General features: G+C 67.9%; 37 protein-coding genes (1 of these 37 running past the window's edge). 18 read left to right on the forward strand and 19 right to left on the reverse strand.

Annotated elements, in window-relative coordinates:
• The 5 genes from ACTJI4_RS15670 to glnA all read right to left on the reverse strand — a co-directional run.
• A partial coding sequence (locus ACTJI4_RS15670; RefSeq protein WP_440869875.1) for a two-partner secretion domain-containing protein occupies positions 1-11977 on the reverse strand: 11977 nt, incomplete at its 3' end.
• A gap of 70 nt (positions 11978-12047) precedes the next feature.
• Complete coding sequence (locus ACTJI4_RS15675) at positions 12048-13709, reverse strand: ShlB/FhaC/HecB family hemolysin secretion/activation protein (RefSeq protein ID WP_440869971.1); 1662 nt, start codon at positions 13707-13709, stop codon at positions 12048-12050.
• 333 nt (positions 13710-14042) lie between these two features.
• Complete coding sequence (locus tag ACTJI4_RS15680; protein WP_440869876.1) at positions 14043-15479, reverse strand: ammonium transporter; 1437 nt, start codon at positions 15477-15479, stop codon at positions 14043-14045.
• An 18-nt stretch (positions 15480-15497) separates the two neighbouring features.
• Positions 15498-15836, reverse strand: coding sequence for a P-II family nitrogen regulator (locus tag ACTJI4_RS15685; protein ID WP_068854487.1), 339 nt, complete (start codon positions 15834-15836; stop codon positions 15498-15500).
• Positions 15837-16115: 279 nt separating this feature from the next.
• Entirely contained in the window at positions 16116-17525 is a 1410-nt protein-coding gene (gene glnA / locus ACTJI4_RS15690; RefSeq protein ID WP_392923356.1) for a type I glutamate--ammonia ligase, read from the reverse strand.
• Between the two features lie 259 nt (positions 17526-17784).
• On the opposite strand from glnA, the gene ACTJI4_RS15695 reads away from it, so the two are divergent.
• Both ACTJI4_RS15695 and ACTJI4_RS15700 read left to right on the forward strand, forming a co-directional pair.
• On the forward strand, positions 17785-18579 hold the full coding sequence (locus ACTJI4_RS15695; RefSeq protein ID WP_392923353.1) for an undecaprenyl-diphosphate phosphatase: 795 nt from the start codon (positions 17785-17787) through the stop codon (positions 18577-18579).
• A gap of 65 nt (positions 18580-18644) precedes the next feature.
• On the forward strand, positions 18645-19490 hold the full coding sequence (locus ACTJI4_RS15700; RefSeq protein ID WP_440869877.1) for an META domain-containing protein: 846 nt from the start codon (positions 18645-18647) through the stop codon (positions 19488-19490).
• 79 nt (positions 19491-19569) lie between these two features.
• Here ACTJI4_RS15700 and ACTJI4_RS15705 read toward each other — a convergent pair whose 3' ends face one another.
• The 9 genes from ACTJI4_RS15705 to ACTJI4_RS15745 form a co-directional block, all read right to left on the reverse strand.
• Complete coding sequence (locus ACTJI4_RS15705; RefSeq protein ID WP_440869878.1) at positions 19570-20181, reverse strand: YbhB/YbcL family Raf kinase inhibitor-like protein; 612 nt, start codon at positions 20179-20181, stop codon at positions 19570-19572.
• Positions 20182-20191: 10 nt separating this feature from the next.
• Complete coding sequence (locus tag ACTJI4_RS15710; protein ID WP_440869879.1) at positions 20192-22261, reverse strand: tetratricopeptide repeat protein; 2070 nt, start codon at positions 22259-22261, stop codon at positions 20192-20194.
• A gap of 64 nt (positions 22262-22325) precedes the next feature.
• Positions 22326-23318, reverse strand: coding sequence for a YheT family hydrolase (locus tag ACTJI4_RS15715; protein WP_392923343.1), 993 nt, complete (start codon positions 23316-23318; stop codon positions 22326-22328).
• Between the two features lie 4 nt (positions 23319-23322).
• Positions 23323-24114 carry a lysophospholipid acyltransferase family protein gene (locus ACTJI4_RS15720; RefSeq protein WP_392923340.1) on the reverse strand — a complete coding sequence of 264 codons (792 nt, stop codon included), beginning with the start codon at positions 24112-24114 and terminating at the stop codon, positions 23323-23325.
• A 98-nt stretch (positions 24115-24212) separates the two neighbouring features.
• On the reverse strand, positions 24213-24650 hold the full coding sequence (locus tag ACTJI4_RS15725; protein WP_392923337.1) for a hotdog fold thioesterase: 438 nt from the start codon (positions 24648-24650) through the stop codon (positions 24213-24215).
• 26 nt (positions 24651-24676) lie between these two features.
• Positions 24677-26707 (reverse strand): phospholipase D family protein, encoded by a 2031-nt coding sequence (locus ACTJI4_RS15730; RefSeq protein ID WP_392923334.1) that lies wholly within the window; start codon positions 26705-26707, stop codon positions 24677-24679.
• Positions 26704-27201 carry a YceI family protein gene (locus ACTJI4_RS15735; RefSeq protein WP_392923600.1) on the reverse strand — a complete coding sequence of 166 codons (498 nt, stop codon included), beginning with the start codon at positions 27199-27201 and terminating at the stop codon, positions 26704-26706. The genes ACTJI4_RS15730 and ACTJI4_RS15735 overlap by 4 nt, the downstream gene beginning before the upstream one ends.
• Positions 27202-27318: 117 nt before the next feature.
• A complete protein-coding gene (locus tag ACTJI4_RS15740; protein ID WP_440869880.1) occupies positions 27319-27795 on the reverse strand; it encodes a SixA phosphatase family protein in 477 nt (158 codons plus the stop codon).
• Between the two features lie 16 nt (positions 27796-27811).
• Entirely contained in the window at positions 27812-28441 is a 630-nt protein-coding gene (locus tag ACTJI4_RS15745; protein ID WP_392923328.1) for a nucleotide-binding protein, read from the reverse strand.
• A gap of 132 nt (positions 28442-28573) precedes the next feature.
• On the opposite strand from ACTJI4_RS15745, the gene ACTJI4_RS15750 reads away from it, so the two are divergent.
• Positions 28574-30058 carry an AAA family ATPase gene (locus ACTJI4_RS15750; protein WP_440869881.1) on the forward strand — a complete coding sequence of 495 codons (1485 nt, stop codon included), beginning with the start codon at positions 28574-28576 and terminating at the stop codon, positions 30056-30058.
• A gap of 66 nt (positions 30059-30124) precedes the next feature.
• Here ACTJI4_RS15750 and ACTJI4_RS15755 read toward each other — a convergent pair whose 3' ends face one another.
• Positions 30125-30763 (reverse strand): tetratricopeptide repeat protein, encoded by a 639-nt coding sequence (locus ACTJI4_RS15755; protein ID WP_440869882.1) that lies wholly within the window; start codon positions 30761-30763, stop codon positions 30125-30127.
• A gap of 160 nt (positions 30764-30923) precedes the next feature.
• Between ACTJI4_RS15755 and ACTJI4_RS15760 the strand changes: the two genes are divergently transcribed.
• The 3 genes from ACTJI4_RS15760 (at position 30924) to ACTJI4_RS15770 (ending at position 37581) form a co-directional block, all read left to right on the forward strand.
• Complete coding sequence (locus ACTJI4_RS15760; protein WP_440869883.1) at positions 30924-34622, forward strand: indolepyruvate ferredoxin oxidoreductase family protein; 3699 nt, start codon at positions 30924-30926, stop codon at positions 34620-34622.
• 395 nt (positions 34623-35017) lie between these two features.
• Positions 35018-35935, forward strand: a complete 918-nt coding sequence (locus tag ACTJI4_RS15765; RefSeq protein ID WP_440869884.1) for a hypothetical protein — start codon at positions 35018-35020, stop codon at positions 35933-35935.
• A gap of 74 nt (positions 35936-36009) precedes the next feature.
• Positions 36010-37581, forward strand: coding sequence for a phospholipase effector Tle1 domain-containing protein (locus tag ACTJI4_RS15770; protein ID WP_440869885.1), 1572 nt, complete (start codon positions 36010-36012; stop codon positions 37579-37581).
• Between the two features lie 49 nt (positions 37582-37630).
• Here the strand turns inward: ACTJI4_RS15770 and ACTJI4_RS15775 are convergent, their stop codons facing one another.
• Entirely contained in the window at positions 37631-38248 is a 618-nt protein-coding gene (locus ACTJI4_RS15775; protein WP_440869886.1) for a DUF938 domain-containing protein, read from the reverse strand.
• A 114-nt stretch (positions 38249-38362) separates the two neighbouring features.
• Here ACTJI4_RS15775 and ACTJI4_RS15780 point away from each other — a divergent pair, with 114 nt between their 5' ends.
• The 9 genes from ACTJI4_RS15780 (at position 38363) to ACTJI4_RS15820 (ending at position 50885) form a co-directional block, all read left to right on the forward strand.
• On the forward strand, positions 38363-39991 hold the full coding sequence (locus ACTJI4_RS15780; RefSeq protein ID WP_440869887.1) for a TldD/PmbA family protein: 1629 nt from the start codon (positions 38363-38365) through the stop codon (positions 39989-39991).
• A 124-nt stretch (positions 39992-40115) separates the two neighbouring features.
• Positions 40116-41750, forward strand: a complete 1635-nt coding sequence (locus ACTJI4_RS15785) for a TldD/PmbA family protein (protein WP_440869888.1) — start codon at positions 40116-40118, stop codon at positions 41748-41750.
• A gap of 21 nt (positions 41751-41771) precedes the next feature.
• Positions 41772-43106 (forward strand): TldD/PmbA family protein, encoded by a 1335-nt coding sequence (locus ACTJI4_RS15790; RefSeq protein WP_440869889.1) that lies wholly within the window; start codon positions 41772-41774, stop codon positions 43104-43106.
• A gap of 16 nt (positions 43107-43122) precedes the next feature.
• Positions 43123-43824: a DUF4159 domain-containing protein gene (locus tag ACTJI4_RS15795; RefSeq protein WP_392923292.1), complete on the forward strand. Its 702-nt coding sequence runs from the start codon at positions 43123-43125 to the stop codon at positions 43822-43824.
• Positions 43825-43885: 61 nt separating this feature from the next.
• The gene (locus ACTJI4_RS15800; RefSeq protein WP_392923289.1) at positions 43886-44872 is read left to right on the forward strand and encodes an AAA family ATPase; all 987 of its coding nucleotides are present in this window, start codon (positions 43886-43888) and stop codon (positions 44870-44872) included.
• A gap of 7 nt (positions 44873-44879) precedes the next feature.
• Positions 44880-45770, forward strand: a complete 891-nt coding sequence (locus ACTJI4_RS15805) for a DUF58 domain-containing protein (RefSeq protein WP_440869890.1) — start codon at positions 44880-44882, stop codon at positions 45768-45770.
• On the forward strand, positions 45767-46888 hold the full coding sequence (locus ACTJI4_RS15810) for a BatA domain-containing protein (RefSeq protein ID WP_440869891.1): 1122 nt from the start codon (positions 45767-45769) through the stop codon (positions 46886-46888). Before ACTJI4_RS15805 ends, ACTJI4_RS15810 begins: the two co-directional genes overlap by 4 nt.
• Complete coding sequence (locus tag ACTJI4_RS15815; RefSeq protein ID WP_440869892.1) at positions 46885-49047, forward strand: hypothetical protein; 2163 nt, start codon at positions 46885-46887, stop codon at positions 49045-49047. Before ACTJI4_RS15810 ends, ACTJI4_RS15815 begins: the two co-directional genes overlap by 4 nt.
• On the forward strand, positions 49044-50885 hold the full coding sequence (locus ACTJI4_RS15820; RefSeq protein ID WP_440869893.1) for a hypothetical protein: 1842 nt from the start codon (positions 49044-49046) through the stop codon (positions 50883-50885). Before ACTJI4_RS15815 ends, ACTJI4_RS15820 begins: the two co-directional genes overlap by 4 nt.
• A 6-nt stretch (positions 50886-50891) precedes the next feature.
• On the opposite strand, the gene ACTJI4_RS15825 is transcribed toward ACTJI4_RS15820, so the two are convergent.
• Positions 50892-51560 carry a hypothetical protein gene (locus tag ACTJI4_RS15825; protein WP_440869894.1) on the reverse strand — a complete coding sequence of 223 codons (669 nt, stop codon included), beginning with the start codon at positions 51558-51560 and terminating at the stop codon, positions 50892-50894.
• Positions 51561-51836: 276 nt separating this feature from the next.
• Between ACTJI4_RS15825 and ACTJI4_RS15830 the strand changes: the two genes are divergently transcribed.
• From ACTJI4_RS15830 to ACTJI4_RS15840, 3 genes are all read left to right on the forward strand, one after another.
• Positions 51837-54317: a DEAD/DEAH box helicase gene (locus ACTJI4_RS15830; protein WP_440869895.1), complete on the forward strand. Its 2481-nt coding sequence runs from the start codon at positions 51837-51839 to the stop codon at positions 54315-54317.
• On the forward strand, positions 54314-55357 hold the full coding sequence (locus tag ACTJI4_RS15835) for a ribonuclease H-like domain-containing protein (protein WP_392923273.1): 1044 nt from the start codon (positions 54314-54316) through the stop codon (positions 55355-55357). The genes ACTJI4_RS15830 and ACTJI4_RS15835 overlap by 4 nt, the downstream gene beginning before the upstream one ends.
• Positions 55358-55428: 71 nt before the next feature.
• The gene (locus ACTJI4_RS15840) at positions 55429-55755 is read left to right on the forward strand and encodes an I78 family peptidase inhibitor (RefSeq protein ID WP_392923270.1); all 327 of its coding nucleotides are present in this window, start codon (positions 55429-55431) and stop codon (positions 55753-55755) included.
• 40 nt (positions 55756-55795) lie between these two features.
• On the opposite strand, the gene ACTJI4_RS15845 is transcribed toward ACTJI4_RS15840, so the two are convergent.
• On the reverse strand, positions 55796-57628 hold the full coding sequence (locus ACTJI4_RS15845; protein WP_440869896.1) for a M56 family metallopeptidase: 1833 nt from the start codon (positions 57626-57628) through the stop codon (positions 55796-55798).
• Between the two features lie 3 nt (positions 57629-57631).
• Positions 57632-57671, reverse strand: partial view of a BlaI/MecI/CopY family transcriptional regulator gene (locus ACTJI4_RS15850; RefSeq protein WP_282248449.1) — the final stretch only. 347 nt of this gene lie beyond the right edge of the window; only the last 40 of its 387 coding nucleotides appear in the window; the start codon falls outside the window, past its right edge; its stop codon occupies positions 57632-57634.

Genomic DNA, 57671 nt, shown 5'->3' on the forward strand with positions numbered 1-57671 from the left:
TCTGGGTGTACTTGCCGCCCGCGCCCAGGTTCACGTTGCCGCCCAGGCTGCCCACGGTGCTGGCCACCTGCGAGACCATGCCGCTGTCGTCGTCATGCTGCTGGCGGTGCCAGCCAGCGAACTTCTCGGTGTCGGAGATCTGCACCGTGCCGATGGCCTTGCTGTCGGCGGTGTTGGCGTTGCTCACCGTGTCCTGGCCGCTCTGCAGGGTCAGGTTGCCGGCCGCACGGATGGTGACGTCCTTCTCGGCGGCGATGTTGGCCGCGGTCAGGGTGATGTCACCTTCGGTGGTGGCCATGCGCACCCCACCGCCAGCGGAGAGCTGGGTGCCGGTGATGGTGTCGCTCTGGCCGCTGCCTTCGCTGCGCGCGTTGTTGGTGCCGAACGGCAGGCCGCTGGTGTTGTTGGCGAAGCCCCAGCCCTTGCCACTACTCTGGCTGGTGCTGGATTCGGTGTTGTGGGCCACGTCGAACACGATGTTCTTCGTGGCCAGCAACAGCGCGTCGCCTTCGGCCGACATCTGCGCGCCCTGGCTGGTGATCGAGCCGCCATTGGCGATCAGGGTAAGGTCGCCGCCCGCACTCAACTGGGCCACGCGGGCGTCGCTGGTGGAATGGGTCTGGTTGCCGCTGGAACGCTGGCTGCCGCCGGTGATCACGGTGGAGGTGGTGGCCGCGCGCACGCCGGAGGCGGTGCCTTCGGCATTGCGGGTGATGTCGCCCATGATGGAGCCACTGTCGGCCATGCCATCGGTGGTGGAATCGCGGGCGCTGCGGTAGGCCTTGGTGGGGTCGTAGGTGATGCCCATCGAGAAGCCGCTGGACTTGCTGGATTCGCTGCTCTGCGTGTCCTGGGTGTCCTGGCGGGCGATGAGGTTGATGTCCTTGCCGACCAAGGTCAGGTCCTGCCCGGCGGCCACATCGGAAGCGGCGATGGTGAGCTGGTTTCCCGCGCTGACCTGCACGTTGCCGTTCATCGAACCCACGGCCGAGCCCACCTGGGTGGTGGACTGGCTGGCGCTTTCGGTATTGCTGCGGGCGCTGCTGTACCCCACCGATGCCACGCCGTTGGCCAGGCCGCCGGTGATGCCGGACTTCTTCTGGCTGAAGCTGTGCGCTTCGCTGAAGGTATCCTGCGCCGATTCGATGGTGACGTTGTTGGCGGCGGCAATGCGCAGGTCGTTGTCGGCCAGCACGGTGGAACCGCTGATGCCCACGTTGTTGCCGGCCACGATATCCACGGTCTTGCCGCCCACGCTGGTGCCGATGGCGTAGCTGGCCGAGCTCTGGTCGTGGGTGGTGGTGGTGGTGCTGGAGAGCGTCTTCTTCTTGCGGGTGGTCTCGTCCACCACCAGCGCGTGGGTTTCCTGCGCGGTGGTCAGGGCCACGTCGCGGCCGGCGGACAGGATCACGCCGCCGTCGCTGCTGTCCACCGTGGTGGCCTGCAGGGTGAGATCGCGCCCGGCCTGCAGGGCGACGCCTTCGCCGCCGCTGAGCTGGTTGCCCAGTACGTAGGCATCGGTGGCGCTGACTTCACGCGAGTGGTTTTTGCTCTTGGCGCTGCTGTCGAAGCTCTGCGAATCGACCACGGCAACACTGTTGATGTCGCGCCCTGCCTGCGCCACCAGCGCGTTGGCGGCCGAGACCTTGGCTGCGGTCAGGTTCAGGTCGTTGCCGGCCTGCAGCACCACATCGCCGGCACCGGTGATGGTGGTGCCGATGTGGGTGAGCTGGCTCTGGCTGGTGAAGTTGCGCGCGTCATGGGTGAGCGCGACGGCGTTCTTTTCGGTCACGGCGGTCAGGTTGATGTCGCCGCCGGCGACAATGGCGGTGAGGCCATCCGTACCAGCGTTGGCCAGCTGCGCGGCGCGCAGCTCGACATTGCCGCCGGCGTTTACGCTGAGCACGCCGGCGCCGTCCTTGTTGGTCACGTACAGGCCGGCCACGCGGTCCAGCGTGGTGGTCTGCTGTACCAGCAGGTCGCCGTTATCGCGCCATTCGCGGGTGGTGGAGGCCACGGTGATGTTGCCGCCGGCCTTCAGGGCGATGGCATCGGTGGCGGTCACGGTGCTGCCGATGATGTCGATGTCGCCGATGGCACTCAGGCCCACCTGCTGGCCGCTGATCTGGCCACCGCCAATGTTGCGGATGTTGCCGGCGTCGATGCTGACCAGCTGGCGGCCGGCGATGGCGCCGTTGCTGACCAGGTCGCCGCGCAGCTTGATGTCCACATCGGCACCGGCCAGCAGCGCGCCGTTGCTGCCCAGGTCGCCCGGCATCACCCGCAGGTACACCTGCGGCACCAGCGCGCGCGCCACCGAGCCGTCCGCCAGGGTCACGTCCTGTTCGACCAGCCACACGATGTCGCTGGTGAGCCGAGCCATCTGTTCGGCGGTGAGGGCGACGCCGGGGCGCAGTCCCCACGCGCCAGCCACCGTGGCGCCGGCTTCGAGCAGCGCGCGGTACTGGTCTTCATCGCTGGCATAGCCATCGAGGAAGCGGCGACCGGTGAGCTCGCCGATCTGTTCGCGCACCAGCTTCTGTTCGTAGAAGCCGTCACCCAGCCGCTTCTGGGTCTGCGAGGGCTCGTAGCCGGCGCGCTGCAGCAGGTAGTCCGAACTGAGCCAGCTACGGTAGTTGGCAAACTTGGGATCGGTTTCAACCAGGTAGCTGCCGCGGTTGGCGTCGACGTTGAACAGGCTGGCGCTGGGGGCGCTGGCATCCGGTGCGGTGGTCACCACCAGGTGCGGGTCGTTGCCGGCGGCGGCTACGGCCTGCTTGCGGTCCAGCGCGGCGTTGGCGCCGCTGCCGGCATGGCTGCCGCCCTGCGCGGCCGTCGGGCCGGTGGCGGCGGCCTGCGAAGCCTGTGCTGCGTTGATGTCCTGCACATTGCCGTTGCCCGGGCCCGCCGAGCCGACCTGGCCCGGCCCCTGCGCGCTGGCGGTGTCGGCCAGCTGCCCACCGGCATGGCCCGGACCCTGTACGGCCGTGCCGCTCTCGCCCTGGGTTGAGGAGGCGGCGTTGGGGCCCTGTGCGGACACCGCGCCAGCGTCCTGGCCTGCGGCGTGGCCGGGGCCCTGCACGGTGCCGGCGCCCGGGCCGACCGAACCCGCACCGGGCCCGCCGGTGTTGAGGTTGGCCATGCTGCTGCCATCGCGCACGCTGGGGCCGTTGCTGCCCACGTTCTCGTTTCGCAGGTTGCCTACGTCGATGGTGAGCTTGCCGCCCGCAGTGATGCCGGCCCCGAGTACACCGAGCGTTTCCTGTATCGGCGCAGCGCTCCAGTCGCTGCGCGATCCGCCATACGTGTAGGAGCTGTTGGAGAAGGTGCTGGTGCGCTCCAGTGTCCGGGACCTGTTGATCACCGAAGACGTCTGCAGGTTCAGCCCGCGGATGGTGTAGTCGCGACCGGCGGCGATGCTGGCGTACTCGTTGAGCAACGCGTCGGTGGCGATGGTGATGTTGCCACCGGCGGTGATCACCGCGTCGGCCCCGGCGGAAACCAGCACATCTTCCACCGTGGTGCGGGTGGCCTCACGGTACTCCTCGTTGCCGCTGAGGTTTTCCGGGTGACGCTGCATGTTGATCAGCATCGCCTCCGGGTTGTCGTAGTCCGGGTAGGTGATCAGCTGCACGCAGGTGGTGGTGCAGGTGCCGTAGGCAGTGCTGTACGTCAGGGTGTCCGATTCGTAACGCAGCGCGGGGCTGCCCGGCTGGCTCTTGGAGAGATCGCGGAACGGATCTTCCGCTGCGCCGCCAAGCTGGTCAGGGTTGTTGCGGTTGTCCGCGCGGAGCACGTAGTAGATCACCATCGTGCCTTCCTGCGGGTTCAGGCGCGCGCGTTCGGCGCGCGCGCCGTACAGCCCACCGCGCGCGTAGTAGTACGCGCTGGTGGAGGGGGTCATCCTGACCAGCGCCCGGCGGATCTGCTGGCCGTCTGGCGTGATGTAGGCCGAATCCTCGAGGATATCGGCAGGGTTGAGGTAGTACACCTCGTAGGGCTGGAAGTTGGAGGTGTTGCGCAGGCTGCCGGTGTTGTTTCCGTTCTTGAACCAGCCCGGCTGGTTCAGCGTCACCTTGTCATGCACGATGGTCTTCTGCTCCACCACCACGTTTTCGCGGATGTTGTTCACCGCCAGCGCGTTGATGGCCAGGTTGTTGGCGATGTCGATGGTGGAACTGACATTGTCGATACGCTGGGCGGTGCCTGCAGCATCCAGACCGTTCAGCCCGCCGCCGATGAACGCGTCCCCATCGCTGAACACCAGGCTCTGCCCGCTGTTGGTCAGTACGCCCACGCCCAGGTCCAGACGCTGGCGCGCGGCGATGGTGGCCGAGCGCTGCACGCCGCCGACGTTCTCGGCCACGTTGTTGAGCGTACCGGCGTTGATGGCGATGCGGTCGCCATAGATGCGGCCGGTACCGATGTTGGTGAGCGTACCGGCGTCGATATGGGTCGTGCGCCCATCCAGCACACCGCGGTTGACCAGCTCACCACCGGTGATCAGGCGGGTCAGGCCCACGCTGCTTATCTCGCCGGTGGCCGCGTTGTAGATGTTCCCGGCGGTGATGTTCACCCCGGCACCCTGCAGCTTGCCCTGGTTGTCCAGGTTGCCCTGGATGGCCAGGGTGAGCGTGCCGTTGGCCGCCAGCTCGCCGGTGTTGGTGTGGCTCTGCCGGAGCTCCAGGGTCATGTCGCCCTGCGACAGCACCTTGCCGATGCCGGTGATCTCGCGGGTACGCACGATCTGGTGGGTGCCGGCCACCAGCGTGCCGCCCGTATTGGCGATGCTGTCGGCGCTGATGTCCGACACTTCCGACGCGGACACCTGCCCCCCGGTATTGTCGAGCTGGCCGCTGAGCTGCAGCGTCAGGTTGTCGGCGAGCACCTGGCCCTGCTGGTTGTCCAGGCTGCCGCTGGTCAGCCGCAGCTGTTCGCCCTGCAGGCCCAGTGCCGGGCCGTTCGGCGCGCTGAGGGTGTTGCGGTTGTCGACGCTGGCGGCCTGCACGGTCAGGGCGCCGCCGGCGGCGACCAGCCCGCTGCGGTTGTCGAGTGCGCCGGGCAGGGCGAGGTCCGCGTTGCGGCCCACGCTGATCGCGCCGCCCACGTTGTTCAGGGTCTGGGCGCGCAGGGTGAGGTCGCCTGCACCCTTCAGCGAGCCGCCGCCGGAATTGTCCACGCTGCTGGCGTTGAGGGTGATGGCGCCTTGGCCGAACACCGCTCCGGCGCGGTTGTCGAAGGCGCCACTGGTGATGTCCAGGGTGCCGCTGCTGTTGATGCCGTTGCCATTGGCGTTGGCATTCAGCAGCGCCTGGCCGGCAGTGTTGATGCTCAGGTTGCCCGCGGACTGCAGCAGGCCGCCACTGTTGTCGAGCAGCCCGGTGCGCAGCACGTTGCCGCCGGTCAGGCTGGCCAGGGTGCCGGCGCGGTTGTCCAATGTCAGCCCACGGGTATCGATATCCACGCTGCCGGCGATGACCCTGCCGGACTGGTTGTCCATGCCCGACGTGCGCAGGTGCAGGTCGGTTCCCGCCTGGATCAGGCCGGCGGCGTTGCCGAGCTGGGTGGCCGAATCGAGCTGCAGCACGGCACCGGCGGCAAGGATGCCGGCGGCGTTGTTCAGCGACTGTGCGCTGATCCCGGCGTTGCCGCCGGCGTTGATGGTGCCCTGCGCGCTGTTGTCCAGCAGGCCGTCGACGGTAAGCGTCAACGACGCGCTGCCATCGGTGTGCAGGATGCCGGCGCGGTTGTCGACCCGGGCAGCGGTGACGGTGGTGGCGCCACCGGTGAGGATGCGGCCGCCATGGTTTTCGAGCGCGCCGCTGATGGCCAGCTGATGGGCAGCGGTGCCGGCCGCCTGCACGGTGCCCTGGTTGTTGAACAGCTGCGCGGCGCGCAGGTCCAGCGAGCCGTTGGTAGCCAGCGTACCGGCGGTGTTGTCCAGGGTGCCGCGGACCCCCAGCACCAATGCGTCGGTGCCGGCGGCGGTGAGCGTGCCGCCTGCGGTGGTCAGCGCGCCGGTCTGGACGCTGATGCGCTGCGCAGCGGTGGTGCCGTTGCGCAGGTCGGTGGTGTCGCCCGCCAGGTCGAGGCTGCCATTGCTGAGCAGCTTGCCCCCCTGGCCGTTGAGGGTATGCGCGTTGATTGCCAGCGTGCCGGTGCCGGCCTGCTGCACGGTACCGGCGGCATTGCCGAAGGTGGCTGCGGTGATCTGCAGGTCGCCATTGCTGGCCAGGGTGCCGTTGTTGCCGTTGTCCAGGGTGCCCTGCACAGACACGGTGCTGGGGCCGGTGCCGCCGGACACCACGGTGCCACCGCGGTTGTCGAAACCGGTGGCGACGATGTCCAGCTGGTTGGCGCTGAGGGTCGCGTTGCGGTGATCGACCTCGCCTGCGCGCAGGGTCAGTGTCCCTGCGGTGGCGATGGTGCCCTGTTGGCCGGACAGGCTGCCGGTCCGCACGGTCAGGCCGCCCTCGCCCGCGTGTGCGATCCGGCCGGCTTCGTTGACCAGGCCGCCGGCCTGCAGCTGCAGGGCGTTGGCATTGCTGGCTACGGTGCCGCGGCTGTTGTCGAACTGGCCGGCCACTTCGATGCGGGTGTCGGCGCTGCCGGCCGAGCTGAGCGTACCGCCGACGTTGGAGAGCGCGCCGGCGGTGATCTGCTGGGCGCCATTGGCGGCGATGGTGCCGCCATCGTTGCCGAGCGTATCGCGCACCTGCACCACCATGGCCTGCTCACCGGTGGCGCTGAGCGTGCCGCCGGCGTTGTTGAGGCTGCCGGTGGTGACGTGGACATCGCGCGCGGCGGTGGTGCCGCCGCTGATGTCCAGTGCCTCGCCTTCCAGGCTCAGGGCACCATTGCTGACGATGCGGCCGCTGGCGCCCTGCAGGGTCTGCACGTCGATCTGCAGCTGGCCGTCGCCGGCCTGTTCGATGCTGCCGCTGCGGTTGTCCAGCGTGCCTGCAGCCACGCGGGCATCGCCGCCACTGGCGATCAGGCCGGCGTGGCTGTTGTCCAGCAGGCCATCCACGCCCACGCGCAGGTCTGCAGCGCTGTGCAGGGTGCCCCCCTGGTTGTCCATTGCGGCGGCGACAAGCGTGAGATCGCCGGTGGTCAGGATCTTGCCGCCGCGGTTGTGCAGCGTCTGCTCGATGCTGAGCTGGCTGGCGGCGGTGCCGGCGGCCTGCACGGTGCCGCCGGTGTTGCGCAGCGTGCCGGCACGCAGATCCAGTGCACCATTGCCGGCGAGAGTACCGCCGGTGTTGTCCAGCTGGCCGCGCGCATGCAGCACCAGTGCGTCGGTGCTGGTGGCGGTGAGTGCGCCGCCCGCCGTGGTGAGGGTATCGGCGTCGATGCGGATGCGCTGGGCGGAGGTGGTGCCATCGCGCAGGTCGATGGTGTCACCCTGCACGAGCAGGCTGCCATTGCTGACCAGCGTACCGCCGGCACCGTTGACGACGCCCGCCGTGAGGTCGAGCAGGCCCGTGCCAGCCTGCTGCACGGTGCCGCCGGCGTTGCCGAACACCGCGGCGTTGATGGCGAGATCGCCATTGGTGGCGATGAGGCCCTTGTCGCCGTTGTCCAGCCCGCCGGTCACGGTGAGGCGGTTGGCGCCGGCACCTGTGGCCACCAGCTTGCCGCCGCGGTTGTCGAACGACTGCGCGTCGAGCGCGATCTGTGCAGCCTGCAGGGTCGCGCCCCGATGGTCCACCGCAGCCGCAGTCAGCCTGAGGTAGCCGGCGGTCACGAGCGTGCCGTTGCGGCCGTCGAGCTCTCCGGTGATCAGGGTAAGGCCCTGGGTACCGGCGTGGTTGAGGGTGCCGTCCACGTTGACCAGTTTGCCGCTGCTCACTGCCAGCGCGGCGGCATTGCTGGCAATGACACCCTGGGTGTTGTCCAGTTCGCCGCCTACGGTGATGTGGCTGTTGGCGGTGCCGGCCGAGCTGAGCGTGCCGTCGCGGTTGGACAGCGTGCCCGCTTCAATGCGCTGGGCGCCATTGGCGGCAATGGTGCCGCCATCGTTGCCCAGGCGGTCGCGCACGTTCAGCAGCATGTCGTTGCTGCCGGTGGCGCTCAGTGTGCCGCCGCTGTTGTCCAGGCTGCCGGCCTGAACGGTGATGTCGGTTGCACCCACGGCGCCATCGCGCAGGTCCAGTTCCTCACCCTGCAGCTGAAGCGCGTCGCCGGCCACCAGGGTGCCGCCGGCATTGCGCAGCAGCGTGGCGTCGATGTGCAGGCTGCCGTTGCCGGAAATCGAACCGCTGCGGTTGTCGAGCATGTTGGCCACGCGGATCTGCGAGGTCGCTTCGCCGGCGGCGATCAGCTTGCCGTGGTCGTTGATGAGGCTGCCGGCGGCGATGTTGAGCGCGCCGTTGCTGCCGAAGGTGCCGCCGCTGTTGTCCAGCAGGGTGCGCGCCTGCACCTGCAGCATGCCGTTGCCGAGTGCACTGAGCTGGCCACCGGCGGTGGTCAGGCGCTCGCTGTCGATCTGGATCTGCTGCGCGGAGGTGGTGCCGTTGCTGAGGTCGAGGGTGTCGCCCTGCAGCACCAGCGCACCGTTGCTGAGCACGGTGCCGCCCTTCCCGGCCAGGGTGTATGCGTCGATGGCGAGCGTGCCGGTGCCGGCCTGCTGGATCGTGCCGCCGGCGTTGCCCAGGGTCTGCGCGCTGATGGCCAGATCACCGTTGCTGGCCAGCGTACCGCCGTCGCCGTTGTCCAGCGCATCGGCTACCCGCAGCGTGTTGGCCCCGGTTCCGGTGGCGACGATGCTGCCGCTGCGGTTGTCCAGCGATTGTGCGGTGAGGTCGAGCTGCGTGGCCGCCAGTGAAGCGCCGCGGTGGTCGACTGCGCCGGCGTTGAGCGTGGCGGTGCCGGCGGTACCGATCCGGCCGCCCTGCCCATCCAGGCGGCCGGTATCGATCGACAGCCCGCCGGTGCCTGCGTGGCTGATCGCGCCGTCCGCATTGACCAGGGCGCTGGTCTGCAGCTGCAGGGCCGATGCGTTGCTGGCCAGGCTGCCCTTGCTGTTGTCCAGGACGCCGGCCACGGCGATGCGGGTATCCCCGGTGCCGGCCGAGTTCAGCGCGCCGCTGCGGTTGCTCAGCGCGCCGGCCTCGATCTGCTGCGCACCGTTGGCGCTGATCGTGCCGCCATCATTGGCCAGGCTGCCGCTGACGCGCAGCTGCATGTCCTGTGCCCCCAGTGACAGCAGGGAGCCGCCGCTGTTGTCCAGCGAACCGGTGCGGATATCCACCTGCTGGCCACGGGTGCTGCCCTTGTTCACGTCCAGCGTCTGCGCCTGCACCTGCAGCAGGCCGTTGCTGGCGAGGGTGCCCTGGCCGCCGTTCACGGTGGTGGCGGTGATCTGCAGGGTGCCGGTTCCGGCATGGTCGATGCTGCCTGCCGTATTGAGCAGGCCATCGGCGTCGATGCGCAGATCGCCATTGCTGGATACCGTGCCGCCTTGGTTCTGCAGCAGACCGGTGGCGCGCAGGGTGCTGGCGTCGGTGCCGGCGGCCACCAGCTTGCCGCCGTTGTTGACCAGGGTGGTGCTGTCGATGGCCAGCGCGCCATTGCTGCCGAGCAGGCCACCGGTGTTGTCGAGGGTGCGGCCGACCTGCAGATGCAGCACGTCGGTGCTGGCCGAGGTGAGCGAGCCGCCAGCGGTGACCAGGTCGCCGGTACGGATGTCGATGCGCTGCGCGGCGGTGGTGCCGTCGCGCAGGTTGGTGGTGGTGCCCTGCAGGAGCAGGCTGCCGTTGCTGAGCACGCTGCCGCCCTGGCCCTGCAGGGTGGCAGCGTCGATGCGCAGGCTGCCGGTGCCGGCCTGCTGCACGGTGCCGTTGGCATTGCCGAGCTGTGCCGCGCTGACGTGCAGGTCGCCATTGCTGGCCAGGGTCCCGCCATCGCTGTTGTCGAGCGTGCCCTGTACCGTGAGGGTGCTGGCCTGCTGCCCGGTGGCGAGGACGTTGCCGCCGCGGTTGTCGAAGGAGGCGGCAGTCAGGCTGATCTGGTTCGCGATGAGGTCGGCACCGCGGTGATCGGCAGTGCCCAATTGCAGCACGAGGTCCCCGGCGGTGGCGATCGCGCCGTCCACGCCATCCAGGCGATCAGCACGCACGCGAAGGCCGCTGCTGCCGGCATGGCTGATGCTGCCACGCGTGTTGACCAGGGTGCCGATCCCCAGCCCGAAACTGGCCGTATTGCTGGCGATGCTGCCATCGCTGTTGTCGAGTTTGCCGATCGACCAGGCGGTGGCGGCGATGCCACCGTGCGCCAGGGTGCCGCCGCGGTTGAGCAGGGTCTGCGCATGCAGTTCCGCGGCCTGGGCGAGAGCAAGGCGACCGCCACTGTTGTCCAGCGTGTTCACGCGGGCGCTGGCGGCGCCCTGCACCTCCAGCGTGCCACCCGCGTTGCGCAGTGCCTGGCCCTGCACCTTCAGGGTGTCAACGCCGAGCGTGCCACCGCTGTTATCCAGGCTGTTGCTGGCCGCCAGCTGCAGCACGCCGGTGGCATCGATGGCGCCGCCGTCGTTGTCCAGCGTGCGGCCGATGTTGAGTGCGCCGGCAGCCAATGGCGCGCTCGGCGCAGGCGAAGTGGTGCTGCCGCCCTGGCCCGGGGTCGGGGTTGGTGTTGGGGTGCCGGTACCGGTACCCGGCTGCTGCGTTCCACCCGTGCTTCCGCCGCCACTGCCTTCGCCCGGCGTTACGCCGGCCACCGTCCCGATCCGGCCCTGCTGGTTGCTGACATCGGTGCCCTTCAACTGCAGCGCCTGCGCGCCCACCTGCTCGATGCTGCCGGCGCGGTTGCGCAGCGCATCGGCATTGAGTTCAAGCCGGCGTGCGTTGAGCGTGCCGCCGCGGTTGTCGATATCGGCCGGGGTATCCACGCGCAGTTCGCGTTCGGCGCTGAGCGTGCCGGCATTGGCCACGCCGCCTGCGGCGGTGATGCGGGTGTCCTGCTGAGCATGCAGCGCACCGGTGTTTTCCAGCCGCCCCTCGGCGGTAACCACCAGTTCGCCGGCCTGCGCACCGATCTTTCCGGCGTTGCGCATGCCCACGCCCTGTTCGTTGCCGACCAGCCAGATGCGGTTGGCGTACATGCCACCGAGTGCGCCCACGTCGAGCGCGAAGGCCGGAGCGCCACGGTCAGCTGCCTGCTTCGTCACTGCGCTGTGGTCGGCGCTGACCACGTTGTTGCCCAGGCTGGCCTGCAGCTGGTTGGCCCAGATGCCGGCGTTGACCTGCAGCGAGCGGGTGATGATGTCGGTGTAGTCGGTGCGGCTGGCATCCAGGCCGGCACCGGCAATGCGGATGGCGCCCCCGGAGACGCGGTAGCCTTCCAGAGCACCGTTGCTGACAATGGGCGTGCCAGTGGTCAGGGTGACGCGGCTGGCGTTGAGGAAGCCGGCGCCGTCGACCTGGATGCCGGCCGGATTGGCGATGATCACCTGCGCGCGGGCGCCGGCCACTTCGATGTAGCCGTTGAGCTGGCTGGGATTGCTGCCGTTGATTTCATTGAGGATGACGCGCGCGGTGCCGGTGGCCAGCCACGGGTTGGCCTGCACCCAACCGCCGATCTGGGTCTGGGTATCGACGCGCGAGTTGTTGAGGATCGCGCCCTGCGCGCCGACATCGAACTGCTGGTACTGGTTGCGCGAGACACCCGCTGCGCTGGGCGTGGAGATGTTGACCTGCGGGGTACCGTTGGCCGAACCGACCACCGTGGGGCGCTGGTCGGCCGGTGCGTTCGGGTCGGCAATGATGCGGCCGGCATTGGGCGATTGCTGCGCCGACAGCGGCTGCACCACGCCTACCCAGCCCAGCGCCAGCCACAGCGCGAAGCTCACCGGCCGCAGCGTGGCCATGGTGTTGCCAGCACGCGCATCACAACCCCCGCGTGGCGCCGTGACCAGCTCGGAGGCAACCTGCATGACACCCAGCGTGCGGTTGAAGACCAGACGGTAGACTCGATTCACGGCGTTGCTTCCTTTCAATGCGGTGTAGGGGGCGCGCGCCGGGCAGGCGTGCGCGGCCATGCAGCAGGCGTCAGAACGACACGCCCAGGTTCATGCCAAAGGTGGTGTAGGCGGTCTGGAAGCCATCGGGCTTCTTCAACGGGCTGCCAATGAAGCCTTCCCACTGCAGGTGGCGGGTGCCACCGCGCAGGCCCAGCGCCATGCCGGTCAGGCGGTCGCCCAGCAGCCATTCGGTGGAGGGGCCGCTGACCTGGCCGTGGTCGACGGCGACGTAGCTTTCAACGCCACCGCCGAGCGCGAACGCCAGCTCGTTGCGCAACAGCCAGCCGCGCTCGCCGGTGAGCGATACTTCGCCGTCGAATCCACGCACGGTGTAGCGGCCGCCGATGGAGAAGCGGTCCTGCGGCACCAGCCGCGAACGGTTCCACTGCGCGCGCCAGCTGCCGGTGTAGCGCAGCGCCTGGCTGCCCCACTGCAGGGGCACGGTGAGCTGGGCATCGGCGGTGACCACCTTGCCGCGCGCCGTGCCTTCGCCGAAGCCTTCTTCCGGTGCCTGCAGCGCATCGAATGCGCCGGTGCCACGGCGGTAGGCCAGGTTCGCATCCAGCGTGGCCTTGCCGAGGAAGTGGCGGTGGGCCAGCCCCAGTTCCCACCCGCCCATGCGCCGGCGCTGAACCAGGATTTCGGTGTCGTCGATGTAGTTGTTGGAATCGCGGTACCAACCGCGCCCATACATGCTGGTCTTGGCGTGCGCGTTGCGGAACAGCATGCGGGTCAGGCGCAGTTCGGCGTTGCGGCTGGAGCCGCTGTACTCGTAGGTTTCGTAGGCGCCGGCCACGGTCTGCCGGTAGTCGTACTCGCTGGCGTTGGCACCCAGCAGCCACCAGCCCATGGGCACGCTGTAGTGCGCGGCCCAGCTGTCGGTGCCGCGGTCGCTGCCGTTGAAGACCGATCTGCCGGCGTTGAGGTAGAACAGGTCGCTCAGCCCGGCCAGGTTGTCCAGCGACAGCGTGGCGCCGGCCTGCAGCTTGCCGGTGGACTGGCTGCCGGCGTCGTCCAAGGTCACGCTGACACGCACCGGAACGCGCTGGGTCCAGCTGATGACCAGGTCGCTCTCGCCGGGCCGCGCCTGCGCGGTGTCCTGCGGCGGGGCGATCTGGATGTCGACGCTGGCCGTTGGGACGCGCTGCAGATTCTCCAGCGCCTGTTCGATGTCGCGCAGGTTGAGCAGGTCGCCAGGGCCCACTGACAGGGCATTCCACAGCGCCGGCGTGCGACCTGCGTCGCTGGCGAAACGCACCGCGTGGATGCGGCCGGGCACCACGGTCAGGGTCAGGGTGCCGGTCTTCAGGTCCTGTGGAGCGGCCAGGATGCGCGTGGTGACGTAGCCGCGCGCGATGATGGCGTTCTGCACGCGCTTCATCACGATGTCCACGCCGGCGGTGCCGAGGCAGCGGCCGGTGGCACGGTCGTGGCGCGGGTCGGCGGCCTCCAGCGCCCAGCGGAAGCGCTCAGCGAGGTCGCCCTCGAGCGCGATGTGGTCGATGGTGAAGCACGGGGTTTCGTTGGCGGGCAGGCGGCCCACCACATCTTCCGGTGCCGCCTGCAGGCGTACATCGGGCGTGGTTTCCTGCTGCTCGCGCAGGACGCGCTCGCGCTCCTGCTGGCGCAGCAGTTCCTGGTCTGGCGGCGCGGCCACCTGTGCAGCCACTGCGGTGGGCACGCAGGCCATCGCCACAGCCACGGCCAGTCGCCAGCGCAGCCCGCGGCTGCGTTCGATACGTCCCTGTCTCACGTTCACGCGCTTCCTTCGCAGAAAAATCCGGGCCTACCGACCAGAGAACGGCCTGCGGGCGCGGAACTTTAAACGAATCGCGGAGTTCGAAACAGCTCCGGAATTTCTCTTTCGATAGTAGGAAAAGTACTCACTGCTTGTGAAAGTGAGACTTCGCCCAGGTTGGCTTCTGGCATAAAAAAGCCGGCGGTCCGAAGGCCGCCGGCAGTGACGTCAAGGCGCAACGTCGTCTACAGCAAGTGTAAAGCCCCGAAGAAAACGTGAAGTCGATCAGACCTCGTATGCGGACTCGCCATGCGAGGTGACGTCCAGGCCGGTGCGCTCGGCTTCCTCGGTCACGCGCAGCCCGAACACCAGACGCACGACCAGCAGGATGGCTACGGTAACCACGGCGCACCAGACGATGGTGAAGCCGACGCTGACCAGCTGCACCCAGACCTGGTGGCCGATATCGAGGTCGGCCTTGGTGCCGCCCAGCGACTGCGCGCTGAATACCCCGGTGAGCAGTGCGCCGACGATGCCGCCGACGCCGTGCACGCCGAACACGTCGGCGGTGTCATCGACCTTGAGCAGGCGCTTGAGACCGGTGACGCCCCACACGCAGACCACGCCGGTGACCAGGCCGATCACGATCGCACCCAGCGGGCCCACGGTGCCGCAGGCCGGGGTGATGCCGACCAGGCCGGCGACCGCGCCGGAGGCCGCGCCCAGTGCGGACGGCTTGCCCTTGCTGACCGCTTCCACCAGGGTCCAGCCCAGCACCGCTGCGGCGGTGGCGAGAATGGTGTTGATGAAGGCCAGCGAGGCCACGGTGTCGGCGGCGGCGGCGGAACCGGCGTTGAAGCCGAACCAGCCCACCCACAGCAACATCGCGCCGATATAGGTGAACGGCACGTTGTGCGGCTTCAGGGCGGTCTGGCCGTAGCCGATGCGCTTGCCCACGAAGTACGCGGCGACCAGGCCGGCCACGCCCGCGTTGATGTGCACCACGGTGCCACCGGCGAAGTCGATCGCGCCCATCGCGCCCAGGTACCCGCCGCCCCATACGATGTGGGCCATCGGGATGTAGCTCAGGGTGAACCACAGCGCCGAGAACAGCAGCACCGCCTTGAACTTGATGCGTTCGGCAAACGCACCGACGATCAGTGCGGTGGTGATGCCGGCGAAGGTGGACTGGAAGGCAACGAACAGATAGTCGGGCAGGCCCTTGATCGGAGTGTTGCCGACCGAATCGGGCGCAAAGCCCTTGAGGAAGGCGAACTGGGTGAACGAGCCGAAGAACTGGTTGCCTTCGCTGAACACCGCGCTGTAGCCGTAGGCCACCCACAGCATCAGCACCAGCGAGAACACCACCAGGATCTGGCTGAGCACGGACAGCACGTTCTTGGAGCGGACCAGACCGCCGTAGAACAGCGCAAGGCCCGGCACCACCATCAGCAGCACCAGCAGGGTGGAGGTGAGCATCCACGCCACGTCGCCACGGTCGTAGGCAGGTGCCGCTTCGGCTTCAGCGGCGGCTGCGGCAGGTGCGGGGGCCTCGGCAGTGGGCAGCGGTTCAACGGCCACCGTTTCCGACGGTGCCGGGCTGACCTGGGCCTGGGCGTGGGCGGTGCCGGAGAACGCGCCAACGGCGAGTGCGCTGAACAGCATCAGCAGGCACACGGCGTGGAACCGGGCTTGCCACCCGGTGAACAAGGAAGTCTTCATTGTGGGCTCCGAGTGGGGTTAGAGCGCGTCCGCGCCGATTTCGCCGGTGCGGATGCGGATGACCTGTTCAACGGCGGTGACGAAGATCTTGCCATCGCCGATCTTGCCGGTGCCGGCGGCGTTCTGGATCGCTTCAACCACCGCGTCCAGGCGTTCGTCGGTCACCACGGTTTCGATCTTGATCTTGGGCAGGAAATCCACGACGTACTCGGCGCCGCGATACAACTCGGTGTGGCCCTTCTGGCGGCCAAAGCCTTTTACTTCGGTCACGGTGATGCCCGACACGCCCGCATCGGAGAGGGCCTCGCGGACCTCGTCGAGCTTGAACGGCCGGATGATGGCGGAGATCAGTTTCATGCGCATGTCCCGATGGTGGATGGAACCGGCCTGCCGGGCAGGCCGATGTCAGGTCAACCGGCGACCACTTGCACATGGCCGCCGGTTGGTGCGCCGAACGTTGCATGGACCACGCCGGTGACGCGGGAGGGAGGAAGGGCCCATGCTGCGCGTCCGGTCTCTCTTGCCCCTGGTGTTGCATGTAGCAGATGCGTCGCGGCTCCCCAGCCCAGACGCATGGGTGAAGCGGTGGCGATGACGAAGGTGGGAGGGAAGTCCTTCGGCATCGCCACCTGTTGCTCAGTTGGCGTAGTACATCTGGTATTCGAGCGGGTGCGTGGCGGCGCGGAAGCGGGTCACTTCCTGCATCTTCAGTGCGATGTAGCCATCAATGAAGTCGTCGGTCATCACGCCGCCGGCCTTGAGGAACTCGCGGTCCTTGTCCAGCGCTTCCAGGGCCTGGTCCAGGCTGGAGCACACCTGCGGAATCAGCTTTTCTTCCTCGGGCGGCAGGTCGTACAGGTCCTTGTCGCTCGGTGCGCCCGGATCGATCTGGTTCTTGATGCCGTCCAGGCCGGCCATCATCAGTACGGTGAAGGTCAGGTAGCCGGACTGGATCGGATCGGGGAAGCGCATTTCAATGCGGCGTGCCTTCGGGTTGGACACCCACGGGATGCGGCACGAGGCCGAACGGTTGCGGGCCGAGTAGGCCAGCATGACCGGGGCTTCGAAGCCCGGCACCAGGCGCTTGTAGCTGTTGGTGCCCGAGTTGGCGAAGGCGTTGATGGCCTTGGCATGCTTGAAGATGCCGCCGATGTACCACAGCGCCAGCTGGCTCAGACCGCCGTAACCGTCGCCGGAGAACAGGTTGGTGCCGCCCTTGGAAAGCGACTGGTGCACATGCATGCCGCTGCCGTTGTCGCCGACGATCGGCTTGGGCATGAAGGTGGCGGTCTTGCCGTTGCGGTGGGCCACGTTCTTGATGACGTGCTTCATGCGCAGCAGTTCATCGGCCTTCTGCACCAGGGTGCTGAACTTGGTGCCGATTTCGCATTGGCCCGCGGTAGCCACTTCGTGATGCTGCACTTCGACTTCGATGCCGACCTGGGCCAGCGTCTTGCACATTTCAGCGCGCAGGTCGTGCAGCGAGTCGGTCGGCGGAACCGGGAAGTAGCCGCCCTTGACGGCCGGGCGGTAGCCGCTGTTGGCGCCGTCGAACTTGTCGCCGGTGCTCCAGGCCGCTTCTTCGGAGGAGATCTTGAAGAAGGTGTTGCCCATGTCGTTGGCGAACTGGACCGAGTCGAAGATGAAGAACTCCGGCTCCGGACCAAAGAAGGCCTGTTCGGCAATGCCGGAGGACTTCAGGTAGGCCTCGGCGCGCTTGGCGATGCCGCGCGGGCAGCGGCCGTAGGGCTGCATGGTGGCCGGGTCAAGGATGTCGCAGCTGATCACCAGGGTCGGGTCGGCGTAGAACGGGTCGACGTAGGCGCTGGCCGGATCCGGCAGCAGGACCATGTCGGACTCGTTGATGCCCTTCCAGCCGGCAATGGAACTGCCGTCGAACATCTTGCCTTCTTCGAACAGCGACGGTTCCACGATGCTGACCGGGAAGGTGACGTGCTGTTCCACGCCGCGCATGTCGACAAAACGCAGGTCGATGAATTCGATCTGGTTGTCCTTGATCAGCTTCTCAACATTTTCCACGGACATCGGTGAAACCTCAGATGGGTGATTGCCTGTGTGGATAGAGCAATCCCCGTGCCAACTTTTGATGGCCCCCAAGTAGTTGATTTCACACGACGTGCACCCGGATGGACGCTGAACGTGGCGCACCATTGCGGTGCAATGGCCGCACCATGCACACATTTGGTGCGGCGTCTGATGTCTTATGATTTCATCGCACCGGCCGGGCAGTGCCCGGCTTTACCCCTCTCAGCCGGCGGCGCCCGGCTCTACCATTGAGCTTTCGATGTCCGATCTGTTTTCCGCCCTGCTGTTGGGCATCCTTGAAGGGCTTACCGAATTCCTGCCCATTTCCAGCACCGGCCACCTGCTGATTGCCCAGCACTGGCTGGGCGCACGCTCGGACTTCTTCAACATCGTCATCCAGGCCGGCGCGATCCTGGCCATCACCCTGGTGTTCCGCCAGCGGCTGTGGGCGCTGGCCACCGGTCTGCACGACCGCGCCAACCGCGATTACGTGCTCAAGCTGGGTACCGCGTTCCTGGTCACCGCCATCGTGGGCCTGCCGGTCCGGCTGGCCGGCTGGGAGCTTCCCGAAACGGTGACTCCGGTGGCCTGGGCCCTGATCATCGGCGGCATCTGGATGATCCTGGTCGAGGCACGCACCGCGCGCCTGCCCGACCGCGACGAGGTGACCTGGAAGGTGGCGGTGCTGGTCGGCCTGGCGCAGGTGGTGGCGGGCGTGTTCCCGGGCACTTCGCGTTCGGCCGCAGCGATCTTCATCGCCATGCTGTTCGGCCTGAGCCGGCGCGCGGCTGCTACTGAATTCGTGTTCCTGGTGGGCATTCCCACCATGTTTGCCGCCAGTGGCTACGCGTTCCTGGAGCTGGCCAAGGACGGCGCGCTGGCCAGCGAGAACTGGACCGATGTGGGCGTGGCCTTCGTTGCCGCGGTCATCACCGGCTTCGTCGTAGTGAAGTGGCTGCTGGGCTACATCAAGGCGCACCGCTTCACCGCCTTTGCGTTCTACCGGATCGCACTCGGGGCGGGCCTGTTGCTGTGGTTGCCTGCCGGTAACTGAACAGCGCCGCGCCGCCGCAACCCCAGGCGGGGTGCTCCAGCGTTCTTCCCCGGGTTCCCAAGGAGATGTTCATGAAAAAAACCACCCGCACCCTGATGCTGATCCTGCCGCTGGCCCTGCTGGCCGCGTGCAGCAACCCCTCCAGCCAGGCGCCCGCCGGCCCCGGCCGCGACGATCTGGCCCCGGCGCCGACCGCCGCTGCCGACCAGAAGGCCATCGCCCAGCTGGACGCGCAGCGCCTGCAGGGCAACCACTGGGTGCTCGACAGCGCCACCGACAGCGCCGGCAAGCGCATCGATGCACTGTTCGCGCGCGCCGACAAGCCGGTCACGCTGGACTTCATCGATGGCCGCCTGGCAGTGAGCAACACCTGCAATCGCATGGGCGGCGGCTACACCTTGGCCGATGGCACGCTGACTGTTTCTCCGATGGCCTCGACCATGATGGCGTGTACCGACAAGGCGCTGATGGCGCTGGACCAGGCGGTGGGTTCGCGTCTGGAAGGTGCGCTGAAGACCGAACTGGGCGGTGAAGGCCAGTTGACCCTGCGCACCGCCAGCGGCGACGTGCTGGTGTTCAGCCCGCAGCCGACCGCCGAAACCCGCTTCGGCGGCCCGGGCGAGACGATTTTCATCGAGGTGGCCGCGCAGACCAAGCCGTGCCCGCACCCGATGATCCGCGACAAGCAGTGCCTGCAGACCCGTGAGATCCACTTCGATGACAAGGGCATCAAGCAGGGTACGCCGGGGGCGTTCGAGAACTTCTACGACGTGATCGAGGGCTATACGCATGAAGCGGGCACGCGCAACGTGCTGCGGGTGAAGCGCTTCAACGTGGCCAACCCGCCGGCCGATGCGTCGTCGAAGGCGTATGTGCTGGATATGGTGGTGGAATCCGCGATCGAGAAGTGATCGCAAGGGTCCCGACCAACGGTTGGCACCTACCGGCAATGCAGGGTAGGTACCGACCGTTGGTCGGTACTTCGACCCATCACGCCAACGCCGGGTTGAGCGTGTACGTGCCGTGCAACGCGGCTTCGGCCAGCACGTGGCCGTGCATGGCCCTGTGCACGTCGGCGGCGGTGAACGGCGTGGGCAGATCGAGCGTGGCCACGTCCAGCGCGAACAGGCGGAAGAAATAACGGTGCACGCGCTCGTCGTTGAACGGCGGGTACGGACCGTCGTAGCCCAGGTACTGGCCGGCCATGTCCGGGTTGCCGGCGAACCAGCCGGTGAAATCGTTCAGGCCCTGGCGCGCACCAGACGGGCCGGCCGGCTGCGGCTTGCCCTTGGCGGTGAAGCCGTCGCTGCAGCTGCCTTCTTCGATCCCGCGCAGGTCTGCGGGAATGTCGGCCATCGCCCAGTGGGTGAAGTCGGCACGCGGCTGGTCGGCGGGCACGCTGCGATCGTGGCGGCCGACCGTGTCGGGCACGGTCGGCACGTCCGGGTCGATGCACAGCAGGGCGAACGAGCGGGTGCCCTCGGGCACATCGCTCCACGCCAGCGGCGGGTTGCGGTTGGGGGCAAAGCCGTTGGCGTCGCCAGCGGCGAAACGGCGATCGATCGGGGCGCCGTTTTCCAGGGCGGTGCTGGTCAGCTTCATCGGGCTCTCCTCATGCTTCGGCATAACCCAGCCGCACCGCTACCGGGGTGAGCTGGGCGAACGCGGCGGACAGGACATCGCTGTACTGACGCCAGTGGTTGGCGGGGAAGCGGGCCGGGCCGAGGGTCTGTGCGGGCGGGAAATGCACGCCGAACAGGCGGCCCAGATGGTCGGCCATGGCGGCCGGGTCATTGCCGATCTCGTCAATGCGCACCACCGCGTGCGGGTACAGGTCCTGCTCGTGCAGCGTCGCGATCTGGGCCAGTGCACGCGCCAGCCACTCGGCCACTTCATGCACCGAGTTCACCGCGAACGGCGCCGGGGCGCCGTGTGCCAGCCACTCCAGCAACATGTCACGCGGGTCGCGCAGCACCAGCAGCAGGCGACCTTCGGGCAGCTGCGGGCGCAGCGCCCACAGCAGCGCGTTGTCCCACCACAGCAGCCAGTCGATCACATTGCCATCCGCCAGGCCGCGTGCGGGCAGGGCTGCGCGCCACTGCGCCACCAGCTGCTCCGGCGCCAGCTTGCCGGTAGAAAGGTCCTGCAGGGCGTGGTAGCTCTGGAATGCATCGTTGGGTGGGTTGGGGCTGAAGCGATCACCCCGCACCACCGGGCTGGCTGCCGCGATGGCGGCGACGACACGCTCCACGCCCGAACCCGGCGCGCCCCAGACGAACATGGGGCGGCTCGCAACGTCGGCGGCAACCTCGCCCAGCGCCGGCCAGCTCAACGGGGCCTTGGCCTGTGGCGGCAGCGGCAGGCGTGTTGCAGCTTCACTGGCGTGCAGGCTGGTCCAGGTGGCCAGCGCGGCGGCGTGCTGCCCGGCACGGTCCTGCACCGAGCCCAGCCAGGCGCGGAGCGCCGGCTTGGCCTCGGCCGGCACCTGCTCGATCAGCTGCTTCACATGCGCCACAGCCGCGGCCGGATCGCGCGCCAGCAGGGCCTCGACCAGGCGCATCTCGCCGCTGCTGCGGCCCGGCTCCAGTGCAATGATCTGGCGCGCGATGGCTTCGGCCACGTCGGGCTCACCGGCCATGTCGTGCAGGCGCAGCCGCGTTTCCAGTGCCGGCAGGTGACCGGGCATGGCTGCGATCCAGCGCTCGGCCACAGCGACGGCCTCGGCACTGCCGACCCCTTCAATGGCCAGGCGGGCCATCCACAGGTTGTGTTCCTGCGGGTGTGTTTCCAACGTGGCGTCCAGGATGTCGCGGGCCTGCTGTTCGCGGCCCAGGCGTTGCCAGGCCATCAGCAGCAGTTGCAGGATCTGCCGGTCGGCCGGCGACTTTTCCAGCAACGGCAGCAGGTGTTCGAGCGCCTGCAGGGGCTGGCCCGCCTGCAGGGCCAGTTCGCCGGCCAGCCGGCGCATGGCCGGGGTGTCGGTGTCGGGCCGGGACAGCACCTGTCCCACGATCGCGGCGGCGTTTTCGGTGTTGCCCTGGCGCAGCGCCAGCTGCACCAGCAGGCCCTGCAGCGAGGTGATCGCCGGGTTGATCTCCAGCACGCGGCGGAAGGCCTGTTCGGCAAACGCCAGCAGGTCCTTGCCCAGATAGGCAAAGCCCAGCGCGTAGAGGATGCGCCCATCGTTGGGCAGCGCCTGGCTGGCGGCCGAGAGCAGCGCCAGCGCGCGGTCCGGATCATTACGGCGCAGCGCGATCATGCCCTGCAGCGCCACCACTTCCGCGTTGTCCTCTTCGACGCGCGCAGCGGTCCGGGTGATCCGTTCGGCTTCGTCCACATCATTGCGCGACAACGCCAGGTGGGCCTGCATCAGGTAGGCCGACAGTTCGTTCGGATTGAGTTCGGCCGTGCGGTCCAGCGCGGTGTTGGCGGCGTCGAACTGGCGCAGGGCCAGCAGCAGGCCGGCATGCTGCAGATGCAGTTCGGCGTTGTCCGGGGCCAATTCCAGTCCGCGTTGCAGGCTGGACAGTGCTGCGTCGTACTGGCCCTGCTGCTGCAGCGCCAGGGCCAGCCAGCGGTGCGCCTGCGGCTGCTCCGGCTCGGTGCGGGTCCATTCGCGCGCCAGCTGCGCGGCTTCTTCCACAGCATTTCGGCGCAGGGCTTGGAGAATCGTGTCTTGCATGACGGTCCAGCTTGGGGTCAAACCCCGATTGTAGAACACCGGCGGCGGCGCGCCGGGCCGGCCCTCAGCGCAGCGCTTCCAGGCTCAGGCGCTGGGCCACCCAGCGCTCGGAAAAGCCATCGCCGCGCCAGTTTTCCAGGAAACCGCAGTGGCCGCCCCACGGGGCGATCTCCAGCCGGGCGTGGGCGGGCAGGCGCCAACCGTTGAAGGTGGCGTAGGGAATGACCGGGTCATCCTGGGCCATCAGGATGTCGGCGGGCACTTCCAGCCCGGCCAGACGATCGCCGGCGATGGAATAGCCGTCGAAGTAGGCCTGCAGGGTGCCGAATTCGGTGTGGTGTTCCACCAGCCAGGCGGTCAGCGCGCGGATGTCCAGCTTCAGCACGCGGTCGTCCCAGTCGCTCAGCTCCGGAAACAGGTCACGCTTGCGGCGCAGCGAGCCGGCCCACTTGCGGCGGAAATACCAGTCGTACATCGCCGGGCCGTTCTCGATGCTCTCCATGGTGATCGCCGGGTCCAGCACCGGGCAGACCGAGGCCACCCGGCGCAGCGGCACCCCGGCCGAAGGCGCGCGCAGCGCCAGCCGCAGCACGAAGTTGCCGCCCAGCGAATAGCCGGCGGCCACCAGCGGCAGCTGCGGCCAGCGCCGGGCGATGTCGCCGGCCGCCTGCACCACTTCGTCGATGCGGTTGGAGTGGAAGATGCCGGGGTTGAGGTGGTGGGTGTTGCCGTGATCGCGGAAGTTCAGCCGCACCACTTCGTAACCGGCCTCGAGCATGCGCGCGGCGGTCATGCGCATGTAGCTCGATTCGGAACTGCCTTCCCAGCCATGCAGCAGCAGCGCCATGCCGACCGGCTCACGGCCTTCGATGCGGCTGTGCCAGCCTTGAAGGCGCACGCCATCGCCGCCGTCCAGGAGCAGCTCCTCGGTCACCGCACCGGTGGCGGCCAGCAGTGCCAGGCCGCGCTGCATGCGCATGCGGCTGGAGCTGAGCATCGACTGCAGGTGCGGGTTGCGCAGCCAACGCGGCGGACAGTAGTCGGCAGCGGTCAGCATCGCGCTAGTCGGCGTTCATGGCCGCCACGATGCGCGCGCGCGAGGTTTCCGCGATGCGGCGGCGGCCTTCCAGATCATGGGTGCCAATGGGCGCGAGGAAATGTACCTCGGCCCGCCGCGCCGGTTCCCCCAGCAGGCGCAGGAAGTTGGCGAAGAAGCTCTCCCGCTCGCCGAACGCCACCACGGTCTGCGCGTCGCCGCGCACGCCGTAGCGCAGTGCCACCGGCTGTACCGGCACCTGGGTTTCCACTGCAGCCTGGAAGATGCGGGCGTGGAACGGGCCCACTTCGTGACCACCGCGGGTGCGCCCTTCCGGGAACACGCCCACCGCCTTGCCCTCCTGCAGGCGCTCGACCATCAGTTGCATCACGCCGCCCAGCGACTCCGTGCTGCCGCGCTGGTGGAAGATGGTCTGCCCGCGTGCGGCCAGCCAGCCCACCACCGGCCAGCCGGCGATTTCGCGCTTGGCCACGAAACCCATCATGCGCTGGCTGTGCAGCATGGAGATGTCCACCCAGCTGACATGGTTGGCCACGAACAGCACCGCCCCCGGCAACGGCGTGCCGATGCGGCGCAGGCGGAAGCCGAAGATCCACATCAGCCCGCCCGACCAGGCATTCACCAGCAGGTGCTCAAGCGTACGACCGCCCACGCGCAGGTTTCCCCACGGCGGCAGCATGCCGATCAGGAGCAGCGGCAGGAACACCAGCAGGTGGATCAGCAGCAGGGGGACGCGGTACAGGTAACGGCACACACGCGCCACGCCGCCACGCGGGGCCGAAGGGGGGGAAGTCATCCGCGAACGATACCCGAGCGCTGCGGGGTCTGCCAGCTGATCGGGGACAAATGCCCGCCAGCGGCCAGCCATCCGCCACAGACGGTCAAGCCGGGGGATCAGCCCGGGCGGACCGCCGGAACCACGGCCAGGGTCAGCCGCGAAGTGCAGACCAGCTTGCCGGCCTCGTCCTCGATACGGATGTCCCACACATGGGTGCTGCGACCGACGTGCACGGCGCGCGCGGTGCCGGTGACGGTGCCACCACGCTGGGCCCGGATGTGGTTGGCGTTGATCTCAAGGCCCACGCAGACCTGCTCGCGGGTATCCACGCAGAGGTTGCCGGCGCTGCTTCCCAGGGTTTCGGCCAGCACTACCGAAGCGCCGCCGTGCAGGATGCCGTAGGGCTGGCGGGTGCGCGCGTCGACCGGCATGGTGGCCTGGATCCAGTCGTCACCGGCGTCGGTAAAGACGATGCCAAGGTGTTCGATCAGGGTGTTGCGGCTGAGCGCGTTGAGCGCCTCGATCGACACCGGCTCGCGGAATACCTGGGACATGCAGCGCCTCCGTGGAACGAAAGGAATTACAGAATGGGCACCAGGCCGGCGCCGAACGCGGTGAGCATGCGCACCAGCAGCCACTTCGGGCCGACATTGACCTCGGGGAAGTCGCCCACGGCGGTGTAGCAGCTGTGGAAATCCGGGTCCTGGCGACGCAGCGGCTCGGGGCAGTCCGGGCCGGGCTGGAATTCGTAGTCGGTGGCGTAGCGCCAGGGCCAGAAGTCCAGCACGGGCAGTGCTTCGGAGGCCTTGCCCACGCTGTAGTTCAGGCCTGACAGCACCGGCGGCTTGATCCGCGGCGCCACCACCCAGGAGTTCCTGGGGTGGATGTCGCGCAGGATGCTCTGTGCCAGCGCTTCGGCGAAAGCCGGGTCATCAATGATCACCGCGCCTTCGGTGTTGTAGTTCTCGCTGCGCGGGTCGAAATTGTGGGTGCCGATCACGCCGATGCGGCGGTCCACCACCAGCGATTTGGCGTGCAGGCCCATGCGTGCGCCGCTGCGGGTCACCGGCAACGGCTTGTTCACCGCCTTGGTACCCAGGAACGAGGGGCGCGTTTCGGCACGCAGCACGCGGCGCTCCACCACGCTGCCATCGGTACGGCGGCGCGCGGCCGGGCCGGGGGTGGGCTGGGGCGCGGCGCCGGCGTCAGCTGCGCTGCGCCGGTTGTTGCCGCTGCCGCGCGCGTTGCTGCCCGCCGCGCTTCCTCCCAGCAGGCTGCTGCGCCCGCTGTCGCTGCTGGGTGCGGTCCCCAGCGGGGCCGGTACCAGGTTGCGGTAGTCGACCGGGGCATCCAGCGGGAACGGCTTGAACTCGTAGATGTTGAAGCCCAGTTCACGCAGGTTGCGGCGCTTGTACTTGTAGGAGAGCGCGTAGACGATCGGGTTGTCGGTGGCCGCCAGGCTGTTGGTGGATACCACGATGCGCGGTGGCTGCTCGCGCTTGCGTAATGCCTCGAACAGCTTGCGCGCCGGCTTGGACAGCACAAGGTAGGGAGTCTGCAACAACACTTCGGTCTGCGCGCCGGCGATCAGCGAATCCAGCTGCGGCTCGGTGACATGCTGGCCGTTGGCCGGCTGGCTGGCGCGTTCGCGACGGTGTTTGCGCGGCAGGTCCGCCACATAGCGCACCGAGGACACCGGCAGTGCGGTATCGACGAACATGCGTTGGATATACGCCGGGTCCACCGCTTCATCGATCACCTGCTCCACCCGCGCCGGGCGGCGATAGTCGGCCGGCGGCATGGCCGGCGCCCCCTGCCTGAGCAGGGTGCGGCCGACATCGTTCAGGCGCTCGGCCGGGACACTGCGCTGGGCCCGCCAGAAGGCATCGAAGTTGGCGGCCATGCCGCGCGCTTCGGGGCCGGCCAGCAGCACGTCGCGATCGCGGAAGTTGTATTCGCTGTCCCAGTCGTAATAGTCGTCCTGGTAGTTGCGCCCGCCCACCACGCCCAGCGCATCGTCGATCACCAGCAGCTTGTTGTGCATGCGCTGGTTGAAGCGTCGGAAGCAGCAGATCACGCTGCCGGCGTAGTCAGCGTAGTTCAGCCGCGCCTTGCCGAAGGTCGGGTTGTAGACGCGGAGCTCGAAATTCTGATGGCTGCTGGCCAGCGCGGCCAGGATCTCAAGGTCGGAGATCGCCGAGAGCTGGTCGATCAGCACCCGTACCTTCACCCCGCGCCGGGCGGCGGCCAGCAGTTCGTCCAGCACCAGCCGGGCGCTGTCGTCCTTGTCGAAGATGTAGGTCTGCAGATCGATGCTGCGGGTGGCGCTGCGGATGAGGTTGATGCGCGCCACCAGCGCGGTCTCGCCCTCGTCCAGGATGGTGGCGTAATGGCGCGGGGCCGCTTCCGTGGATTCGCTGAAGGCCTGCCCGCCCAGTGCCCGCAGTGGCGAATCAAGTGCGCAGCGGTCGGGCTGATCGCAATCCACCACATGCGAGCGCGCCTGTGCCGCAATGGCGACCGCGCGCTCGCGCTGCGCGTTGGACAGCGACGCGCAGCCGCTGCCCAGCAACAGGATTGCCAGCACTACCACCCGCAGCAGGGAATTCACGGTTTCGGCGCCTCGTTGAGACGCGCACGCAGGACAAAGGTCACTCGATCACTCAGGGCTAGCTGCCAGCTGTCCATTCCATACCGGCCACGCTGGACGGTACCGCGGCTGACCACGTCGCAATCATACCCGGCCCGGGGGCAGGACGCCGCCTCGACCTGCAGGGTCTCCGGGTGGGACACCCCGCGCAGGATCAGCCGCCCGTGGATGCCGCCCCCCTTTTCGACCAGGTCCGGCGAATAGGGCACCGAATCGAACTCCACCACCGGGTAGCGCCGGGCGTCGAAGAACTCCTCGCCGCGCATCCAGGCGGTGTAACGGTCCTTGCCGGGAATCTCTACATAGCCGGTGAACATGCGCAGGTGGACCTGGTGGCGACCGTCGGACAGCACGTCGATGCGGCCTTCAAAACGCGGGAACACCCCTTCGATGCGCTGGCCCAGCCGGGTGCGTATCTCGAAGCCCAGGCGCGAGCGCGCGGTGTCCAGCTCCATCACCTTCTGCGGTGTGGACTGGGCCGGGGGCAGGGCCGGTACCGGGGGTTCGGCACGCACCGCCCCCGCCGCCAGCCCGAGCAGACAGCACAACAGGGTCCGTACTGCTGTCACGGCTTACGGCCACCAGAACTGGGTCAAGGTCGCCGCGCCGGGTTCGATGGTGGAATCACCCTTGAAGGTAAGGACTGCGATACCACCCGGCGCCATGCCACGGTAATCGCTGCTCGATCCCTCGGTCAGGAACGGCACCAGCTGCTCCAGGCCGGGGTTGTGCCCGACCACCAGCAGCCGGTCTACGTCCCAGCGCTTTTCGATGACGTCGGTGAGCGCCCCGGGGGTAGCGTCGTAGATCCGGTCTTCCAGCATCTTCTCAACAAATCCGGTTTTGCCGAGCACCGCTTCCAGGGTCTCCCGGGTACGCCGCGACGGGGAACACACCACACAATCAGGCAGCAGGTTGTTTTCGGTCAGCCACTTGCCCGCAGCCTCGGCTTCGGCCAGGCCCACCGGCGAAAGGGGGCGGTCGATATCTTCTTGCCCGTTGGCCGCAGGTTCGGCATGAGCGTGGCGCAGCAGGATCAGTTCTCGCATAAGGCTCTCTTCTTGCTCAGGCAATCTTCAACCACTTCAACAGTGGCTCCCAGTCACTCTGGTGCTCGCGCACCTGCGCGGAGCGGTAATCGAACAAGCTTCGGCCCAGGCCCGTCATGACCACGTAGCCTTGGGTATCGCGCAGCTGCGTGACCACCGGGTAAGGCCATTCCGCCAGCATCCCCAGCGCCTGGCGCGAGGTCTGGGTCCACGGCTTGGTGCGGTTGAGCACCAGCCCCACCGGCAGCTTGCGCTTGTGCACGCGCGGGACCTTGGACAGGCTGTTGAGGAAACCGACGATGGCCTCGATATCCAGCGCCGAGGGCAGCACCGGCACCACCACGGCGTCGGCCACGTCCAGGAAGGCGTCCAGCTCACCGGCCCGGGCACCGGCGGGGGCGTCGATGACCAGTACCTCGGTATCGTCGGGCACGTGCTTGAGCGGGTGCTTGCCGCTGGCGTCGATGGGCAGCACCGCGCTTTCCAGCCCGGCACGGCGTTCGGCCCAGCGGGTGCTGGAGCCCTGGGGGTCGGCGTCGGCCAGCACGGTCCGTTTGCCGGCCAGGGCGGCCTGCGCCGCCAGGTGGGTGGCAATGGTGGTTTTACCCACCCCACCCTTGGAACCGGCTACCAGGATCGTCTTCATGCCAGCCTCGCTTCCGGGGAACGTGACCCGAGCGTACACCGCCCTCCGTGATGGAGATAGTCGCGCCGCTGAACCCCCCTGCATCCCCCGTCGCTTTGCTATCGTGCGCGATCCAATGGACTGCATGCCGGCATGAGCGAGTTACAGGACCTCAGCGCGTTGATCCGCGCCAATACCCCGCTGATCGTGATCGAAACCCAGGACGAGGGGCGTGTGGTGGAGCTGTTCCGGCAGACCCTGATGCATGTCTGGCGGGCCCTGCACCGCTGGTCCATCACCGAAGGGCTGCGCCGGATCGACATGGACCGCGAGGACGACGCGGTCGGCCCGCCCGATGCCAGCTCGGCCCTGCAGATGATCCGCCAGGCCGACCAGCGCGGCATCTACCTTCTGCTCGATTTCCATCCCTACCTCGGCTACGCCAGCCACCAGCGCGCGCTGCGCGACCTGATCCAGCGCCGCCACTGCGAAGCCCATGTGCTGGTGCTGATCGGCGCGAAGGTGGAGCTGCCGGCCGAGCTGGAGGCGCTGGCCACCCGCTTCAACCCGCGCCTGCCCGACCCCAACGCGCTGCTCAAGATGCTGCGCGAGGAAGTGGCCGCCTATGCACGCGAGAACGGTGGCCGCCGGGTCGAAGTGGACAACGATGCGGTCAAGAAGATCCTCCACAACCTGCGTGGACTGAGCCTGGTGGATGCGCGGCGGATCGCCCGCCAGCTGATCTTTGCCGACGGCGCGATCAGCCAGGATGACCTGCCGCAGCTGGCCAAGCTGAAGTTCGAGCTGCTCAACCGCGCCGGGCACCTGCATTACGAGTACGACACCACCCGCTTCGCCGACGTGGCTGGTGCCAACCGTCTCAAGCGCTGGGTCAACCAGCGCCGTGCCGTGTTCCTGGGCGGACAGGGCCCGGCCGGGCTGGACCCGCCCAAGGGCATGCTGCTGCTGGGCGTGCAGGGCTGCGGCAAATCGATGCTGGCCAAGGCCACGGCGGCCGGCTTCGGGGTGCCGCTGCTGCGCCTTGACTTCGGCAGCCTGTACGACAAGTTCCACGGCGAAACCGAGAAGAACCTGCGCGAGGCACTGGCCTCGGCGGAGCAGTTGGCGCCCTGTGTGTTGTGGATTGACGAGATCGAGAAAGGCCTGGCCAGTGGTGGCGAAGATGGCGGCGTGTCCCGGCGCGTGCTGGGCCACCTGCTGACCTGGCTGGCCGAGCGCAAGAGTCAGGTGTTCATCGTGGCCACCGCCAACCAGGTGCATGAGCTGCCACCGGAGCTGCTGCGCAAGGGCCGCTTCGACGAGATTTTCTTCGTCGACCTGCCCGACGCCAACACCCGGGTCGAGCTGCTGCGCCTGCACCTGGGCCGGCGCACGCTCAACGCCGACGAATTCGCCCTGCCGGCGCTGGCCGCGGCGTGTGATGGCTTTTCGGGGGCGGAAATCGAACAGGCCGTGGTGGCCGGGCTGTACGCGGCACATGCCGATGAGCGTGCGCTGGACACCGAGCTGCTGATGAACGAGATCCGTGGCAGCCGCCCGCTGTCGGTGCTGATGGCCGAACAGGTCAACGGCCTGCGCGACTGGGCACGCGGGCGTACTGTCAGCGCGGACGAATAGACCACGCTCCAGCGCGGTGCGGCGACCGGCTTCGACCATGGTCGAAGCCGGCATGACCTGCGGGTGTTACGGCCAGGCCGGCGGGTGCGCCGCCCACGCCTGCTGCACTTCGGCCAAGGTGGCACGTTCACTGTCGCGCCAGTTCGGCAGCGCCTGCGCGTAGCCGTCGCTGGTGGTCCAACGCTGCGGCTCGGTGCGCACGGCGGCGGCATACCACTTCACCGCTTCGTCCTTGCGACCCAGCGTCCACAACGCCAGCGCGTAGGTCGGCGGCGCCCACGATGCGTTGCCGCGAAGGCCCTGCTGGGCGCTGTGCCACTGCACCAGGGCCGCCTCGGCGTCACCTTGGCGGAACAGGTCCCAGCCATGGTTCCAGCGGACCATGCGACCCGGAACCGAGGTGCCCGGCGCGTTCTTTTCCGCATCGGCATACAGCTCGCGGCCCAGCTCCGGGCGGCCCTGTGCATAGGCCACGCTGGCCAGCTGCACGGTGGCTTCCAGTGCCTTGCGGCCCCGTTCGCGTTGTTTCATCAGCTGGTCGACGACATCGCTGCTGTCGGCCGGCACGACCACCGGCGTGACCGCAGCCACGTCGTCGTCGAAATAGAACTCCTGCAATGCCGGCAACGATTGCGCTGCCGCCCCGAACACGGTCATCCCCGCCGCCAGCACCATGCCGGTCAGCATCTTTCTTGCCACTGCCATACAAACTCCCCCAGGTTGTCACAACAACCTCCCTCCCCGATCCTAACCGCAGCCCGGCCCCGGTGCGAGTCCCGAAGGCCAGAAAATGCCCGGCTGATACAATTCCGCCCTTTCCGGCCGCCCTCGCGGTGGCCGTGCCAGCCGTCAGCACGGGCCAGCCATGACCAGTACCGCCGAACTCACCTCGCCTTCGTCCGCCAACCTGCCTGCCGGGCCGCTGGACGACAGCTACACGCTGGACCACAAGTACACCCGTACCGACGGTCGCATCTACCTGAGCGGGGTGCAGGCGCTGGTACGCCTGCCGCTGATGCAGCAGCTGCGCGACCAGGCCGCCGGGCTGGACACTGCCGGCTTCATCAGCGGCTACCGCGGCAGCCCGCTGGGCGGCTTCGACCTGGAACTGTGGCGCGCCCGCCAGCACCTGGACGCGGCGCGGGTGAAGTTCACCCCCGGCCTCAACGAGGACCTGGGCGCGACCATGGTCTGGGGCACCCAGCAGACCAACCTGTTTCCCGGCGCCAGGGTCCAGGGCGTATACGGCATGTGGTATGGCAAGGGCCCGGGCGTGGACCGCTGCGGCGATGTGTTCAAGCATGCCAACGCCGCCGGCACCTCCGTGCACGGCGGCGTGCTGGCGCTGGCCGCCGACGACCATGCCTGCCGCAGCTCCACCCTGCCGCACGGCAGCGAAGATGAATTCGTCAGCGCGATGATGCCGGTGCTCAATCCGGCCGGGGTGCAGGACATCCTGGACATGGGCCTGCTGGGCTGGGCCATGAGCCGCTATACCGGGCGCTGGATCGGCTTCAAGACCATCGCCGAAACGGTGGAATCGTCCGCGTCGGTGCAGGTGGACCCGTTCGCGCGCCGGATCGTACTGCCCGAAGACTTCGAGATGCCCGCCGGCGGGCTCAACATCCGCTGGCCGGACCCGCCGCTGGACCAGGAAATGCGCCTGCACCGCTATGCGGTCAAGGCCGCCCAGGCGTTCGCACGGGCCAACGGCATCGATCGGGTGGTGATGGATTCGCCGCGCGCGCGGCTGGGCATCGTCACCACCGGCAAGAGCTACCTGGACGTGCTGCAGGCTCTGGAATACCTGGGCCTGGACGAGCGCGCCTGCGCCGACATCGGCATCCGCGTGTACAAGGTCGGCATGACCTGGCCGTTGGAGCCGGAAGGCATCGCGCGCTTCGCCCAGGGCCTGGAAGACATCGTGGTGGTGGAGGAGAAGCGGGCCTTCATCGAGCGGCAGATGAAGGAACAGTTCTACAACTGGCCGGCCAGCGCCGGTCCGCGCCCGTCGATCGTGGGCAAGTACGACGAACAGGGCACGTGGATCCTGCCGTCCACCAATGAACTGACCCCGGCCACCATTGCCGGCGTGATCGGCCGGCGCATCCAGCGTTTCTTCACCAATGACTCCATCGAACAGCGCCTGCGCTGGATGGATGCCAAGGAAGCCGAACTGGCACTGCCGCGCGCCAGTTTCCCGCGCGTGCCGCACTACTGCTCGGGTTGCCCGCACAACACCTCCACCCGCGTGCCGGAAGGCTCGCGCGCACTGGGCGGCATCGGTTGCCATTACATGGTCACCTGGATGGACCGCAGCACCGATACCTTCACCCACATGGGTGGCGAAGGCGTGACCTGGGCCGGGCAGGCTGCGTTCACCGACACCGAACACGTGTTCCAGAACCTGGGCGATGGCACCTATTTCCACAGTGGCTCGCTGGCGATCCGCCAGGCCATCGCTGCCGGGGTCAACATCACCTACAAGATCCTCTACAACGATGCGGTGGCGATGACCGGCGGCCAGCCTGTGGACGGCACCCTCACCGTGCCGCAGATCGCCCACCAGATGCGCGCCGAAGGCGTGCAGACGATCGTGCTGGTGAGCGATGAGATCGGCAAGTGGAACAAGCGCGAGCTGTTCCCGGAGGGCGTGGAATTCCATGACCGCGCCGAGCTGGATGCCGTGCAGAAGAAGCTGCGCGAGGTAAAGGGCACCAGCATCCTGATCTACGAACAGACCTGCGCCACCGAAAAGCGCCGCCGCCGCAAGCGCGGCAAGCTGGTCGACCCGCCCAAGCGCGTGGTGGTCAATTCGCTGGTCTGCGAAGGCTGCGGCGATTGCGGCCAGAAGAGCTTCTGCGTGTCGGTGCTGCCAAAGGAAACCGAGTTCGGGCGCAAGCGCGATATCGACCAGTCCAACTGCAACAAGGACTATTCCTGCACCACCGGTTTCTGCCCCAGCTTCGTCACCGTGCACGGCGGCACGCTGCGCAAGGGCTCGCGCAGCGAGCGCAGCAGCCTGCTCGACAACCTGCCCGCACCGACCTTCCGCAGCACGCTCGAGCAGCCCTGGAACATCCTGATCACCGGCGTCGGCGGCACCGGCGTGGTGACCATCGGTGCGTTGCTCGGCATGGCCGGGCACCTCGAAGGCAAGGGCGCCAGCGTGCTCGACCAGACCGGCCTGGCCCAGAAGGGCGGTGCGGTGACCACCCATATCCGCATTGCCAAGCGCCCCGAAGACATCCATGCGGTACGCATCGCCGCAGGTGAAGCCGACCTGGTGGTGGGCTGCGACATGGTGGTGGTGAACGATTACTGGGCGCTGTCGAAGGTGCGCGCCGAACGCTCGCAGGTGGTGCTCAACACCTATGAAGCGATGCCGGGCACCTTCACCACCCGCCCGGACATGCAGTTCCCGTCTGCCGACATCATTGCCGGTATCCGCGTGGCGCTGGGCGGCCGCGAGCCGCTGCTGCTGGATGCCACCCAGCTGGCCACCGCGCTGCTGGGCGATGCGATTGCTTCCAACCTGTTCATCCTGGGCTACGCCTGGCAGCAGGGCCTGGTCCCGATTTCCTTCGAAGCGCTGATGCGCGCGGTCGAGCTCAATGGCGCGGCGGTGGCGATGAACCAGCAGGCGTTCGCCTGGGGCCGGCTGGCCGCGGTGGATCCGCAGGCGGTGCAGCAGGCCGCAGGGTTGGTCCGCAACGGCCATACCGATGCCGAGCGCACCCCGGGTCCGCTGCATGATCTCCCGCCGGGCGAATGGGAAGGCAACGAATGGGGCGCCACCGCGGCACCGCGCGAAACCGGCGACGAACGCGAACTGCGTGGCCTTCCCGGGCATGGCGGCGGCAGCGACGTGGCGTTCCTGCCGCTGGATGACGAGCGCCTGTCGCGTTCACTGGATGAGCTGGTGGAACGCCGTGTGCGCTTCCTCACCGACTACCAGGATGCGGCCTATGCCGCGCGCTACCGCACGCTGGTCGACCGCGTGCGCACGGCAGAGTGGGACAAGGCCGGCAGCACCGCGCTGACCGAGACCGTGGCGCGTTACTACTTCAAGCTCATGGCCTACAAGGACGAGTATGAAGTGGCACGCCTGTACACCAGCGGCGAATTCCAGCGCCGCCTGCAGCAGCAGTTCGAAGGCGATTTCGAAGTGCGCTTCCACCTGGCCCCGCCGCTGTTTGCGAAGAAGGACGAACAGGGCCGCCTGATCAAGCAGGAATACGGCCCGTGGATGCTCAAGGCGTTCGGCCTGCTGGCCAAGCTCAAGTTCCTGCGTGGGGGCACCTTCGACATCTTCGGCCGCACCGAAGAACGCCGTGGCGAGCGCCAGCTGATTGCCGACTACGAGCAGACCGTGGCACTGCTGCTGGACGGGCTGAGCGATGACCGCGTGGCCCTGGCGGTGGAAATTGCCAGCATTCCCGAGCACATCCGCGGCTACGGGCATGTAAAGGAAGCGCACCTGCAGAAGGCCAAGGCGCGGGAAGCGGTGCTGCTGGCGCAGTGGCGCAACCCGAAGGCGCTGCATATCGTGCAGGTGGCGTAGCCCGCTACCGAAGGCAATCCATGGGTTGCCCTCGGCAATTGACCCCTTGGAGTCAAAGTCACCGAGCGCCAACATTCATAAAATGTCGTCGCTCGGTGACTTTTGCGATAGTCCGCAGTTTTCTGGCTGATGATTGAGCACATGTATCAAACGGCCCGGCTCGATTGAAATGTAAGCGTTCGCATACACCTGCCATCGAACATCCCATTCTGGAAACACTGGTCCAGGAGATCGCCTCCAGCTGCCTGCGCTGCCTGGCCAAATTTTCCAGCGAAAGCTGATCACCCGTGCCGCCACGCGCAGGGGCACATGAGGTCGAATACGTCAGCCAGGAACACCGGCGCCCGCAGGCTCGTCTATGATCGGGCGACGACAGGGACGATCGGAGGCGGGCGATGGACGACGACAGGAAACTGCGCGGGCCCCGGGTACTGAGGGTTACGGACCCCTTCCACGACGCCCAGCTGCTGCGCGACGTGGCGATCATCAACACACAGACGACAGAAGCGCTCGGGCCGTTGCCATCGGGTGGCTTACCGATCCTGCGCAAACGCAGGCCGCTTCCGCTGTTGCCGGAAACACCGATGCCCACCGGGCGCGATGATGAGGAAAGTGCGATGCCGAAGATCCCCATGCAGGTTGTCGCCGTCGCCAGCCTGGCACTGGCCGCCTGCGCCACGCCTGGGGCGGCCACGCCCACGGCCACACAGATGCAGGAGAACGTGCCGGTGTCCGCTGCCCGCTATACCTATCCTGAGACGCCGGTACTGACCAGCGGTGAGTTGGTGCCCGAAGGTGATCCTGCCATCGCGGCGAAGATGAACTACAGGCCGGTGGAATGGCCGTTGCGGTTTGAGAAGCATAGCTTCAGCGCTCGCTGCTACGACACGCGTGAGTGTGAAGTTGTATACGACAACCTGCGCCACGGTGACGCTCGACCCTCGCCGCCCGCCTCGACGTACGGAACCGACTACCTTGAAGGCTGGATGGGCGGGCACGGTGGAATCAGAAATTTCCCACCTGCCGCAAAAGTTTCCTGGGTTTCCAAGGATGGCACTCCACTCGAAGCCGAGATTGATGTCGGAGACATCTTCAAGGATGAACTCATCCGGCATTTCGTTCCTAAAGAGGAGGTTGCTGACCTTCCTGATGGAAGGAACGAGAGCCCGCCTTCGATTCTCCTCGAGGTCAATGATCGTGTCATACGCGTGTACATGAGGGCTTCTGTACCAACGAAGCACCTTCAGAAGCCCGGAAATCGACACAGCATCTCGCGTCGCGATCTTGTACTGGTGAAGACATACAGCTACTGAGCAAAGGGAGTATTGCCGTGGGAAAGGTGAGTTCCAGAGGAGGCAGCCGCCCGGCTACCGCCAATGATCTTCAAATGGAGCAGGCGTTACGACAGGAGTTGGAGCACCTATCGGTTCCCGTCCTGCAGCGCGGCGATGCATCTCACGAGTACCTGTATCTGGCCTTTCTCGACGGTACTGGCCAAGACCTCAACAACTCTCGACTTGGCGCGCCAACCACGGTTGGACTGCTGTTTGAACAGGCGGACCGACTGGAGAAGAACGCGAGCAATCGAATCGGCTCCCATTACTCGCAGGGCATCGGGACCCAGAGCAATGCCGTTGGCCGGGCATTCGACGGTTTGATTGCGTACTCATGGGAGGATGGAATAAAGAGCGCGTATCGCGACCTTGCAGTTCAGGCTAGTGCCTGGGTCAACAACGATCCTCAAGCCGAAATCCGCGTCGTTGGCATCGGCTACAGTCGCGGCGCGGTACAGACAGCCGGCCTGCTCCGGTTGATTGATGAGTACGGCATCGTTCCTGAAGAAGGCCTCGGGTTCGGCCATGACAAGAACGGCAACATCAGCGTCATCAGCCGATTGCCACCGCTGGTGCCGCCAGGCCAGACCGCACAGGCCACCCTGCTGCTGGATCCGGTGGCAACCAACATGCCCGCCAACTACGACGCCCGGCTGCCACCGAGCGTGATCTCGCGCGTGGCGATCATGGCCGCTCACGAGCGGCGCGAGCTGTTTCCGCACCAGGCCATCAACGATCCCGGGATGACGCCGGATGGGCGTGCGATCAATGTAGCCGCGCCCGGTGGCCATTCCAACGTGGGCGGCGGGAACCGCGATGCAGGCCTGGAGATCCTGACCGGCAACGCTGCCATCGACTATCTGAACACGTTGCGCGACCAGCCACTGTTCGAGAAGCGCGCCGTGCCGATGGACCTGGATACGATGACGCTGTACCAGGCAGGCGGCGCGACTGCGCTGTACGGGCTGAAGATCGACGGCGATGGCCAGCGCAATCTGCGCGAGGCGCTGGCCAACTGCAAGATCGTCGACCCGTGCAACGACTCCGAGCCGATTGACCAGGCGCTGGCGGCGCGGTTCGAACACCGCTCCATCCAGCCCGATCCGGTGGAACAGGCGCAGCTGCAGGCCCTGGTGGCGCTGGCCGCGCAGCGCGATCAGCGGAGGGTGCCGGACGTTCCCACGAACGCGGACAACCCGACGCTGGCCCGCATCCGGGAAGGCGTGCAGGCCGCCGAGGACAAGGGGCAGGTCAGATTCGCAAACGGGCTGGAACGGGAACAGTTCTGCCACTCGGCGTTGGCCTGCGCGATGGACAACCGGGAAACGCACCGGGCGTTGTACCCCGGCAGCGTCACCGGCCCGCTGCAGGGGATCGAGATCTCCCGTGTCGATGAGGTTGTGTTTGGGTCGAAGGGCTACGCCTTCCTCGTCCAGCATGGGAGCGGACCGCATGACCAGCAGCGGGTGCCGTTTGATATCGAGCTGGCCAAACAGACGCCGGTGGCGGTGTCGGACCAGAAGCGGGAGGCTGCCGCCAGTGAGATCGAGCAGCAGGCGTGGCAGTTGCAGCACGTCGGTCCGCAGCAGGCCCAGGAGCCTGCGCTGGGTGGGTTTGCGCGGTAACCGGCGCAGGGACACGCCACGCGTGTCCGCGGCGGGCCCGCCCCACCTGTCACCGCCGCCAGATACGCAATCGGTTGTTGGCCGGCATCGCCACGTCTTCCACCAGCGTCAACCCCTGCGCGGCGGCCAATGCTTCCACCGCCTCGGCATCCCGGATGCCTGATTCCGGGTCGCGCGCCTTCAGCCATGCATCAAACTGCCGGTTGCTGTCGCTGCTGTAGTTGCCGTTGTAATTGAATGGGCCATACACGCACAGCAGCGCATCGTCGGCCATCACCGCCTGCAGCCCGGCGAAGAGTGCCTGTACATGCGGCCAGCTCATGATGTGCAGGGTGTTGGCGCTGAACACCGCATCGAAGCCCAGCGGGCCCTCCGGCAGCGGGGCCAGGCCAGGGACCGGCGCAAGCACCGCCTGCAGCGGCCACGGCGCCGGTGCGTTGGGCAGCCCCGCCTCGGCAAGGCGCTCGGTAATGCCTGGCAGGTAGTCGGGATGATCGCTGGCCTGCCACATCAGGTGTGGCAGCTGGGCGGCGAAGTATTCAGCATGCTGGCCGGTGCCGCTGCCAATCTCCAGCACGCGGTGGCGGTCGTGCAGATGGCGGCGCAGCACGGCCAGGATCGGGTCGCGGTTGCGCTCACAGGCCTCGGACCAGCATTGTTGGCTCATAACCATGCAAAAAAGTGATGACAGTGCACATCCAACCATGACCGCAGTCACTTGTGCCACTGGCGGCGGCCACCGAAAGTCGGAGGCTTGACCGACCCCGGGGAATCGCAAGCTGTGCAACGCCGTGAGTTTCTGACGCTGTCTGGAATGGGCCTCGCCGGCCTGATGTTGCCGCACTCCCGCCTGATCGCCGCCGAGCAGCTGCTTGAGCCCGGCAACGTGGTCCGCAACAAGGCGCTGTCCGAAGCCGCCCTCGCCGCGGCCAAACGGGCCGGGGCCAGCTACTGCGACGTGCGCATCGGCCGCTACCTCAACCAGGCAGTGATCACCCGCGAAGCGCGGGTGCAGAATGTCACCAACAGCGAATCCTCCGGGATCGGCATCCGGGTGATCGTCAACGGTGCCTGGGGCTTTGCCGCCACCCACCAGCAGACCCCGGCCGCGATCCTGGCCGCGGTGGAGCAGGCGGCCGCCATTGCCCGCGCCAACGCCACCATACAGACCCGGCCGGTACAGCTGGCCCCCGTTACCGGGGTGGGCGATGTGAGCTGGAAGACCCCGATCCGCAAGAACGCCATGGCGGTGCCGATCCAGGAGAAGGTCGAGCTGCTGCTCAGCCTGAATGCGGCCGCGATCAACGCCGGCGCCGACTTCATCAACTCCACCCTGTTCCTGGTCAACGAGCAGAAGTACTTCGCCTCCAGCGATGGCTCCTTCATCGACCAGGACGTGCACCGGATCTGGCTGCCGTTCACCGCCACCGCCATCGACAAGAGCACCGGCAAGTTCCGCACCCGCGCCGGTCTGTCCTCGCCAATGGGCATGGGCTACGAATTCCTCGATGGCCAGGCCAGCGGCAAGATCCAGCTGCCGGGCGGCATCACTGCCTATCGTGACTCCTACGATCCGGTCGAAGATGCCATCGCCGCCGCCCGCCACGCCCGCGAGAAGTTGAAGGCTCCCTCGGTCAAGCCGGGCAAGTACGACCTGGTGCTGGACCCGTCCAACCTGTTCCTGACCATCCATGAGAACGTCGGCCACCCGCTGGAGCTGGACCGCGTGCTCGGCTACGAGGCCAACTACGCCGGTACCAGCTTCGCCACGCTGGACAAGCGCGACGCCGGCTACCGCTGGGGCAGCGAGCGGGTCAACTTCTTCGCCGACAAGACCGCGCCGGGCAGCCTGGGGGCTGTGGGCTACGACGACGAAGGGGTCAAGACCAAGCGCTGGGACCTGGTCAAGGACGGCATCCTGGTCAACTACCAGGCCACCCGCGATGAAGTGCACCTGCTGGGCGAAACCGAATCGCACGGCTGCAGCTACGCCGATTCCTGGTCCAGCGTGCAGTTCCAGCGCATGGCCAACGTGTCGCTGGCACCGGGCAAGACCCCGCTGAGCGTGGCCGACATGGTCAAGGACGTGGAGAACGGCATCTACATCCACGGCCGCGGCTCGTACTCCATCGACCAGCAGCGCTTCAACGCGCAGTTCGGCGGGCAGCTCTACTTCCAGATCAAGAACGGGCAGATTGCCGGCATGGTCGAAGACGCGGCCTACCAGATCCGTACGCCGGAGTTCTGGAACGCCTGCAGCGCGATCTGCGACGAGCGCGATTTCCGCTTCGGCGGTTCGTTCTTCGATGGCAAGGGCCAGCCCGGTCAGGTCTCGGCGGTGTCGCACGGCTCGGCGACCACGCGCTTCGACGGCATCAACATCATCAACACCGCACGCAGCCTGGGCTGAGCCGCCCGGCCACCGTGCCAAACGTCACTACCGTTGGACCGCCGCGCCCGCAAGAATCGATGCACCGCTGTACCCGTGATCCCGCCTTGTTCCTGCCACCCCCACACCGACGTGGAGAGCTGCCTTGCAAAGACGTGACTTCCTCGCCCTGACCGGGCTTACCGCTGGCGGCCTGATCGTGCCGGCGTTCTTCGGCAAGGTGATTGCCGCCGAGCAGCTGCACAGCACCCTGGACCCGGCGCTGAAGAAGCGCCTGGCCGATGCGGCGCTGGCCGCCGCCCGCCAGGCCGGCGCCACCTACTCCGATGTGCGTATCGGCCGTTACCTGCGCCAGTTCGTGATCACCCGCGAAGACAAGGTGCAGAACGTGGTGAACACCGAATCCACCGGTGTGGGCATCCGCGTGATCGTCAATGGCGCGTGGGGCTTTGCCGCCACCAACCAGCTCAACCCCACCGACGTGGCGCGTGCCGCGCAGCAGGCGGTGGCCATCGCCAAGGCCAACGCCGGCGTGCAGACCGCCAAGGTGCAGCTGGCCGCCACGCCCGGCGTGGGCGAGGTGAGCTGGAAGACCCCGATCCGCAAGAACGCGATGGAGGTGCCGATCAAGGAAAAGGTCGAGCTGCTGCTGGACGTCAACGCCGCGGCGATGGGCGCGGGCGCCAGCTTCGTCAATTCGATGCTGTTCCTGGTCAACGAGCAGAAGTACTTCGCCTCCACCGATGGCTCCTACATCGACCAGGACGTGCACCGCATCTGGGCGCCGATGACGGTCACCGCCATCGACAAGGCCAGCGGCAAGTTCCGCACCCGCGAAGGCCTGTCCGCGCCGATGGGCATGGGCTACGAGTACCTGGATGGCGCCGCGAGCGGCAAGGTGCTCACGCCGAACGGCGTGGTCAACTACGGCGCGTCCTACGACATGAAGGAAGACGCCATCGCGGCGGCCAAGCAGGCGCAGGAGAAGCTGAAGGCGCCGTCGGTCAAGCCGGGCAAGTACGACCTGGTGCTGGACCCCTCGCACACCTGGCTGACCATCCACGAATCGGTCGGCCACCCGCTGGAACTGGACCGCGTGCTGGGCTACGAGGCGAACTACGCCGGCACCAGCTTCGCCACCCTGGACAAGCGCGAACAGCACTTCCAGTACGGCAGCGACCTGGTCAACATCTTCGCCGACAAGACCCAGCCCGGCAGCCTCGGCGCGGTGGCCTACGACGATGAAGGCGTCAAGACCAAGCGCTGGGACCTGATCAGCAACGGCAAGCTGGTGGATTACCAGACGATCCGCGACCAGGCCCACATCCTGGGCAAGACCGAGTCGGACGGCTGCTGCTATGCCGATTCCTGGTCCAGCGTGCAGTTCCAGCGCATGGCGAACGTGTCGATGGCGCCGGGCAAGACCCCGCTGAGCGTGAGCGACCTGGTCAAGGACGTCGAGAACGGCATCTACATCATCGGCGACGGCTCGTTCTCCATCGACCAGCAGCGCTACAACGCGCAGTTCGGCGGCCAGCTGTTCTATGAAATCAAGAACGGCCAGATCACCCGCATGCTTGAAGACGTGGCCTACCAGATCCGCACGCCGGAGTTCTGGAACGCCTGCAGCGCCGTGGCCGACGAACGCGATTACCGCCTGGGCGGTTCGTTCTTCGACGGCAAGGGCCAGCCGGGCCAGGTCTCGGCGGTCTCGCACGGCTCGTCCACCGCGCGCTTCAACGGCATCAACGTCATCAACACCGCGCGCAGCCTCGGCTGACCGGTCAGGAGCCCTTATTCCATGAGTATCTTCACCGAAGCCCAGGCCAAGGCCATCCTCGACAAGGTCATCGCGCTGTCCAAGGCCGATGAGACCACTGCGGTGCTGGCCGGCTCGATCAACGGCAACATCCGTTTCGCGCTCAACAACGTCTCCACCAGCGGCATCGTCGACAACACCGAACTGGCCGTCACCGTGGCCTTCGGCAAACGCGTGGGCACCGCCTCGATCAACGAGTTCGACGACGCCGCGCTGGAACGCGTGGTCCGCCGCGCCGAAGACCTGGCCCGCCTGGCCCCGGAAAACCCGGAGTTCCTGCCCGCCATCGGCAAGCAGACCTACACCGCCAGCCCGACCTTCAGCGAATCCACCGCCGCCATCGACCCGGCCTTCCGCGCCAAGGTCGCTGCCGATTCGATCGCGCCCTGCCGTGGCAACGGCCTGATCGCCGCCGGCTTCCTGGAAGACGGCCAGGGCTTCCAGGCCACCGCCAACAGCAACGGCAATTTCGGCTACCAGCGCACCACCAACTTCGACTACACCTGCACCGTGCGTACCGAAGACGGGCGCGGTTCGGGCTGGGTGGGCCGCAACCTGAAGGACGCCGCCGACTTCAAGGCCGACCAGGACGTGCGCATCGCCATGCGCAAGGCCACTGAATCGTCCGAAGCCAAGGCGCTGGAGCCGGGCAAGTACACCGTGATCCTGGAGCCGGCCGCCGCTGCCGGCCTGATCAGCTTCATGATGAACTTCTTCGATGCGCGCTCGGCCGACGAAGGCCGCAGCTTCCTGTCCAGGAAGGGCGGTGGCAACAAGCTCGGCGAGCAGGTCTACGACCCGCGCGTGAACATGTACGCCGACCCGTGGCACCCCGAGGCACCGGTGCTGCCGTGGGACCAGCAGGGCCTGCCGCGCAGCAAGCTGGCCATCATCGAGAACGGCAAGGTTGCCAACCTGGACTACTCGCGTTTCTGGGCGCAGAAGCAGGGCAAGACCGCCAACGCCACCCCGGGCAACCTGCTGATGAGCGGCGGCGACAAGAGCACCGCCGAGCTGGTCCGCGGCACCCAGAAGGGCATCCTGGTCACCCGTACCTGGTACATCCGCATGGTCGACCCGCAGACCGTGCTGCTCACCGGCCTGACCCGCGACGGCACCTTCTACATCGAAAACGGCCAGATCAAATACCCGGTGAAGAACTTCCGCTTCAACGAATCGCCGGTGATCATGCTCAACAACATCGAAGAGCTGGGCAAGCCGGTGCGCGTGGCCGGTGATGAATCCAGCTTCGTGATGATGATCCCGCCGATGAAGCTGCGCGATTTCACCTTCACGTCGCTGTCCGACGCGGTCTGATGACGCGCGTGCGGCAATGAACCGCGCGCAGTTCCTGCGGTTGATGCTTGGCGGGGCCGCCCTGGCGGCCCTGCCCTCGTTCGCCCGCGCGCAGGCCGGGCGGTACGACTTCTGGTTCACCCGCCTCAAGTACGACTCCGGCGACTGGGACGTGGACGCGCGCATGCCGTCCAACGTGATCACCTCGCTGATCGACTACACCACGCTGCGGGTGGACCCGACCGAACATGTGGTCGCACTGTCCGATCCGCGTATGCTGGAAGCGCCGTTCTGCTACCTGGCCGGACACAAGCTGGTGGAGTTCAATGCCGCCGAGCGGCAGAACTTCGTGCGCTACGTGCGCAATGGCGGCTTCGTGTTCGTGGATGACTGCAACCATGATATCGACGGGTTGTTCGCCAAGTCGTTCGAAGCGCAGATGGCCAAGCTGTTCGGACCTGCCGCGCTGAAGAAGCTGCCCAACACCCATGCACTGTATCGAAGTTTCTTCAGGTTCCCGGACGGGCCGCCGGCCACCGGCTTCGAGCTCAATGGCTGGGGCGATGATCTTGTGCACGATTACCTCAAGGGCATCGAGGTCGATGGCCGGCTGGGCGTGCTTTACAGCAACAAAGACTACGGCTGCGAGTGGGACTACGACTGGCGCAACAAACGGTTCCTGGCCGAGGACAACACGCGGTTTGCGGTGAACATCGTGATGTATGCGTTGAACAATTAGGCTTTGTTGATTTCTTCAGCCACGCAGGGCGTGGCTCTACATTCATTGCTGCGAGCGTGCCATGCAAAACGATAGCCCCATTGATGCCCTTCTTTCCAAGCTGCAGCCCCTGCGCGATGCGCTGGGCAAGGCCGTGGTGGGCCAGCATGATGTGGTGGAGCAGCTGCTGATCGGCCTGCTTGCCGGTGGCCATGTGTTGCTGGAAGGCGCGCCGGGGCTGGGCAAGACCCTGCTGGTGCGCTCGCTGGGGCAGGCGCTGGAACTGCAGTTCCGGCGCGTGCAGTTCACTCCCGATCTGATGCCCAGCGACATCCTTGGCACCGAGCTGCTGGAAGAAGACCACGGCACCGGACATCGCCATTTCCGCTTCCAGCAGGGGCCGATCTTCACCCACCTGCTGCTGGCCGACGAGCTCAACCGCACCCCGCCCAAGACCCAGGCAGCGCTGCTGGAAGCCATGCAGGAACGCACCGTCAGCTACGCCGGCACCACCTATGCGCTGCCGGCACCGTTCTTCGTGCTGGCCACGCAGAACCCGATCGAACAGGCCGGTACCTACCCGCTGCCGGAGGCCCAGCTGGACCGGTTCCTGCTGCACGTGCGGGTGGATTACCCCACCGAGCAGGAAGAGCGCGACATCCTGGTGCAGACCACCGGCAGCAGCAGTGGCGCCGTTCCCAAGGTGATGCACGCCGAGGATGTGCTGGCCCTGCAGGCTGCGGTGCGCCAGGTGCATGTCAGTGATGACGTGCTGAGCTGGATCACGCGTCTGGTCCGTGCCAGTCGGCCGGGCGCAGGCGCCCCGGAGGCGGTCAACCATTGGATCAAGTGGGGCGCCGGCCCGCGTGCGGGACAGTCGCTGGTGCTGGCGACCAAGGCGCGCGCATTGCTGCAGGGGCGCTTTGCGGCGACCCGCGATGATGTGCAGGCGCTGATCGCGCCGGTGATGCGCCACCGCCTGCTGCTCTCGTTCGCCGCCGAAGCCGAGCAGAAGGGCGCCGACGATGTGATCGCCGCGTTGCTGCAGGCCGTGCCTTTCCCCGCCTGAGCCTCTCGTGAGCCCGCACGTCCCGATCCCCATTCCCGCCGATGTCCGCAGCCGCCTCAAGGCGCTGCGGCTGTTGCCGCGGCGTGCGGCCGGCGCGCAGGGCATCGGCCAGCATGCCAGCCGCAACCGTGGCGCAGGTTTGGAATTCGCGCAGTACCGCGCCTACGAGCCCGGCGACGAGCCGCGCCAGATCGACTGGAAGCTGTACGCACGTTCGGACCGCTTCTTCGTTCGCGAGTCCGAGCGCGAAAGCCCGGTCACGATCTGGATCCTGATCGATGCCACTGCATCGGCCGGGCAGGTCGACCGCGCACAACCTGCTGTGTCGCGGCTGGACCATGGCTGCGCCACCGCCGCCTGCATCGTGGAGCTGGCGCTGCAGCAGGGGGACCGCTTCGGCCTGGTCGCCGTCAATGGTGAGGGCGTACAGCTGGTGCCGGCCGGCAGTGGTGCGCGCCAGCGCGACCGCGTCCACCTGCTGCTGCACCGCCTGCGTGCGCGTGGCGCATGGCCCGCTGCAGACGCGCTGCGCCCGGTCTGGGAGCGGGTGCAGGCCAATGACATGCTGGTGGCGTTGGGCGATGGCTTCGACGAGGCCGGCACCGTGCTGCTGGAGCGGCTGGCCGCCGCCCGCCGTGACGTGGTGCAGCTGCAGATCCTGACCGCCGACGAGCGTGATTTCCCCTTCCACGACGGCCACCGCTTCCGTGACCCGGAAACCGGTGAGGAGCTGCTGGGCGATGGCCGTGCGATCCGCGACGATTACCTGGCCCGCTTCGCCGAGGCGCAGCGCGTGCTGCAGGCGCGACTGCAACGCGGCGGCGTTGCCCATGTCGTGACCCATACCGACCAGCCGCTGGATGCGCCGCTGCGGCTGCTGGCGGGGAGCGCGCGATGAGCCTGTCGCTGCTGTTCCCGCTGGGCCTGCTGGCGCTGGCGTCACTGGTGGTGCCGTTGCTGATCCATCTGGCGCGCCGCCACCACTACGCGCCGCTGGAGTTCGCCGCGCTGCGCTGGCTGCGCGCGAAGGCCCGCCCGCGCCAGCGGATCCGCTTCGACGAATGGCCGCTGCTGCTGGTGCGCCTGCTGCTGCTTGCGGCGCTGGCCGTATTGCTGGCCCGGCCGCTGCTGCATGGGGCGCCGGTACAGACACCGCCGTGGGTGGTGGTGGCGCCGGGATTGAGCGCGCCGATGCTGCCTGCGGGCAGCGAGGGGCGCTGGTTGGCCCCCGGGTTCCCGCCGCTGCAGGACACTGCGCCGGCCGGCCAGCAGCCGCTGTCCAGTCTGCTGCGCGAGCTGGATCAAACCCTGCCGGAGGGCACGGAATTAACGGTGTACGTCCCGGATCCGATGCCCGGCCTCGACGGTGAGCGGCCACGGTTGTCGCGTGCGGTGATCTGGCGTCCGGTTGCCATACCGGTGGGCGCGACGGTGCAGGACACCTCACCGCAGCTGCGCGTGAGTGGCACGGATCAGGATCCGGCTGCACTGCGCGTGCTGAACGCCCTGCAGCGCGCGTGGAGCGGGCAGTCGTTGCCGGCAGCGCTCGCCCCGGATGCCGTGCCGGAACAAGGTCAGGTCGGCGTGTGGCTGGCCGATGCACCCCTGCCGGCCACCTGGCAGGCCTGGGTGCAGGCCGGCGGCAGCGTGTTGGCTGTCTCGACCAGGGTAACCACCGGCTCAGGTACGACGGTGCTGCAGGATGCCAGCGGCAAGGCAGCGGTCATGCGCCATGCCCTCGGTCGCGGACAGGTCCTGCGTTTCACCGCCGCGCTGTCACCCGATGCACTGCCGGCCCTGCGTGAACCGTCTTTCCCGCGCCGCCTGCTGGAGCAGGTGCGGCCGTTGCCGCCACCGCAACTGGCGCCCGCTGCCGTGCAGGCGCCGCTGACCGGTGCCACCCCGCCGCTGGCACAGCCGCGTGATCTGGCGACCTGGCTGCTGGCGGTGATCGTGCTGCTGTTCGCCCTGGAGCGCTGGATGGCCACCGCACCGCGACGCGGGGCAAGCGCATGAACCGCGTTCACCAGGCATGGCAGCGCGCGCGTCGCCGGCGCTGGTGGATCACCGCATTGCTGCTGGTGCCGCTGGCGCTGGCCCTTACCGCCATCGCCGCGCGCGTGGCGGGCATCAACATCGGCTCCGTCGTGCTGCTGGCAACCCTGATGGTCGTCGCCGGTACCGCCACCTGGCGCGCGCGACGGCTGGACCGGCACTGGCTGGTACGCCAGCTGGACACGCATGCCATCGCGCAGGACAGCGCCGACCTGCTGTTCGCCGATGCCGCCGCACTCAATCCCCTGCAGCAACGCCAGCAGGCACGCATCACCGCCGCACTGCAGGCCGCGCCGCCGCATCTCCGCGCCGCGTGGCCGACGCGCTGGCTGGCCGTGTCGTGGTGTGGCGGAATGCTGGTGGCCGTGCTCGCCGCAGGCTGGCCTGCACCGGGCGCACCGCTGCCGGCCCTTCCCGGCCGTGCCACGCCTGCCGCCAGCGCGGCGCAGCCGCCCAGCCTGCAGTCGTCCCGGCTGCAGATCCAGGCACCGGCCTACACCGGCGAGGCCGTGCGCACCCAGACTGCACTGGACGCCAAGGTAGTACAGGGCAGCGCGCTGGACTGGTCGCTGCGTTTCAGCGCACAGCCCACACTAGCCGCATTGCAGCTGCACGACGGCACCCGCATCGCGCTGCGCCGTGAGGGCGAGGCGTGGGTGGCGCAATGGAAGGCGGCCAAGCCCACGCTGTACCGCATCGTGACCGAGCCGGCGCTGACCGCACCCCGGCTGTATCGCCTGGATGTGGTGCCCGACCGACCGCCCAGCGTGCGCGTGATCGCGCCGGACCGCACCCTGGTCCTGGCCACGCCCGGCCAACGCCAATGGACCCTGCAGTTCGAGGCCAGCGATGACTTCGGCGTGGCGGCCAGCGCCGAACTGCACCTGACCCTGGCCCAGGGCAGCGGCGAGAACATCACGTTCCGCGAGCAGCGCATCGCGCTGACCGGCACGGGCCCGGCCACCCAGCGCCGCTTCGCGCGCACGCTGGACCTGGCCACACTTGGCGCTGGGCCTGGCAATGATGTGATCGCGCAGCTGCAGGTGCGCGACAACCGCACACCTGCCGCACAGACCGCGCAAAGCACCAGCCTGATCCTGCGCCTGCCCAGCGAAGAACAGGTGCTGGGCACGGACCTGGAAGGGATGGTCAAGAAAACACTGCCGGCGTACTTCCGCAGCCAGCGCCAGATCATCATCGACGCCGAAGCGCTGATCAAACTGCGCCGCCAGCTGCCGGCCGAGGAATTCGTGAAGCGCTCCGATGCGATCGGCGTGGACCAGCGCATCCTGCGCCTGCGCTATGGGCAGTTCCTGGGTGAGGAGAGCGAAGGTGGTGCGAAGCCGCCGCCGACCAGCGACAGCCTGCCCACCAGCGATGCACCGGCCGCCGATCACGATGAGGATCACGCGCACGACAGCGCCAGTACACAGGGTGGCCACGAGGATCACGATCACGATCACGGCGCGGCCCAGGCCGGTACCGCCCCGGTGTTCGGCGCCGCCACCGACGTACTCTCCGAGTACGGCCACACCCACGACCATGCCGAAGCAGCCACCCTGCTCGATCCGCAGACCCGCGCGATCCTGAAGGCGGCACTGGACCAGATGTGGTCGTCGGAAGGCGAACTGCGCCAAGGCCGCCCCGAGCGCGCCCTGCCGTTCGCCTACAAGGCGCTGGGTTTCATCAAGCAGGTGCAGCAGGCCGAGCGCATCTACCTGGCCCGGGTAGGGCCGGAGCTGCCGCCCATCGACGAGAGCCGCCGCATGACCGGCGACCGTACCGATCTGGGCAGCCGCACCTTCACGATCACCCCGGTGGACACACCCGATCCCGCCATCGTGGCGGTCTGGCAGCAGTTGGCCGACACCCGCACCACGCCCGACCTGGATGCAGTGAGCCAGTGGCTGGGCCGCCATCAATCGCGGCTGTCAGATCCGCTCAGCCTTGCCGCAGCCGTTGAGGAACTGCGCCTGGCACCGGGCTGCGCCCCCTGCCGCACCACATTGCGCGCACAGCTGTGGCGGGCGTTGCAGCGCCCGTTGCCGCAGCTGGAACGGCGCAGCGCGCCGGACCCGATGGCGCAGCGTTACCTGGATGCTCTGGAGGGCACGCGATGAGCACGGCCGCATGGATCGCCATCGCCTTGGCCCTGATCACCATCGCAGGCAGCGTACGCATCCTTCGCGTAGCGCCACGTCCTGCGTGGCTGCCTTCCCCCATATTCACCGCATTGCTGGGGTTGCAGGCCCTGTCCGCGCTGCTGCTCTACTTCACCCTCGTACCCCCACAGCGCAGCGTGGAAGCGGGCCAGCTGACCGTACTGACCGCCAACGCCGCATCCGCAGGGACCGTGCCCGCCGGCGCAGCCGTGATCGCGCTGCCGGAAGCAACGCCCAGTGCCGACGCCATGCGCGCCCCCGACCTGGCCACCGCGCTGCGCCAGCATCCGGGCAGCACCGCGTTGCTGCTGGTCGGTGATGGACTGTCCGCGCGCGATCGCGACACCGCGTTGCCGCTGCGGGCAACGCTGCAATCCCCTGCCGCGCCCCGCGGCTGGCTGGAGCTTCAGCCGCCATCGGTCACCGCCCCCGGCGCGCTGTTCGAGGTAGTCGCACGTGCCGGCGGTGTCGACGACGCGCGGGCCGAACTGCTCGACCCTGCCGGCGTCGTGGTCGACCGCGCGCCGCTGGACGCGCAGGGCAATGTGCGCCTGCACGGCAGTGCGCGCGCCGCAGGGCGCAGTGAGTTCACCCTGCGCCTGCTCGACGCCCGGCCGCACGTCGTGGACAGCCTCCCGGTACCGCTGCAGACCGTGGCGGCAGCCCCACCGCGCGTGCTGATCCTGGCCGGCGCACCCGGTCCGGAACTGAAGTACCTGCGCCGCTGGGCCACCGACACCGGCCTGGACGTGCAGGCGCAGGCCAGCGCCGGTGGTGGCGTGACGCTGGGCGATGCGCCGGTTGCCTTGAGCGCGGCCCGCCTGGCCGCCACCGACGTGCTGGTGCTGGACGAACGCAGCCTGGCAACGCTTGGCGCGGCGCAGCGCACGCTGGTGCAGCAGGCACTGCGCGATGGGCTGGGCGTGGTGGTACGCAGCAGCGGGCCACTCAACGATGCCACCCGCCAGGCACTACGCAGCTGGGGCATGCCGGTGAGCGGCGGCACCCGCGTAGCACCGCTGCAGCTGCCGGCCGATCCGGAAGCGGCGCTGCTGCAGGCACGGCGCGGCCCGCAGCGGCCGTCCACCGACAGCACCGCGTGGACAGACGAAGCCGACGCCGCATCGCACAGCGCCGCACCACCTGCGTTGGAGCGGTTCGACGCGGAGCTGACCGCTGCCGATGCGTTGCTGCTGGACGCCAAGGGCAACGCTGTGGGCGGCTGGCGCAACATCGGTCGCGGCCGCGTTGCCCTGCTCCCGGTAACCGACAGCTACCGGCTGGTCCTGTCCGGCCGAGACGACCGCTACGCAGAACTGTGGTCGGGCGTGCTGGCCAAGGTGGCCCGCGCGCTGCCGGGTGCGCCTGCCATCCGCCTGCAGACGGCCACGCCCTGGTCGGGCGAGCGCATGACCGTGTGCGAGGTACCGCGCGGCACCCGTGTCCGCGATGCAGAAGGCCACACGGTCGCCCTGCAGGTCGATCCGGCCAGTGGCAGCCAGCACTGCGCCGGCTACTGGCCCCAGCAGCCCGGTTGGCACCAGCTCCAGCACGGCGCCACCATGCAGGCGTTCTACGTGTTCGACCCGGCCGCCGCGCAACCGCTGTACCGGCAGCAGCTGCGCGCCGCCACCGCGAACCGCCTGGCCGAAACGAATGCCGCCACAAGCGGAACGCCCAGCAAGGTCCCCGGCCCCCGCTGGCCGTGGCTGCTCGCCTTCATCGCCGTCGCCGGCCTGCTGTGGTGGCTGGAGCGTCGCAGATCCGGCCCAGTGACGCCTCCCTCCGCCAGCTGACGGAGGCTAGGGCTGCTTCAACCGATACACCCCATTGAAGCGCACGTTCATGCCGCCGCATTCGGCGTTGTCCGCCACCAGCAGGGTGTCGCCGAGCCAGTGCGCGCGCACCTCGCACATGTCGTCGCTGAAGACGACCTTCTCGCCCTCGGGTACAGCGCGTGCCGCCACCTGGCCCAGGTTGGGTCCGCCCGGCCGCTGTTCCGGGCTGGGGTTGGCCGAGGGCCAGTAGGCATCGCCTTCCACCGACAGCGCATTGCCCTGCACGCGGATGACAAGGCTGTCGTCGCCGCTGCGCCAGTGCCCGGCCCAATCCGTCAACACGGGGATACGCGTGGGAAGCGTCTGCAGCCGTGCCTTGTCCACCCAGCCCGCGCTGCCACCCACCCTGTTATGGAAGAAGACGCAGCGGTAGCGGCCCAGGTCGCGGCCGCTGATAACGGTGTCCCCGGTCACGACGTAGGTCGCGTGGCGGCAGGCGGCTTCGCCCTTGCCAGGACATCCGTTCATATCATCGAGCAGGTAGAGGCGCTGTGCGCCAATCACTTTGGCCTGCGCGAAATTGCTCTGATCCGACGGAAACGCACCGTTGCGGCAACTGCCACCATCGGCCATGTCGCTGGCTGATGCGGGGAGCGGAAGCAGCAGGGCGAGGCACAGGGAGCGCAGCAGCATGGCGTCAGCATTGAAGAGGCGATGCTGGGAGGATAGCGGCTCACTCCCCCGCCGGCGCCGTGCAGCCCTGCTGCGGATCACAGAACTGTTGCCATTCCTGTGCGTAATGCCATGTGTCGTCCTGTCAGCAGCGTCCTGCGCGCAGGATACGGAGGCGAATTTCAGATTTCGCTGGCCGGGGAAGGGCGCTGAATCATTCACCCGCCGGCGCCACGATGTCTCAACCACTGAGACGCGTTTGTGCTTCCATGGCGTCCTTTGCAGACCGTTGTTCCCATGGCCTACGAACTTGCCAAGCGCACCGAGGACGCCGAGCGCCGCCTCGCGACCACCGACGGGCTGCCCTCGCGCAACGGTGCCCTGCTCACCGCGCGGCTGCAGCAGCGCTATGCCGACCGCATCACCGGCAGCTTCACCATTCCGGGCCGCGAAGGCCGCTACGCGCCGATCCCGGCCGATGTGCCGGCCGCGCTGACCGCCGCGCTGAAGGCGCGGGGCATCGAGCAGCTGTACAGCCACCAGGCCGAAGCATGGGACGCCACCCAGCGGGGCGAGCACGTGGCCATCGTCACCCCCACCGCCAGCGGCAAATCGTTGTGCTACACCCTGCCGGTAGTCAGCGCCGCCATGCAGGGCAAGGCCAAGGCGCTGTACCTGTTCCCGACCAAGGCGTTGGCGCAGGACCAGGTGGCCGAGCTGCTGGAGCTCAACCGCGCCGGAGACCTGGGGGTGAAGGCCTTCACCTTCGACGGCGACACCCCCGGCGATGCGCGCCAGGCGATCCGCCTGCATGGCGACATCGTGGTGTCCAACCCGGACATGCTGCACCAGGCGATCCTGCCGCATCACACCAAGTGGGCGCAGTTCTTCGAGAACCTGCGCTATGTGGTGATCGATGAGGTGCATACCTACCGCGGCGTGTTCGGCAGCCATGTCACCAACGTGCTGCGCCGGCTCAAACGGATCTGCGCCTTCTACGGCGTGTCGCCGCAGTTCATCCTGTGCTCGGCCACCATCGGCAACCCGCAGGCGCATGCCGAAGCGCTGATCGAGGCGCCGGTCACCGCCATCACCGAATCCGGCGCGCCGACCGGGCCCAAGCATGTGCTGCTGTGGAACCCGCCGGTGGTCAACGCCGACCTGGGCCTGCGCGCCTCGGCGCGCTCGCAGAGCAACCGCATTGCCCGCATCGCGATCAAATCCGGGCTGAAGACCCTGATCTTCGCGCAGAGCAGGTTGATGGTCGAAGTGCTCACCAAGTACCTCAAGGACATCTTCGACCACGACCCGCGCAAGCCCCCCCGCATCCGCGCGTACCGCGGCGGCTACCTGCCCACCGAGCGCCGCGAGACCGAACGTGCCATGCGCGCCGGTAACATCGATGGCATCGTCAGCACCTCGGCGCTGGAGCTCGGCGTGGATATCGGCAGCCTGGACGTGGTGGTGCTCAACGGCTACCCCGGCAGCGTGGCCGCCACCTGGCAGCGCTTCGGCCGTGCCGGCCGCCGCCAGCAGCCCGCCCTGGGCGTGCTGGTGGCCAGCTCGCAGCCGCTGGACCAGTACGTGGTGCGGCACCCCGACTTCTTCGCCGAGGCCTCGCCCGAACACGCGCGCACCGCCCCGGACCAGCCGCTGATCCTGTTCGACCACATCCGCTGCGCCGCCTTCGAGCTGCCCTTCCTGGCCGGCGACCCGTTCGGGCCGATCGATCCGCTGGTGTTCCTGGAAGCGCTGGCCGAAACCGAGGTGGTGCACCGCGAAGGCGACCGCTGGGAGTGGATCGCCGACAGCTACCCGGCCAACGCGGTGAGCCTGCGTTCGGTGGCCGATGGCAACTTCGTGGTGGTCGACCGCAGCGACGGCAAGCAGCAGATCATCGCCGAGGTGGACTACTCCGCCGCCGCGCTGACCCTGTACGAAGGCGCCATCCACATGGTGCAGTCCGCCCCGTACCAGGTGGAGCGGCTGGACTGGGAAGGCCGCAAGGCCTACGTCACCCGCACGCACGTGGACTACTACACCGACAGCATCGACTTCACCAAGCTCAAGGTGCTGGACCGCTTCGACGGCTGCATGGCCGGCCAGGGCGATTCGCATCACGGCGAAGTGCACGTGGTGCGGCGCGTGGCCGGATACAAGAAGATCCGCTACTACACCCACGAAAACATCGGCTATGGGCCGGTCAACCTGCCCGACCAGGAACTGCACACCACGGCGGTGTGGTGGCAGCTGCCGCAGGGGCTGCTGCTGACCGCGTTCGATTCGAAACAGGAAGCTTTGGATGGCTTCCTGGGCGCAGCCTATGCGCTGCACATCGTGGCCACGGTGGCGGTGATGGCCGATGCGCGCGACCTGCAGAAGGCGGTGGGCAATGGTGATGGCGCGTGGTTCGCGGTGGCCGACCAGAGCGGGCGCGGGCAGCTGCGTGGCGCCGAGTTCGATGCCAGTGCGATCGAGCTGCAGCAGCAGTTCGTGCCCACGGTGTATCTGTACGACAACTTCCCCGGCGGCGTGGGCTTGAGCGAGCCACTCTGGCTGCGCCAGGCCGAGCTGCTGCAGCGCGCGCAGGAACTGGTGCAGCGCTGCGACTGCAAGGCCGGTTGCCCGGCCTGCGTGGGCCCGGTGCTGGCCGGCCAGGAAGACGATGCGACCACGCCCAAGGCGTTGGCATTGAAGGTGCTGGCACTGTTTGACGAACACGCGCTGCCCAGCGCCGCCGAGCGCGAGCGGATCGACGCCGACGTGGTGCCGTTTTGAGCCTGAGCCTGGACAAGCTGCGCCTGTTGCGGCGCCAGGCTGGTGATGCCACGCCGCGCCCGGCGGCGACCGAACCCGCTGCTATGCCCGCGCCCGCCGTGCCGGTGGCGGCCAACGATGCGCAGGCGCGCCGACCTGCGCCGGATTCGGTGTTCGCCTGGGTGGAGCAGGAGATCCGCCACAAGCCAACCGGCGTGACTGCGTCGACGCCTGCCCCGGCACCGCTGCGCAGGCCCGACGTGGGTGGCCTGCACAGGTTGCTGGGCCTGCGTGATCGCGGCACGGCCGCGGCGCGCCCGCGCGCGAACGCTCAGGACCGCCACGTGCCCGGCGAGGAGATCGCACCCGGGTTGTTCCTGATCGAATCGTTCCTGGCCCAGCCCATTCCCACCCAGCCGCTGTCGCTGGCCTTCGCCAAGCGCGACGGCGACCGGGTGCAGCCGCAGGACCTGATGTTCTTCGATACCGAAACCACCGGCCTGGCCGGCGGCACCGGCACCCGCGCCTTCATGATCGGCGCGGCCGACTGGCACCGCGATGCCACGCGCGGCGACGGCCTGCGCATCCGCCAGCTGCTGATGACCACCATGGCCGCCGAGACCGCGATGCTGGCCGAGTTCGCCCGCTGGCTGCAGCCGTCCACGGTGTTTTCCAGCTACAACGGCCGCTGCTACGACGCGCCGCTGCTGAAGACCCGCTACCGGCTGGCCCGGCAGCGCTGCCCGATCACTCCGCTGGACCATGTGGACCTGCTGTTTCCCACCCGCCGCCGCTACCGCGGCACCTGGGAAAACTGCCGGCTGGCCACCATCGAACGCCAGTTGCTGCAGATCGTGCGCGAAGACGACCTGCCCGGCTCCGAAGCGCCGGCGGCGTGGCTGAACTACCTGCGCGGTGGCAGCGCGGTGAACCTGCGCCGCGTAGCCGAACACAACCACCAGGACGTGGTCACCCTGTCGCTGCTGATGCTGCGGCTGGTGGCCGAAGAACGCCGCGAGCGCGAAACATTGGCACTGGAAGGCGGCCCCGTCCGCGGCTGAGCGGGCGTTGACACCCCGTGCAGCCTGCGCGGTGCAAGCTGGCCGCACTTACCCGCTCACGGAGACTGGCCATGCGTATGTCCCTGCTGTTGCTTGCTTGTGCCCTGCCGCTGACCGCGTGCAGCACCCCGCCCAAGAGCAGCACCGATCCGGCCGTGGTCGATCCGGTGCCGCATGTCGCTGATGGAGGCACGATGAAGTGCAATCCGAACGTTCTTGAGCAGTTCAATGGACAAAAAGCGACGGAAGAGCTGGTGAAGCAGGCGGTGGCCGCCAGCGGTGCGAAGAATGCCCGCGTTGTGAAGCCCGGCATGGCCGTCACCATGGACTTCCGCGAAGACCGCTTGACGATCAACGTGGATGCAGACAACAAGATCGAGCGCATCGGTTGTAATTGACCCGCGACGGGGTGCCCGGGCATACGCCCGGGCATTACCGTTACCTCAGGCGCTGCACGGTGCCATCGGCCAGTGCCTTGTCGAACGCCTTGCGCACGTCACGGGCGATCTGGGCCGAGGCGATGCTCTGCTGCTGCGCCAGGCCTGACTGCTGGCGGGCCAGCTCGGCCTGCTGGCGGGCAATCTCGGCAATACGGCGGTGGTCCACTGCCGCCGCCGCGTCCGCCTTGGCGCGTTGCGCGGCGCGTTCGGCCAGCGCTGCATCGCCCTTCGTGGTGCGCGCGGCATGGTTGGCCATTTCCGCTGCGTCCATCGATTCCATCGCATCGCGGCTGGCGCGCATCGCCACCTCTGCAATGCGCTCGCCCAGCTCACCCTGCTGCTCGCCCAGTGCGCCCATGCGTTCGCCCAGCGCGCCCTGCTGCTCGCCCAGTTTGGCGACCTGCTGCTGGGCCTTGGACAGCGACTGCAGCAGCGCCGGGTCACGCACCAGGTAACGCTCGTTGCCGACGCGCACCCACAGCGCCGGGTCCCGACCCTGCACGTCACGCTGTGCCTGCTTGAGGTCGGCCATCGAGGCATCGACGAAGTTGTCGCCGCCGCCCATCAGCACGAACGCCTGGCGTGGCTGGTGCGAAAGATCCAGACGACCGTGGGTGATGGTGGTGGTGTTGACACTGTCCGGGTGCGACGGCGACGCGGGCGCGGCCGGGGCTTCGGGGGGAAGCGGTGCAGTGACCGGGCGAGGTGCCGGCGCAGGCGTCGGCACCGCAGGCGTTGCCGGGGCCGCGACGGCCGGCGTGGCAGCCGGCGCAGCCGGAACGGCGGGGGCAGCGGGCGCCGCGAGCGCTGGCGGTGGCGGCGGCGGCGGCGGTACTGCGGCCACCAGGCGCATCGGCGCCACGCCGATCACCATGAACAGCGCGGTGATCGCCATCGAGGCCACGCGCGGGAAGCTGCCGGTCTGCTGCAGGGTGAGCAGCCGGCGCTTGAGGCTGCGGAAGTTGGGCGAGGCACTGGCCACGCCTACCGCCGGCCTCGGCGCCACGCCCAGCTGCACCAGCAGGCGGCCGTAGTCGTGGCGGCAATGCCCGTGCCCGGCCACCACCGCGCTGTCGCACGCCTCTTCCCGGGCCAGCGCGTATTCGCGCACGGCCACGTGCAGCAGCGGGTGGAAGAACAGCAGGTGCTGCGCCAGCGCAGGCAGCAGCCCCAACCACAGGTCGCGGCGCTGCAGGTGCACCAGCTCATGGGTGAGTGCCATGTCCAGGTCATCGGCCGCCATCGCCGGCAGTTCACGTGCGGGCAGCAGCAGCGCCGGGTTCCACGGGCCGATCAGCTGCGGCGAACGGATCTGTGCGGACAGCTTCAGCTGCGGCGCGCGGGCAAGCCCATGCGCCTCGGCGGCCAGCTGCAGCGCCTGCTGCAGGCCGGCGTCGGTGCAGGGCACCGCATTGCGCACCAGCGCGCGGCTCTGCCGATAGGCGCGCAGGCTATGCGCCATCATCAGCAGCACGCCGGCCGCCCACAGGGCGAACAGCACGCTCTGCCACGACAGCGACGCACCGGTCGCAGCGGCGGTCATGGTATCCACGGCCACCGGCGCCAGCGTCGTTGGCGCCTGCATCATCGTCTGGGTGACGAAGGTGGTGTCGTCGATGCCCGGGGCCGGCAGCACCGCCAGTTCCAGCGGGCTGCTCCATACCAGGCCCAGCACGGCCTGCAGGGCCACCAGCCACCACAGGCGGCAGCGCGTGGCCGCGGGCAGCCGGGGCAACAGCCGGCACACGCCCCACACCAACGCCACCAGCAGCGCGCTCTGCACGCTGGTCCAGGCCAGGCGGGTCAGCAGTTCCATCATCAGGGTTTCCATGGCTCAGCCCTCCCGCTTGCGTGATTGCAGCTGCGCGACCAGC

Origin of the sequence: Stenotrophomonas sp. 22385, from assembly GCF_052045085.1 — a bacterium.
Taxonomy (GTDB): Bacteria; Pseudomonadota; Gammaproteobacteria; order Xanthomonadales; family Xanthomonadaceae; genus Stenotrophomonas.

What these genes read in the sequence shown, in the direction of transcription:
- ACTJI4_RS15675 (WP_440869971.1), bottom strand. Translation starts at nt 13,709, where the DNA reads ATGGCCTGCGTGCCCACCGCAGTGGCTGCACAGGTGGCCGCGCCGCCA.
- ACTJI4_RS15680 (WP_440869876.1), bottom strand. Translation starts at nt 15,479, where the DNA reads ATGAAGACTTCCTTGTTCACCGGGTGGCAAGCCCGGTTCCACGCCGTG.
- ACTJI4_RS15685 (WP_068854487.1), bottom strand. Translation starts at nt 15,836, where the DNA reads ATGAAACTGATCTCCGCCATCATCCGGCCGTTCAAGCTCGACGAGGTC.
- glnA (WP_392923356.1), bottom strand. Translation starts at nt 17,525, where the DNA reads ATGTCCGTGGAAAATGTTGAGAAGCTGATCAAGGACAACCAGATCGAA.
- ACTJI4_RS15695 (WP_392923353.1), top strand. Translation starts at nt 17,785, where the DNA reads ATGTCCGATCTGTTTTCCGCCCTGCTGTTGGGCATCCTTGAAGGGCTT.
- ACTJI4_RS15700 (WP_440869877.1), top strand. Translation starts at nt 18,645, where the DNA reads ATGTTCATGAAAAAAACCACCCGCACCCTGATGCTGATCCTGCCGCTG.
- ACTJI4_RS15705 (WP_440869878.1), bottom strand. Translation starts at nt 20,181, where the DNA reads ATGAAGCTGACCAGCACCGCCCTGGAAAACGGCGCCCCGATCGATCGC.
- ACTJI4_RS15710 (WP_440869879.1), bottom strand. Translation starts at nt 22,261, where the DNA reads ATGCAAGACACGATTCTCCAAGCCCTGCGCCGAAATGCTGTGGAAGAA.
- ACTJI4_RS15715 (WP_392923343.1), bottom strand. Translation starts at nt 23,318, where the DNA reads ATGCTGACCGCTGCCGACTACTGTCCGCCGCGTTGGCTGCGCAACCCG.
- ACTJI4_RS15720 (WP_392923340.1), bottom strand. Translation starts at nt 24,114, where the DNA reads ATGACTTCCCCCCCTTCGGCCCCGCGTGGCGGCGTGGCGCGTGTGTGC.
- ACTJI4_RS15725 (WP_392923337.1), bottom strand. Translation starts at nt 24,650, where the DNA reads ATGTCCCAGGTATTCCGCGAGCCGGTGTCGATCGAGGCGCTCAACGCG.
- ACTJI4_RS15735 (WP_392923600.1), bottom strand. Translation starts at nt 27,201, where the DNA reads ATGGAGCTGGACACCGCGCGCTCGCGCCTGGGCTTCGAGATACGCACC.
- ACTJI4_RS15740 (WP_440869880.1), bottom strand. Translation starts at nt 27,795, where the DNA reads ATGCGAGAACTGATCCTGCTGCGCCACGCTCATGCCGAACCTGCGGCC.
- ACTJI4_RS15745 (WP_392923328.1), bottom strand. Translation starts at nt 28,441, where the DNA reads ATGAAGACGATCCTGGTAGCCGGTTCCAAGGGTGGGGTGGGTAAAACC.
- ACTJI4_RS15750 (WP_440869881.1), top strand. Translation starts at nt 28,574, where the DNA reads ATGAGCGAGTTACAGGACCTCAGCGCGTTGATCCGCGCCAATACCCCG.
- ACTJI4_RS15755 (WP_440869882.1), bottom strand. Translation starts at nt 30,763, where the DNA reads ATGGCAGTGGCAAGAAAGATGCTGACCGGCATGGTGCTGGCGGCGGGG.
- ACTJI4_RS15760 (WP_440869883.1), top strand. Translation starts at nt 30,924, where the DNA reads ATGACCAGTACCGCCGAACTCACCTCGCCTTCGTCCGCCAACCTGCCT.
- ACTJI4_RS15765 (WP_440869884.1), top strand. Translation starts at nt 35,018, where the DNA reads ATGGACGACGACAGGAAACTGCGCGGGCCCCGGGTACTGAGGGTTACG.
- ACTJI4_RS15770 (WP_440869885.1), top strand. Translation starts at nt 36,010, where the DNA reads ATGGAGCAGGCGTTACGACAGGAGTTGGAGCACCTATCGGTTCCCGTC.
- ACTJI4_RS15775 (WP_440869886.1), bottom strand. Translation starts at nt 38,248, where the DNA reads ATGAGCCAACAATGCTGGTCCGAGGCCTGTGAGCGCAACCGCGACCCG.
- ACTJI4_RS15790 (WP_440869889.1), top strand. Translation starts at nt 41,772, where the DNA reads ATGAGTATCTTCACCGAAGCCCAGGCCAAGGCCATCCTCGACAAGGTC.
- ACTJI4_RS15795 (WP_392923292.1), top strand. Translation starts at nt 43,123, where the DNA reads ATGAACCGCGCGCAGTTCCTGCGGTTGATGCTTGGCGGGGCCGCCCTG.
- ACTJI4_RS15800 (WP_392923289.1), top strand. Translation starts at nt 43,886, where the DNA reads ATGCAAAACGATAGCCCCATTGATGCCCTTCTTTCCAAGCTGCAGCCC.
- ACTJI4_RS15810 (WP_440869891.1), top strand. Translation starts at nt 45,767, where the DNA reads ATGAGCCTGTCGCTGCTGTTCCCGCTGGGCCTGCTGGCGCTGGCGTCA.
- ACTJI4_RS15815 (WP_440869892.1), top strand. Translation starts at nt 46,885, where the DNA reads ATGAACCGCGTTCACCAGGCATGGCAGCGCGCGCGTCGCCGGCGCTGG.
- ACTJI4_RS15820 (WP_440869893.1), top strand. Translation starts at nt 49,044, where the DNA reads ATGAGCACGGCCGCATGGATCGCCATCGCCTTGGCCCTGATCACCATC.
- ACTJI4_RS15825 (WP_440869894.1), bottom strand. Translation starts at nt 51,560, where the DNA reads ATGCTGCTGCGCTCCCTGTGCCTCGCCCTGCTGCTTCCGCTCCCCGCA.
- ACTJI4_RS15830 (WP_440869895.1), top strand. Translation starts at nt 51,837, where the DNA reads ATGGCCTACGAACTTGCCAAGCGCACCGAGGACGCCGAGCGCCGCCTC.
- ACTJI4_RS15840 (WP_392923270.1), top strand. Translation starts at nt 55,429, where the DNA reads ATGCGTATGTCCCTGCTGTTGCTTGCTTGTGCCCTGCCGCTGACCGCG.
- ACTJI4_RS15845 (WP_440869896.1), bottom strand. Translation starts at nt 57,628, where the DNA reads ATGGAAACCCTGATGATGGAACTGCTGACCCGCCTGGCCTGGACCAGC.